This is a genomic window from Geodermatophilus sp. URMC 65 (assembly GCF_053502545.1).
In genome coordinates, this window is sequence record NZ_CP199954.1 from 4,709,036 (window position 1) to 4,764,493 (window position 55,458).

The 55,458-nt window shown below is 74.0% G+C and carries 59 protein-coding genes and 1 riboswitch (2 of these 60 only partly in view); of the genes, 38 read left to right on the forward strand and 21 right to left on the reverse strand.

Going from position 1 to position 55,458, the window contains the following annotated elements; genetic code table 11:
• On the reverse strand, positions 1-454 hold the 5' portion of the coding sequence (locus tag ACWIX7_RS22760) for a hypothetical protein (RefSeq protein ID WP_448618670.1). 296 nt of this gene lie to the left of the window's left edge; the window shows 454 of its 750 coding nt (coding positions 1-454); the start codon lies at positions 452-454; the stop codon falls past the left edge of the window.
• 85 nt (positions 455-539) lie between these two features.
• Between ACWIX7_RS22760 and ACWIX7_RS22765 the strand changes: the two genes are divergently transcribed.
• A complete protein-coding gene (locus ACWIX7_RS22765) occupies positions 540-983 on the forward strand; it encodes an NfeD family protein (RefSeq protein ID WP_448618671.1) in 444 nt (147 codons plus the stop codon).
• A 94-nt stretch (positions 984-1,077) separates the two neighbouring features.
• A complete protein-coding gene (locus ACWIX7_RS22770) occupies positions 1,078-2,265 on the forward strand; it encodes an SPFH domain-containing protein (protein WP_448618672.1) in 1,188 nt (395 codons plus the stop codon).
• A gap of 211 nt (positions 2,266-2,476) precedes the next feature.
• Here the strand turns inward: ACWIX7_RS22770 and ACWIX7_RS22775 are convergent, their stop codons facing one another.
• Both ACWIX7_RS22775 and ACWIX7_RS22780 read right to left on the reverse strand, forming a co-directional pair.
• Complete coding sequence (locus ACWIX7_RS22775; protein WP_448618673.1) at positions 2,477-3,583, reverse strand: RNA polymerase sigma factor SigF; 1,107 nt, start codon at positions 3,581-3,583, stop codon at positions 2,477-2,479.
• Positions 3,580-4,077: an ATP-binding protein gene (locus ACWIX7_RS22780; protein WP_448618674.1), complete on the reverse strand. Its 498-nt coding sequence runs from the start codon at positions 4,075-4,077 to the stop codon at positions 3,580-3,582. Before ACWIX7_RS22780 ends, ACWIX7_RS22775 begins: the two co-directional genes overlap by 4 nt.
• 234 nt (positions 4,078-4,311) lie before the next feature.
• Between ACWIX7_RS22780 and ACWIX7_RS22785 the strand changes: the two genes are divergently transcribed.
• Positions 4,312-6,168 (forward strand): SpoIIE family protein phosphatase, encoded by a 1,857-nt coding sequence (locus ACWIX7_RS22785; protein WP_448618675.1) that lies wholly within the window; start codon positions 4,312-4,314, stop codon positions 6,166-6,168.
• 58 nt (positions 6,169-6,226) lie between these two features.
• On the forward strand, positions 6,227-7,249 hold the full coding sequence (locus ACWIX7_RS22790; protein ID WP_448618676.1) for a DNA topoisomerase IB: 1,023 nt from the start codon (positions 6,227-6,229) through the stop codon (positions 7,247-7,249).
• A gap of 266 nt (positions 7,250-7,515) precedes the next feature.
• Here the strand turns inward: ACWIX7_RS22790 and ACWIX7_RS22795 are convergent, their stop codons facing one another.
• Positions 7,516-7,914, reverse strand: coding sequence for an STAS domain-containing protein (locus tag ACWIX7_RS22795; RefSeq protein ID WP_448618677.1), 399 nt, complete (start codon positions 7,912-7,914; stop codon positions 7,516-7,518).
• A gap of 466 nt (positions 7,915-8,380) precedes the next feature.
• Positions 8,381-8,914 (reverse strand): hypothetical protein, encoded by a 534-nt coding sequence (locus ACWIX7_RS22800; RefSeq protein WP_448618678.1) that lies wholly within the window; start codon positions 8,912-8,914, stop codon positions 8,381-8,383.
• Positions 8,915-9,104: 190 nt separating this feature from the next.
• On the opposite strand from ACWIX7_RS22800, the gene ACWIX7_RS22805 reads away from it, so the two are divergent.
• From ACWIX7_RS22805 to ACWIX7_RS22835, 7 genes are all read left to right on the forward strand, one after another.
• The gene (locus ACWIX7_RS22805) at positions 9,105-9,680 is read left to right on the forward strand and encodes a DUF1360 domain-containing protein (RefSeq protein ID WP_448618679.1); all 576 of its coding nucleotides are present in this window, start codon (positions 9,105-9,107) and stop codon (positions 9,678-9,680) included.
• Between the two features lie 129 nt (positions 9,681-9,809).
• Entirely contained in the window at positions 9,810-10,835 is a 1,026-nt protein-coding gene (ku, locus tag ACWIX7_RS22810) for a non-homologous end joining protein Ku (protein ID WP_448618680.1), read from the forward strand.
• A gap of 55 nt (positions 10,836-10,890) precedes the next feature.
• The gene (gene ligD / locus ACWIX7_RS22815) at positions 10,891-12,144 is read left to right on the forward strand and encodes a non-homologous end-joining DNA ligase (RefSeq protein ID WP_448618681.1); all 1,254 of its coding nucleotides are present in this window, start codon (positions 10,891-10,893) and stop codon (positions 12,142-12,144) included.
• A 25-nt stretch (positions 12,145-12,169) separates the two neighbouring features.
• The gene (gene ligD, locus ACWIX7_RS22820; protein WP_448618682.1) at positions 12,170-13,090 is read left to right on the forward strand and encodes a non-homologous end-joining DNA ligase; all 921 of its coding nucleotides are present in this window, start codon (positions 12,170-12,172) and stop codon (positions 13,088-13,090) included.
• 85 nt (positions 13,091-13,175) lie between these two features.
• Positions 13,176-14,069 carry a formyltetrahydrofolate deformylase gene (gene purU / locus ACWIX7_RS22825; protein ID WP_448618683.1) on the forward strand — a complete coding sequence of 298 codons (894 nt, stop codon included), beginning with the start codon at positions 13,176-13,178 and terminating at the stop codon, positions 14,067-14,069.
• 110 nt (positions 14,070-14,179) lie between these two features.
• On the forward strand, positions 14,180-14,653 hold the full coding sequence (locus tag ACWIX7_RS22830) for a Fur family transcriptional regulator (RefSeq protein WP_448618684.1): 474 nt from the start codon (positions 14,180-14,182) through the stop codon (positions 14,651-14,653).
• Positions 14,650-16,311 (forward strand): catalase, encoded by a 1,662-nt coding sequence (locus ACWIX7_RS22835; RefSeq protein WP_448618685.1) that lies wholly within the window; start codon positions 14,650-14,652, stop codon positions 16,309-16,311. Before ACWIX7_RS22830 ends, ACWIX7_RS22835 begins: the two co-directional genes overlap by 4 nt.
• A gap of 361 nt (positions 16,312-16,672) precedes the next feature.
• Here the strand turns inward: ACWIX7_RS22835 and ACWIX7_RS22840 are convergent, their stop codons facing one another.
• Complete coding sequence (locus ACWIX7_RS22840) at positions 16,673-17,623, reverse strand: proteasome assembly chaperone family protein (RefSeq protein ID WP_448618686.1); 951 nt, start codon at positions 17,621-17,623, stop codon at positions 16,673-16,675.
• Between the two features lie 83 nt (positions 17,624-17,706).
• Positions 17,707-19,044 carry an AI-2E family transporter gene (locus ACWIX7_RS22845; protein WP_448618687.1) on the reverse strand — a complete coding sequence of 446 codons (1,338 nt, stop codon included), beginning with the start codon at positions 19,042-19,044 and terminating at the stop codon, positions 17,707-17,709.
• A gap of 77 nt (positions 19,045-19,121) precedes the next feature.
• Between ACWIX7_RS22845 and ACWIX7_RS22850 the strand changes: the two genes are divergently transcribed.
• The 14 genes from ACWIX7_RS22850 to ACWIX7_RS22915 all read left to right on the forward strand — a co-directional run bounded on the left by ACWIX7_RS22850 (position 19,122) and on the right by ACWIX7_RS22915 (position 30,406).
• Positions 19,122-19,589: a PPOX class F420-dependent oxidoreductase gene (locus ACWIX7_RS22850; RefSeq protein ID WP_448618688.1), complete on the forward strand. Its 468-nt coding sequence runs from the start codon at positions 19,122-19,124 to the stop codon at positions 19,587-19,589.
• Between the two features lie 38 nt (positions 19,590-19,627).
• Positions 19,628-20,215 carry a hypothetical protein gene (locus ACWIX7_RS22855; RefSeq protein WP_448618689.1) on the forward strand — a complete coding sequence of 196 codons (588 nt, stop codon included), beginning with the start codon at positions 19,628-19,630 and terminating at the stop codon, positions 20,213-20,215.
• Between the two features lie 217 nt (positions 20,216-20,432).
• The gene (locus ACWIX7_RS22860; RefSeq protein ID WP_448618690.1) at positions 20,433-20,978 is read left to right on the forward strand and encodes a hypothetical protein; all 546 of its coding nucleotides are present in this window, start codon (positions 20,433-20,435) and stop codon (positions 20,976-20,978) included.
• Positions 20,979-21,026: 48 nt separating this feature from the next.
• A complete protein-coding gene (locus ACWIX7_RS22865) occupies positions 21,027-21,776 on the forward strand; it encodes a dienelactone hydrolase family protein (RefSeq protein WP_448618691.1) in 750 nt (249 codons plus the stop codon).
• A gap of 194 nt (positions 21,777-21,970) precedes the next feature.
• On the forward strand, positions 21,971-22,381 hold the full coding sequence (locus ACWIX7_RS22870) for an ankyrin repeat domain-containing protein (RefSeq protein ID WP_448618692.1): 411 nt from the start codon (positions 21,971-21,973) through the stop codon (positions 22,379-22,381).
• 144 nt (positions 22,382-22,525) lie between these two features.
• Positions 22,526-23,845 (forward strand): AI-2E family transporter, encoded by a 1,320-nt coding sequence (locus ACWIX7_RS22875; RefSeq protein WP_448618693.1) that lies wholly within the window; start codon positions 22,526-22,528, stop codon positions 23,843-23,845.
• 88 nt (positions 23,846-23,933) lie between these two features.
• Complete coding sequence (locus ACWIX7_RS22880; protein WP_448618694.1) at positions 23,934-24,197, forward strand: hypothetical protein; 264 nt, start codon at positions 23,934-23,936, stop codon at positions 24,195-24,197.
• Between the two features lie 65 nt (positions 24,198-24,262).
• Positions 24,263-24,739: an AAA family ATPase gene (locus tag ACWIX7_RS22885; protein WP_448618695.1), complete on the forward strand. Its 477-nt coding sequence runs from the start codon at positions 24,263-24,265 to the stop codon at positions 24,737-24,739.
• Between the two features lie 44 nt (positions 24,740-24,783).
• The gene (locus ACWIX7_RS22890) at positions 24,784-25,203 is read left to right on the forward strand and encodes a DUF350 domain-containing protein (RefSeq protein ID WP_448618696.1); all 420 of its coding nucleotides are present in this window, start codon (positions 24,784-24,786) and stop codon (positions 25,201-25,203) included.
• A gap of 127 nt (positions 25,204-25,330) precedes the next feature.
• Positions 25,331-26,101, forward strand: a complete 771-nt coding sequence (gene fabG, locus ACWIX7_RS22895; RefSeq protein WP_448618697.1) for a 3-oxoacyl-ACP reductase FabG — start codon at positions 25,331-25,333, stop codon at positions 26,099-26,101.
• Between the two features lie 142 nt (positions 26,102-26,243).
• On the forward strand, positions 26,244-26,867 hold the full coding sequence (locus tag ACWIX7_RS22900) for a GDSL-type esterase/lipase family protein (RefSeq protein WP_448618698.1): 624 nt from the start codon (positions 26,244-26,246) through the stop codon (positions 26,865-26,867).
• 292 nt (positions 26,868-27,159) lie between these two features.
• Complete coding sequence (locus ACWIX7_RS22905) at positions 27,160-27,576, forward strand: CU044_2847 family protein (protein ID WP_448618699.1); 417 nt, start codon at positions 27,160-27,162, stop codon at positions 27,574-27,576.
• The gene (locus tag ACWIX7_RS22910) at positions 27,573-29,384 is read left to right on the forward strand and encodes a CHAT domain-containing protein (protein ID WP_448618700.1); all 1,812 of its coding nucleotides are present in this window, start codon (positions 27,573-27,575) and stop codon (positions 29,382-29,384) included. Before ACWIX7_RS22905 ends, ACWIX7_RS22910 begins: the two co-directional genes overlap by 4 nt.
• A 113-nt stretch (positions 29,385-29,497) precedes the next feature.
• Positions 29,498-30,406, forward strand: a complete 909-nt coding sequence (locus ACWIX7_RS22915) for a hypothetical protein (RefSeq protein WP_448618701.1) — start codon at positions 29,498-29,500, stop codon at positions 30,404-30,406.
• Positions 30,407-30,831: 425 nt separating this feature from the next.
• On the opposite strand, the gene ACWIX7_RS22920 is transcribed toward ACWIX7_RS22915, so the two are convergent.
• Positions 30,832-32,655, reverse strand: coding sequence for a flavin-containing monooxygenase (locus tag ACWIX7_RS22920; RefSeq protein WP_448618702.1), 1,824 nt, complete (start codon positions 32,653-32,655; stop codon positions 30,832-30,834).
• Between the two features lie 205 nt (positions 32,656-32,860).
• Here ACWIX7_RS22920 and ACWIX7_RS22925 point away from each other — a divergent pair, with 205 nt between their 5' ends.
• Positions 32,861-34,129 (forward strand): GAF domain-containing protein, encoded by a 1,269-nt coding sequence (locus ACWIX7_RS22925; protein WP_448618703.1) that lies wholly within the window; start codon positions 32,861-32,863, stop codon positions 34,127-34,129.
• A gap of 286 nt (positions 34,130-34,415) precedes the next feature.
• Here the strand turns inward: ACWIX7_RS22925 and ACWIX7_RS22930 are convergent, their stop codons facing one another.
• Entirely contained in the window at positions 34,416-34,817 is a 402-nt protein-coding gene (locus tag ACWIX7_RS22930; protein ID WP_448618704.1) for a cupin domain-containing protein, read from the reverse strand.
• A 172-nt stretch (positions 34,818-34,989) separates the two neighbouring features.
• Entirely contained in the window at positions 34,990-35,622 is a 633-nt protein-coding gene (locus tag ACWIX7_RS22935; RefSeq protein ID WP_448618705.1) for a TetR/AcrR family transcriptional regulator, read from the reverse strand.
• 152 nt (positions 35,623-35,774) lie between these two features.
• Here ACWIX7_RS22935 and ACWIX7_RS22940 point away from each other — a divergent pair, with 152 nt between their 5' ends.
• The 8 genes from ACWIX7_RS22940 (at position 35,775) to ACWIX7_RS22975 (ending at position 42,626) form a co-directional block, all read left to right on the forward strand.
• Positions 35,775-37,106 (forward strand): MFS transporter, encoded by a 1,332-nt coding sequence (locus ACWIX7_RS22940; protein ID WP_448618706.1) that lies wholly within the window; start codon positions 35,775-35,777, stop codon positions 37,104-37,106.
• 211 nt (positions 37,107-37,317) lie between these two features.
• Positions 37,318-37,953, forward strand: coding sequence for a DivIVA domain-containing protein (locus ACWIX7_RS22945; protein WP_448618707.1), 636 nt, complete (start codon positions 37,318-37,320; stop codon positions 37,951-37,953).
• Positions 37,954-37,999: 46 nt separating this feature from the next.
• Complete coding sequence (locus ACWIX7_RS22950) at positions 38,000-39,547, forward strand: gluconokinase (RefSeq protein ID WP_448618708.1); 1,548 nt, start codon at positions 38,000-38,002, stop codon at positions 39,545-39,547.
• 136 nt (positions 39,548-39,683) lie between these two features.
• Positions 39,684-39,881, forward strand: a complete 198-nt coding sequence (locus ACWIX7_RS22955) for a GntT/GntP/DsdX family permease (protein ID WP_448618709.1) — start codon at positions 39,684-39,686, stop codon at positions 39,879-39,881.
• Positions 39,878-40,117, forward strand: coding sequence for a GntT/GntP/DsdX family permease (locus tag ACWIX7_RS22960; RefSeq protein ID WP_448622183.1), 240 nt, complete (start codon positions 39,878-39,880; stop codon positions 40,115-40,117). Before ACWIX7_RS22955 ends, ACWIX7_RS22960 begins: the two co-directional genes overlap by 4 nt.
• 179 nt (positions 40,118-40,296) lie before the next feature.
• On the forward strand, positions 40,297-41,871 hold the full coding sequence (locus tag ACWIX7_RS22965) for a glutamate synthase-related protein (RefSeq protein WP_448618710.1): 1,575 nt from the start codon (positions 40,297-40,299) through the stop codon (positions 41,869-41,871).
• Between the two features lie 210 nt (positions 41,872-42,081).
• Positions 42,082-42,348 (forward strand): type II toxin-antitoxin system Phd/YefM family antitoxin, encoded by a 267-nt coding sequence (locus ACWIX7_RS22970; RefSeq protein WP_448618711.1) that lies wholly within the window; start codon positions 42,082-42,084, stop codon positions 42,346-42,348.
• Complete coding sequence (locus ACWIX7_RS22975; protein WP_448618712.1) at positions 42,345-42,626, forward strand: type II toxin-antitoxin system RelE family toxin; 282 nt, start codon at positions 42,345-42,347, stop codon at positions 42,624-42,626. Before ACWIX7_RS22970 ends, ACWIX7_RS22975 begins: the two co-directional genes overlap by 4 nt.
• Positions 42,627-42,729: 103 nt before the next feature.
• On the opposite strand, the gene ACWIX7_RS22980 is transcribed toward ACWIX7_RS22975, so the two are convergent.
• Both ACWIX7_RS22980 and ACWIX7_RS22985 read right to left on the reverse strand, forming a co-directional pair.
• Positions 42,730-43,350 carry an FMN reductase gene (locus ACWIX7_RS22980; protein ID WP_448618713.1) on the reverse strand — a complete coding sequence of 207 codons (621 nt, stop codon included), beginning with the start codon at positions 43,348-43,350 and terminating at the stop codon, positions 42,730-42,732.
• Positions 43,347-44,444, reverse strand: a complete 1,098-nt coding sequence (locus ACWIX7_RS22985; protein ID WP_448618714.1) for an LLM class flavin-dependent oxidoreductase — start codon at positions 44,442-44,444, stop codon at positions 43,347-43,349. The genes ACWIX7_RS22980 and ACWIX7_RS22985 overlap by 4 nt, the downstream gene beginning before the upstream one ends.
• Positions 44,445-44,659: 215 nt before the next feature.
• A riboswitch (cyclic di-AMP (ydaO/yuaA leader) is annotated at positions 44,660-44,820 on the forward strand.
• 217 nt (positions 44,821-45,037) lie between these two features.
• Between ACWIX7_RS22985 and ACWIX7_RS22990 the strand changes: the two genes are divergently transcribed.
• Complete coding sequence (locus ACWIX7_RS22990; protein WP_448618715.1) at positions 45,038-45,883, forward strand: aggregation-promoting factor C-terminal-like domain-containing protein; 846 nt, start codon at positions 45,038-45,040, stop codon at positions 45,881-45,883.
• A 152-nt stretch (positions 45,884-46,035) separates the two neighbouring features.
• Here the strand turns inward: ACWIX7_RS22990 and ACWIX7_RS22995 are convergent, their stop codons facing one another.
• The 7 genes from ACWIX7_RS22995 to ACWIX7_RS23025 form a co-directional block, all read right to left on the reverse strand.
• Positions 46,036-46,308 carry an FmdB family zinc ribbon protein gene (locus ACWIX7_RS22995; RefSeq protein WP_448618716.1) on the reverse strand — a complete coding sequence of 91 codons (273 nt, stop codon included), beginning with the start codon at positions 46,306-46,308 and terminating at the stop codon, positions 46,036-46,038.
• Positions 46,309-46,374: 66 nt separating this feature from the next.
• Positions 46,375-47,637 carry a formamidase gene (gene fmdA, locus ACWIX7_RS23000; RefSeq protein ID WP_448618717.1) on the reverse strand — a complete coding sequence of 421 codons (1,263 nt, stop codon included), beginning with the start codon at positions 47,635-47,637 and terminating at the stop codon, positions 46,375-46,377.
• Positions 47,638-47,779: 142 nt separating this feature from the next.
• Entirely contained in the window at positions 47,780-49,033 is a 1,254-nt protein-coding gene (fmdA, locus tag ACWIX7_RS23005; RefSeq protein ID WP_448618718.1) for a formamidase, read from the reverse strand.
• Positions 49,034-49,093: 60 nt separating this feature from the next.
• Positions 49,094-49,852 carry an AmiS/UreI family transporter gene (locus ACWIX7_RS23010; protein ID WP_448618719.1) on the reverse strand — a complete coding sequence of 253 codons (759 nt, stop codon included), beginning with the start codon at positions 49,850-49,852 and terminating at the stop codon, positions 49,094-49,096.
• Positions 49,853-49,926: 74 nt separating this feature from the next.
• Positions 49,927-50,208 carry an FmdB family zinc ribbon protein gene (locus ACWIX7_RS23015; RefSeq protein WP_448618720.1) on the reverse strand — a complete coding sequence of 94 codons (282 nt, stop codon included), beginning with the start codon at positions 50,206-50,208 and terminating at the stop codon, positions 49,927-49,929.
• 272 nt (positions 50,209-50,480) lie between these two features.
• Positions 50,481-50,855: an ester cyclase gene (locus ACWIX7_RS23020; protein ID WP_448618721.1), complete on the reverse strand. Its 375-nt coding sequence runs from the start codon at positions 50,853-50,855 to the stop codon at positions 50,481-50,483.
• 17 nt (positions 50,856-50,872) lie between these two features.
• The gene (locus ACWIX7_RS23025) at positions 50,873-51,208 is read right to left on the reverse strand and encodes a YnfA family protein (protein WP_448618722.1); all 336 of its coding nucleotides are present in this window, start codon (positions 51,206-51,208) and stop codon (positions 50,873-50,875) included.
• A gap of 56 nt (positions 51,209-51,264) precedes the next feature.
• Between ACWIX7_RS23025 and ACWIX7_RS23030 the strand changes: the two genes are divergently transcribed.
• The gene (locus ACWIX7_RS23030; protein ID WP_448618723.1) at positions 51,265-51,909 is read left to right on the forward strand and encodes a class I SAM-dependent methyltransferase; all 645 of its coding nucleotides are present in this window, start codon (positions 51,265-51,267) and stop codon (positions 51,907-51,909) included.
• 8 nt (positions 51,910-51,917) lie between these two features.
• A complete protein-coding gene (locus ACWIX7_RS23035; RefSeq protein WP_448618724.1) occupies positions 51,918-52,640 on the forward strand; it encodes a DUF72 domain-containing protein in 723 nt (240 codons plus the stop codon).
• Positions 52,641-52,884: 244 nt separating this feature from the next.
• On the opposite strand, the gene ACWIX7_RS23040 is transcribed toward ACWIX7_RS23035, so the two are convergent.
• Positions 52,885-53,874, reverse strand: a complete 990-nt coding sequence (locus ACWIX7_RS23040) for a DMT family transporter (protein ID WP_448618725.1) — start codon at positions 53,872-53,874, stop codon at positions 52,885-52,887.
• A complete protein-coding gene (locus ACWIX7_RS23045) occupies positions 53,838-54,479 on the reverse strand; it encodes a TetR/AcrR family transcriptional regulator (protein WP_448618726.1) in 642 nt (213 codons plus the stop codon). The genes ACWIX7_RS23040 and ACWIX7_RS23045 overlap by 37 nt, the downstream gene beginning before the upstream one ends.
• A gap of 55 nt (positions 54,480-54,534) precedes the next feature.
• On the opposite strand from ACWIX7_RS23045, the gene ACWIX7_RS23050 reads away from it, so the two are divergent.
• Positions 54,535-55,458, forward strand: partial view of a proline racemase family protein gene (locus ACWIX7_RS23050; RefSeq protein WP_448618727.1) — the 5' portion only. Its footprint extends 93 nt past the window's final position; 924 of the gene's 1,017 nt are visible here — the first part of the coding sequence; its start codon is at positions 54,535-54,537; the stop codon falls past the right edge of the window.

Sequence of the window (55,458 nt, forward strand, 5' to 3'; positions counted from 1 at the left end):
CCAGGGTGCGGGCCGCGTCGCCGACGGCGAGGTCGAGCGCGCCGGACACCGCGCGCAGCGATCCCTCGACCGGCGGCGGCACCGGAGGTGCGCCGGTCAGGTCGAACGCCGTCCACTGCACCACCTCGGGGCCCAGGGGCTCGGGCACCAGCGCGACCCGCTCGCCGACGGCGGCCTGCCCGGCCGCCACGGCGAGCTCGGCCAGACCCGGGACGCGCGGCAGCCCCCGGACGTCGCCGGGCACCGGCAGCACCAGCCGGATGCGGCGCTCGCCGACGCCGCGCAGTGCGCTCAGTGCCCAGCCGAGGGGAACCGCCTCGTCGGTGTCGGGCAGGCCGCAGACCCGGTGCGCGGTGTCGCCGACCAGGGCGTCGAGTGCGTCGTCGTAGGAGGCGCGGCCGGTGAGCCAGGCGGTCGCCCACACCGCGAACCGGCCCGCGGGGAAGTCGTGCACCGGGCGAGGTTATGCCGGGCCCGGCCGAGATGACGATCCGGTAGAGATCGATCACAGCGCGGCCCGGATCTGGGAGAGTGCGGACGTGGACGCCTGGGTGCTGTGGCTGATCGCGTCGGGTCTGTTCACCGCCGGTGAGCTGGCCAGCGGCGACCTGTTCCTGCTCATGCTGGCCGGCGGGGCGCTGGGCGGCGTCGGGGTCGCGCTGCTCGGCGGTCCCGTCGTCCTGCAGCTGGCGGCGTTCGTTGTGGTCTCGGCGCTGCTGCTGGCGGTGGTGCGGCCACTGGCCAAGCGCCATCTCACCGAGGGCACTCCCGACCAGCCGGACGGCGTCGCCGCGCTCGTCGGCCGCACCGCGAAGGTGACCCGGGCCGTCGACGGGCACGGGGGGCGCATCCGCCTCGGCGCCGACGAGTGGACCGCCCGGAGCCAGTACGGCGGCGAGCACTTCCCGGTCGGCGCGACCGTGCGGATCCTCCAGGTGGACGGCGCCACCGCCGTCGTCGGTGACGCCCTCGAACTGGAGTAGCGCCTCCTGCGGGTGATGGCACGTCGCGCCGTGACCGCATCGTCACCGAAGCCGGGCAGGATCGGCGGTGGAACCCGGAGAAGGGAGCGTCCCCGTGACACCCGCACTGATCGCCCTGATCGTGATCGCGCTGCTGGTGGTGGTCGTCGTCGCCAAGAGCGTGACCATCGTGCCGCAGGCGCAGGCCAAGGTCGTCGAGCGGCTCGGCCGCTACAGCCGCACGCTCTCGCCGGGCCTGTCGTTGTTGGTGCCCTTCATCGACCGCGTGCGGGCCACGATCGACCTGCGCGAGCAGGTGGTCTCCTTCCCGCCGCAGCCGGTGATCACCTCGGACAACCTGCAGGTCGGGATCGACACCGTCGTCTACTTCCAGGTGACCGACCCGCGGCTGGCCGTCTACGGCATCGCCAACTACATCACCGGCATGGAGCAGCTGACCACGACGACGCTGCGCAACGTGGTCGGCGGGCTCAACCTCGAGGGCGCGCTGACCGGCCGCGACGGTATCAACAGCCAGCTGCGCGAGGTGCTCGACGGCACGACCGGGCCGTGGGGTCTGCGCGTCGCCCGGGTGGAGATCAAGGCGATCGACCCGCCGCCGTCCATCCGCGACTCGATGGAGAAGCAGATGCGGGCCGACCGCGACAAGCGCGCGATCATCCTGCAGGCCGAGGGTGCCCGGCAGTCAGCGATCACCACCGCCGAGGGGCAGAAGGCCTCGGCCATCCTCTCCGCGGAGGGCAAGAAGCAGGCGGCGATCCTCGAGGCGGAGGCCGAGCGGCAGAGCCGGATCCTGCGGGCCGAGGGTGAGCGCGCGGCGCTGTTCCTGCAGGCGCAGGGCCAGGCCAAGTCGATCGAGACGGTCTTCCAGGCCATCCACGACGGCAAGCCCGACCAGGGGCTGCTGGCCTACCAGTACCTGCAGACGCTGCCGCAGATCGCCCAGGGCGACGCGAACAAGATGTGGATCGTCCCGAGCGAGTTCAGCAAGGCCCTGGAGGGCCTGGCCAAGCTGGGCGGGGCGGACGGCGACGGGCGGTCCTGGATGGACGTCGACGCGTCGGCGAACGGCGCCGGCCGGCCGACCGCAGAGATGGACACGTCCGGCTGGTTCGAGTCGGCACTGCCCCGCGCCGCCGACCAGCCCGAGGCGAAGATCGAGCTGACGAGCATCGTCGACACCGCGCCCGCCGTGCCGGCGCCGGCGATGCCGGACACGACGTCACTGGCCCGCGCCGCCGAGGAGGAGACCACCGGCGGCGAGGTGCAGCCCCGTCCGTGACCGGCCCCGCGAGTTGACCACGGGGTTGTGGCAGGAGGAACGCGCGGACCCGCCGCGCGGCCCTGCCACAACCCCATGACCGACCACTGGCGGCGGGCAGCGGCGAACCCTTCACGGTCCCGCCGGCCCCGTCCAGAGGCTCGCCGCGAGCTTGCGAGCAGTGAGGAGGACGGGGTCCTTCCACGAAGGGTGGGGAGGACGGGGTCCTTCATCAGTCCTTGAGCAGGCCCTCGCGGAGCTTGGCCAGGGTCTGGCTGAGCAGCCGGGACACGTGCATCTGCGAGATGCCGATGTCGGCGGCGATCTGCGACTGGGTCATGTTGCCGAAGAAGCGCAGGATCAGGATCCGCCGCTCCCGCGCCGGGATGGTGGCCAGCAGCGGCTGCAGCGACTCGCGGTACTCCACGCCCTCGAGCGCGGCGTCCTCCTCGCCGAGCGTGGCGGCCAGGGTGGGGGAGTCGTCCTCACCGGAGAGCCGCTCGTCGAGGGAGCTGCTGCGGTAGGCGTTCGCGACGGCGAGGCCCTCGAGCACCTCCGCCCGCGGGATGCCCAGGTGCTCGGCCAGCTCCGACGGAGTCGGCGCGCGGCCGTTCTTCTGCGCCAGCTCGCCGACCGCCGCGTTCAGCGACAGGTGCAGCTCCTGCAGCCGCCGCGGGACGCGCACCGACCAGCCCTGGTCGCGGAAGTGCCGCTTGATCTCGCCGGTGATGGTCGGGACGGCGAAGGAGAGGAACTCCACCCCGCGGCTCGGGTCGAACCGGTCGATGGCCGCGATCAGGCCGAGGGTGCCGACCTGCAGCAGGTCGTCGAAGGGCTCGCCACGGTTGCTGAACCGGCGCGCGAAGTGCCGTACCAGCGGCAGGTGCTCCTCGACGAGGATCTCGCGCAGCCGCTCACGGCGCGGGTCGTCCTTCTCCAGGGTGGCCAGCTCGGCGAACAGCGGCGCGGTGCGCTCCGCCCGCCGCCGGTTCTCCGAGATGGGCGCGGCGCCGGTGGAGCCGGTGTCACCCGTCGCGGTCTCGTCCTCGTCGTCGGAGGCGGCGCCGTCGGTGGCGGCGTCCTCGGCCTCGTCCTCGGAGGCGCCGTCGTCCTCGAGTTCCGCGTCGGCGTCCGCCGCGTCCAGGTCCGCCACGTCGCCACCGACCGGGGTGCCGGCGTCCGGGCCGGGCACGACCTCGCTGCGCGGGTCGGGCACCACGACGGGCTGCTCCTCGGACGCGACCTCTCCCTCCGTGCCGCGGCGGCCGGTCGGGAACTCGTCGTCGCGCAGGGTGTCCTCCTCGACGGTCTGGGGTTCCGAGGCTGGCGCCCCGGTCACCGCGCGACCGAGACGTTCTGGCCCGCGTCCCCGAGCCGCTGGTCCGGGTGCTGTCCCGGCAGGTACTTGTCCATGGAGATGACGGCGACCGGCGAGGTGGTGCCGTCGCCGGCCGGCACGGTGGCCTGGGTGGCGGGACCGGCCTGGACCTCGTCGACCAGGGTGTGCAGCACCGCCCAGCCGAAGCCGTCGCGCGGGACGTCGGTGCCCTCGGTCGTCGGCACCCAGGCGTCGATGTGCAGACCCCGGCGGGTGGTCTCGAAGACCACGGTCAGCCGGCGGTCGTCGGAGACGATCGCCGAGAGCGTCGCGCAGGCCTCGTCGACGGCCAGTCGGAGGTCCTCCACCGCGTCGAGGTCGTAGTCCATCCGCATCGCCAGGTCACCGGCCATGGCCCGCACGGCGGGCAGCTGGTTCGGGGTGGTGGGCACCCGCAGTTCCAGTCGCTCGGCGCGCCGCCCGTCCTGCGTGAGGGCACCCCTCGAGTCCACCATCCGTCGTACGCTCCTCATCCTCGCATCGCCACCGCGCACCGCGGGTCCTGGAGACCCCGGTCCGCGCGGTTCGCACCCATCCTGCCCGACCGGCCGCGGCGGCCTGCCCGGCGCCTGTCGGGCGGTGCGCCTGACGAGGAGGGCTACCCCGGTGCGGGCAGCCGCCAAACCCCAGGTCACACGGCCGGTGAGCGCGGTTGCAGGCCCCTGTGGGCTGCGGTTCGCTGGCCCGAGATGAACACCAGTCAGGAGAGCCCGCCGTCCGGGCCCGCCCCCGCCGACGACGCCGGCGGTGCCGCGCTCGTCGCGGCGTTGGAGACCGCCTCCACCGCCATCTGGTGCCTCGCCGGACCTGGGCTGGAGCCGGTCTGGGCCAACGCCCGCGCCCGTGACCTGGGCACGGCCACCGGCGACATCGCCGCGGTCACCGGCCACCGCGTCGCCGAGCTGGCCGGTGAGGTCGCCCGCAGCGGGCACGCCGAGACGGTCACCGGCGCCCTCCACCCCGCCGGCCGGGCCGCCACCGTCGTCCTGCAGCCGCTGCAGGTGCACGGGCAGCCCGGCGTCCTCGTGCTGGTGGAGGCCGACCACACCGGCTGCGAGCACGTCGCCACCGTGGGCGCCGAGGGGGACGTCGTCGACCAGGTGCAGCACTCGCTGCTGCCCCCAGCGCTCCCGCTGCTCCCGGACGTGCGCCTGTCGGGCAGCTACCACCGGGCCAGCTCGGTGCACGCCGCCGGCGGCGACTGGTACGACGCCGTGCCGCTCGGCCGCGGTCGGCTGGCGCTGGTCGTCGGCGACGCCGTCGGCCACGGGGTGCCCGCGGCCGGGGCGATGAGCCGGCTGCGCGGGGCCATGCGCTCGGTGGCGCTGCGCGACCCATCGCCCGCAGCGGTCGTGGCCGCACTCGACGCCTTCGCCGGGCAGATGGACGACGTCGAGGGCGCCTCGGTCTTCTACGGGGTGCTGGAGGCGGCCACCGGGCGGCTGGTCTACGCCGCGGCCGGGCACCCGGCTCCGGTGCTGGTCCGGGCCGACGGCAGCGCGGAGTTCCTCCCGCTGGCACCCCGGCCGCCGTTGGGCACCCTGCCGGGCGCGTCCAGCGTCGCGGCCACCGCGCAGCTGCCGCAGGGCTCCACCCTCGTGCTGTTCTCCGACGGCGCGGTGGCTGCCTCCGGCGCGCTGTCGGCCGCGGGCCTGGACCGGCTGGCGGAGGTCTCGCGGGCCGCGCTCGCCGCGCCGGGCGCCCTGGCGGGCGACGCGCCGGGTGAGCTCGCCGCGGCGATCGTCGAGGGGCTCCTGGACTCCGAGGAGCGCCCCGACGACATCGCCGTCCTGGTCGCGCACCGCCGGGCGGAGACGACGCAGCCGCTGGAGCTGGACCTGCCCGCCGTCCCGGCCGCGCTGCCGACGGTCCGCCGGCACCTGGGCGGCTGGCTGGCCGGGCTGGGCATGGGGGAGCAGGACCGGGTCGGCGTGATGGTCGCGGTGGGGGAGGCCACCGCCAACGCCGCGGAGCACGCGTACCGCGGGGTGGAGCCGGGGCGGATGCAGGTGACCGCGGCGGTCGACGTCGACGGGCAGCTGACCGTGACCGTGCGGGACCAGGGCCGGTGGCGCCCACCGGACCGGGACCCCGGTGACCGCGGCCGCGGGCTGCTGATCATGCGGCAGCTCGTCGACGGGGTGGTCCTGCAGGGCGAGCACGGCACGACGGTGACGCTGAGCATGCGGCTGCGCCGCCGTCCGGAGGACGACGAGGACCGTCCCGGCGGCACGAGCGCGGCGGACGTCGTCGTCGACCGGAGCGGCGAGCGGCCGGTGGTGCGGGCCGCCGGGGCGGTCGACACGGTCGGCGCCGAGCAGATGCGGATCCGGCTGCTGGAGGCCAGCCACGGCGGCACCGGCCGGGTGGAGCTGGACCTCACGGCGGTCACCCTGTTCAGCAGCGCGGCGGTGCGCGTCGTCCTCGCGATGGCGCGGATCGCGGGCGAGGAGGGCTGGCGGCTGGTCGTGCACGCACCCGCGGGCGGGGTCACCCGGCACGTCCTCGAGATCAGCGGGCTCGGCGGGCTGGTCGAGCTGCGCTGAAGGGGGAACCGCCGTCCCCACGCGTTTGCCGAACGCCGGCGGTGCCCATCCTCTGGGCGTGAGACTCCGCCGCAGCGACGTGCACGGCCCGGGATGGCGGCGCCGGCGGGCCGGCCGCGGCTTCGCCTACTACGACGAGGACGGAGCGCTCATCAAGGACGAGCGCCTGGAGCGGCTGCGGTCGCTGGCCATCCCGCCGGCCTGGAAGGACGTCTGGATCTGCCCCTGGCCCAACGGGCACATCCAGGCCACGGGGGTGGACGTCGCCGGCCGACGGCAGTACCGCTACCACGACCAGTGGCGGGCGCGGCGGGACGCCGAGAAGCACGAGCGGGTGCTGGAGATCGCCCACCAGCTGCCCGACGTGCGCGACGCCGTCGTCGACGCCATCCACGGCACTGGGCTGACGCGGGAGCGCGTGCTCGCCACCGCCGTCCGGCTGCTGGACCTCGGCGCCTTCCGCGTGGGCAGCGAGCAGTACGCCGAGGACAACGGCACCTACGGGCTGGCCACGCTGCGCAGGGAGCACGTGCGGGTCCGAGGCGAGCGGGTCTTCTTCTCCTACACCGCCAAGGGCGGCATCGAGCGGGAGCTGGAGCTCACCGACAAGCCCACCGCCGACGTCGTCCGCGAGCTGCTCAGGCGCCCCGCGGACCAGGGGGAGGAGCTGCTCGGCTACTGGGTGGACGACCCGACCGACGGCGGCCGCACCTGGCACGACGTGACCAGCACCGAGGTGAACGCCTACCTCAGGGAGATCAGCGACGCGGAGATCACGGCCAAGGACTTCCGCACCTGGAACGCCACGGTGCAGATGGCCGCCACGCTGGCTGCGGCTCCGCCACCGACCAGCAAGACGGCGCGCAAGCGGACGGTCAACGCCGCCTACAAGGAGGTCTCCGAGCAGCTCGGCAACACCCCGGCGGTCTGCAAGGCCAGCTACGTCGACCCGCGGGTGGTGGACCGCTACGAGAACGGGGAGACCATCGCCGACGCGCTGACGGAGGCGGCGGAGGCCGAGGGGGACCGCGAGGTGCAGCGCACCTTGGAGCAGGCGGTCTGCCGACTGCTCAGCGCCTGAGAGAGGACCCCCGCCTACCCACCCTCGCGAGCTCGGGGCGGTGCACTGGAGGGGGCCGCCGTAGACGACGAGAGGCCCCGCCAGAGCGGGGCCTCTCGTCAGGTCGTGCGGGTGTGGCCCCCTGCAGGGTCCCGCCGCCGACCCCGTCCCGGCCGCCTCCAGGGTCCCGCCGCGAGCTCGCGAGTGGTGGGGAGGAGGTGGTCCTCCTGCCGAGCCTGCGAGGGATGAGGACGGGAGCCCCACACGGTGGGGCAGGGGGTCCTCCGTCAGCGGGCGCTGCCGTCGACGATCGTGAACAGGTCGATCAGGCCGGTGACCTCGAGCGGGCGGGTGACCGCGCGGGTGGTGGCGATCAGGCGGAGGTCTACGTCGCGGGAGCGGGCCGACTTCTGCGTCTCGACGAGGACGGCCAGGCCGGCGGAGCCCAGGAACTGCACGCCCGACAGGTCGATGACCAGGGCCTTGGGCTGCTGCTCGAGCTGGGTGTCGAGCGACGACCGGAGCACCGGGGCGGTGAACGTGTCCACTTCGCCGACGACCGTCACCGTGACCACGCCGTCCTCGCCGGTGGAGGTCGAGAGCGTGATCACGTCGTCGAAGGGTGCCTCGGTGCCCTCGGTCGACACGTCGGGCTGCCCCTCGGCGGGCAGGTCGGATGTGGTCACGGGCTGAGCTCCTCTCAACGGCCGTACCCGGCGGCACGACCGCCCGGACAATCTACCGCTGCGCGGCCCCCCGGATGTCGTGGCCCCCGGGACACGTACGTCGTCGAACGTGTCCGTACCGGGAGGTTGCCCGGCGCGGCCGCGGCTGCCTGCTCAACCGCAACAACAACGTAGACATCCGATCTGGAACACGCCAACCCGCTCCCGCGACCGCCCCGATCCGGTGAGCCTCTCCACCGCCGCTGAGCAGCGGGTACGCCTGGACGGGGCACGTCGTCGCGTGGGTGGAGTCGGTCCAGGGACAGGCCGTCGGGGCACCTCCGGTGGGGCCGCTGGTGGCCGCGGTCGGGTCGACGAGTGGGGGCCGCGGGCCCCGCGATCAGGCCCGGGGTGGGATCGGCCAGGGCCGGGGACGGCACCTGACCGCGGTGCCGGCCGGGAGGCCGACGGACCACACTCCGTTCGCTCAGTCCACCAGGTGGATGGCGGTCTCCTCCGGACCCTCGCCACCGACCACCGGGTCGCGGCTGGCCTCGACGTCGTCGGCGGTGCGGTTGGTGCCGGAGTCGGTGTCCGGGGTGGTGTCGTAGTCCTGCTCGAGCTGCCCGATGCCGCGGCCCGGGTCCTCGGCGGGGCGCACGTCCGGGACGTCGTCGGCGACCTCCTCCTCCAGGCGCGCGGACAGCGGCTTGCCCTCGGACTGCTCGAACGCGGTCGTGCCGAAGTCGACGGTCCGGTGGCTCTCGCGGTCGCCGAGCTCCGGAGCGAACTGCGGGTCCTCGGACCGCTGCATGGTCGGGAAGTCGTCCTGCGAGACGTCCGGGACGCCGTTGTCCTCGGGGAACACGTCCCGGGCGGTCTGGCCCTCGGGGCCGGTGGCGCCGGTGTCGCCGCGGACATCGTCGCGGGTCCCGGTGAGGCCGCGCTCGTCGTCGGGGAAGTCGCTGTCGTTGAGGGCGGAGTGGACAGCTCCGCGGTCGTTCGGGTCGGGCTCGGTCATGGGGTTGCCTCCGTTCTGCGTGCGGCCGCCATGCACACGCTCGTCCGTCCCGTGGACGGGGGACCGGTCGGGCGACCGGCGTCGTGATCTCGCCCTACCCGTCGGGCTCCGCCCCATGCGTGAGCCGGCTCCCGGACACCGGTCGGGCCCGTTCCGCATGGCACCCGCGGGAGTGGGTAGCGCGCCTGCCATGGCCATCGCAGATGAGGTACAGCGGATCGGGGCTCCCGTCCGTCGCTGGGCCCGCCACCAGAAGCGCGAGTACACGCAGGGCGAGCCGCGCCCACTGGGCGGTGACCTCGGCGCCATGGGCGTCTACCTCGGTCTGGTGTCGGCCGGCGCTGCCGCCGTCCGGGCCTCGGGCCGGGAGCTCCCCGAACGGATCCCGCCGGGCGATGCGGCACTGCTGGCGGTGGCCACCTTCCGGCTGGCCCGGCGGATCGCCAAGGACCCGGTGACGAGCCCGCTCCGGGCGCCGTTCACGACCTTCCAGGGTCCCTCCGGCCATGCGGAGGTCGCCGAGGAGGTCCGCGAGCACGGGGGCGTCAAGCACGCCATCGGGGAGCTGCTCACGTGTCCGTTCTGCCTGGCGCAGTGGGTGGCGACCGGGCTCGTCTTCGGCTACGTGACCGCACCGAAGGCCACCCGCCTGGCCGCGTTGACCATGACCCTGGTCGCCGGTTCGGACGTCCTGCAGTTCCTCTACGACTCGATCCAGAACGGTGCGCTCGCTCCGGAGGGCGAGGGGGAGCCCGGCGTGCAGTGACTCCTCCGTCCGGAGGAGGTGGCGTCGCTCGACCTGCCGGAGGGGTCGCGGCGGTCCTATCCTGCTGATCTTGACCGCCCGCCTTCCCCGCCCGCGGTCGCGGACCCGATCCCTGGACAGGAGCACGGCATGCGGTCGATCTGGCGCGGGGCGGTGTCGTTCGGCCTGGTGAGCATCGGCGTGAAGCTGTACACGGCCACCGAGGACCACGACATCCGGTTCAACCAGGTGCACGCCGTCGACGGCGGGCGCATCAAGTACCGGCGGGTGTGCTCGATCGACGGCGCGGAGGTCGAGTACTCCGAGATCGCCAAGGGCTACGAGCTGCCCGACGGCCAGCTGGTGGTGCTGACCGACGAGGACTTCGAGGAGCTGCCGCTGGTCAGCCGGCGGGAGATCGAGGTGCTGCAGTTCGTCGACCAGGACGAGATCGACCCGATCCAGTACGAGAAGACGTACTACCTGGAGCCCGACCCCTCGGCGACCCGCCCGTACGTGCTGCTGCGCGACGCCCTGGAGAACGCCGGCCGGGTCGCCATCACCAAGATCGCCATCCGCTCGCGGGAGTCGCTCGCGGCGCTGCGCGTCAAGGACGGCGTGATGGTGCTGCACACCATGCGCTGGCCCGACGAGATCCGCCGTCCCGATTTCGCGTTCCTCGACGAGGACGTCGCCGTCCGGCCGCAGGAGCTGCAGATGGCCGAGGCGCTGATCGGGTCGATGACCGGGGAGTTCGACCCGACCGAGTTCACCGACGACTACCGCGAGGCGATGGCCGAGCTGCTGGAGGCCAAGCAGAGCGGCGGCGAGGTGCAGCCGCTGCCCGAGACCGCCGACTCCGGCGCCGCCGTCGTCGACCTGATGAGCGCGTTGCGCCGCAGCGTCGAGGCCGCGCGGGGCGGCGCTCCTGCCGAGGAGCCTCCCGCGCGCAGGGTGCCGGCCAAGAAGGCCACCGCCGCCAGGAAGGCCGCGCCCGTGGCGGACGACGAGGCCCCGGCCCGTCGGACCGCGGCCGGGAAGACCACGGCAGGCAAGGCGACCGCGGCCAAGAAGGCGACCACGGCGAGGAAGGCGACCGCCGCGAAGAAGGCGACCGCGGCCGAGCGGGCCACCGCCGCGAAGGCGCCGGCCAAGCGGGCCCGCCGCACCGCCTGAGGTGCCGGCTCGGGGGAGTGCCCGGCGGACGCCGCCGGCGGGGGACCCGTTCGCGGTGTCCGAGGGCGCGGCCGGCCTGGTGCTGCGGCTCGAGCGGGACGGCGTCCCGTGGTGCTGGGTGCTCCCGGAGGGGCCGCCGGCCGGGCGCGGGCCCGCGCTGCCCGCCGTCCCCACGACGGACGGCGGGGCCCCCGGGACCCGGCCGTGGGACTCCGGCCGCTACGCGGTCGAGGAGTGGCGCGAGGACCGCGTCGTCGTCGCCCTCGCCGGACGGCGGCTGCGCGGTCGGCACGTGCTCTTCCGCGAGCGCGACGGCTCCTGGTGGGTCCGCGCGCTCGACTCCCCGGCCGAGGGCGCGCCGCTGGCGCCGATGCTCGCGACCCCGGGTGAGCTGCCGCCACCCGGGCAGGACGACGCGTGGGGCTACGAGTTCAAGTGGGACGGCGTCCGGGCGATCTCGGTGGTCGAGGCCGGGACACTGGCCCTCTGGGCCCGCAGCGGCACCGACATCACCGTCCGTTATCCCGAACTGAACCGACTACCCGAGGCGCTGCGCGGGCACGACGCGATCGTCGACGGCGAGGTGGTCGCCCTCGACGCGCGCGGTCGGCCGGACTTCGGCGCGCTGCAGGGGCGGATGCACCGCACCGGCCCGGAGGCGCGCCGGATGGCCGCCGCCGCGCCGGTCACCTACCTGGTCTTCGACCTGCTGGAGGTGGACGGCGAGAGCCTGCTCGGGGTGCCGTACGCGCAGCGCCGGGAGCGGCTGGAGACCCTCGGCGTCGCCGGGGAGCAGTGGCTGCCCACGCCGTGGTTCCGCGGCGGTGGAGCCGCGGTGCTGGCCGCCAGCCGGGACAACGGCCTCGAGGGGATCGTCGCCAAGCGGCTGGACGCGCCGTACCGCCCGGGGCTGCGCGGGCCGGACTGGCGCAAGGTGAAGAACGTCCGGACGCAGGCGGTCGTCGTCGGCGGCTGGCGGCCGGGGCAGGGCCGGCGGGCCGGGGGAGTGGGCTCGCTGCTGGTGGGCGTGCACGACGACGCCGGCCGGCTGGTCTACGCCGGGCACGTCGGCACCGGCTTCACGGCGGCGGCCCTGAAGGAGCTCGAGCCGCTGTTCACCCCGGCCGACGCGCCGCCGTTCGCCGACGCGCTGCCCCGGGAGGTCACCCGCGACGCGCACTGGGTGGTGCCGGAGCTGGTCGGGGAGGTCGCCTTCGCCGCGTGGACCGCCGACGGCCGGATGCGCCACCCGTCGTGGCGCGGGCTGCGCGACGACCTGGTGCCCGAGGACGTGGTCGAGGAGTGGTGACCGCCTGGCGGGTACAGGTGTGCCCGTGAGCAGGCAGCTGGTGCGCGTGGACGGGCGTCAGCTGCACGTCTCGAACCTGGAGAAGGTGCTCTTCCCGGAGGTGTCCTTCACCAAGGCGCAGGTCATCGACTACTACGTGCGCATCGCGCCGGTGCTGCTGCCGCACCTGTCCGGCCGGCCGGTGACCTTCACCCGCTGGCCCGACGGCGTGGAGGGGCAGGCGTTCTTCGAGAAGAACAGCGCCCGGCACGCCCCGGACTGGGTGCGGAAGGTGACCGTCCCGAGCCCCGGCAGCTCCCGCGGCCGGGAGACCCTGGAGATGGTCGTCCTGGAGACCGTCGCCGACCTCGCGTGGGCGGCCAACCTGGCGGCCCTGGAGCTGCACGTGCCGCAGTGGCAGGTGGGCAGCCGGCTGCAGCCGACGCTGCCGGACCTGCTCGTGCTCGACCTCGACCCCGGCCCGGACGCCGGGATCCTGGAGTGCTGCGAGGTCGCCGACCGGCTGCGCCAGCGGCTGGTCGACGACGGCCTGGACCCGGTGGTGAAGACGTCGGGCTCCAAGGGGGTCCAGGTGTACGCGCCGATCCGGGTGACCGACCGCGAGCACCCCAGCCGGTACGCCCGCGCGCTGGCCCAGGAGCTCTCCGCTGAGACCCCCGACCGGGTCGTGTGGCGCATGGAGAAGGTGCTGCGGCCGGGCAAGGTGCTCATCGACTGGAGCCAGAACAACCCGGCCAAGACGACGGTCGCCCCGTACTCGCTGCGCGCCCGCCCCGACGCCCCGGTGTCCACGCCGATCGGCTGGGACGAGGTCGAGGCGGTGCTCGACGGCGCCGACCCCGGCTCGCTGCGCTTCCGCACCGAGGACGTGCTGGCCCGCGTCGAGGACTACGGCGACCTCTTCGACATCGCCGGGGCCCAGCGCGCCGTCCTGCCCCCGGCCTGAGGGAGGACCCCGTCCTCGCCGTCCCCCGCAGGCTCGGGGCGGTGTCCTGGAGGGACCATCGCCGAGCCTGGCATCCTCGACAGCCGTGTCCGCTGAACTGCCCTCGCCCGGCCCCCACGACGAGCGACTGGCCGACGTCGGCCGCCTCGTCGTCCGCTGCCCCGACCGGCCGGGGATCGTCGCCGTCCTGAGCGGGCTGATGGCCGACGTCGGGGCGAACATCATCGACTCGCAGCAGCACTCGTCGGACCCGGTGGGCGGCACCTTCACGCTGCGCCTGGAGTTCTTCCTCGCCGACCTGGCCGGCCGGCGCCAACAGCTCGAGGCGGCCCTGGCGCTGCTCGCGCAGACGTGGCAGTTCACCTGGCGGCTGACCGAGGCGGCGCACCGCCCACGCCTGGCGGTCTTCGTCTCCCGGACCGACCACGTGCTGCAGGAGCTGCTCTACCGGGTGCGCGCCGGCGACCTGCGCGCCGAGATCGCCGCCGTCGTCTCCAACCACCCCGACCTCGAGCCGGTCGCCCGGGCCGCCGGCGTCCCGTTCCACCACGTGCCGGTGACGCCGGAGACGAAGGTGGAGGCCGAGGCGCGGGCGCTGGAGGTCATCGGGGACGTCGACCTGGTGGTGCTCGCGCGCTACATGCAGATCGTCTCGGCGGACTTCTGCAGCCGGTTCCCGGAGCGGCTGATCAACATCCACCACAGCTTCCTGCCGGCCTTCGTCGGGGCGAACCCGTACCGGGCGGCGCACGACCGCGGCGTGAAGCTGATCGGGGCCACCGCGCACTACGTGACACCCGAGCTCGACGCCGGGCCGATCATCGAGCAGGAGGTCGCCCGGGTGGACCACCGCGCGACCGTGGAGGACATGCGCCGGATCGGCCGCTACGTCGAGCGCCAGGTGCTGGCCCAGGCGGTCACCTGGCACGTCGAGGACCGGGTCATCGTGGACGGCGAGAAGACCATCGTCTTCGCCTGAGAGAGGACCTCGTCCTCCTCACCACTCGCAGGCTCGCGGCGAGCCTCTGGACGAGGCCGGGCGGGTCCTTAAGTTGACTCAGTCAAGAAAACAGGGTTGGGTGGGACCCGATGGAGACGACCTGGCAAGAGCAGCTCCGCGCGGTGGGGCTGCGCGTCACGCGGCCCCGGCTGTCGGTGCTGGAGGTCCTCGCCGAGCGTCCGCACGCGGACGTCGACACGATCGTCACCGCCGCCCGCCAGGCGCACCCGACGTTGTCGCCGCAGGCGGTCTACGGGGTGCTGCAGGCGCTCGTCACCGGCGGCCTGGCCCGCCGGATCGAGCCGGCCGGCGCGCCCGCGCTCTTCGAGCTGCGCGTCGGTGACAACCACCACCACCTGGTCTGCCGCTCGTGCGGTGCGGTCGCCGACGTCGACTGCGCCGTCGGGGCGGCTCCGTGCCTGACGCCCTCGGACACGGCGGGTTTCGTCGTGGACGAGGCGGAGGTCGTCTTCTGGGGTCTCTGCCGGGACTGCCGGGTAGGGAGCCCCTCGGAGACAGCGAAGGTCCCCGAGCACCACGATCGAGGAGGAGTACAGGAATGACCGACGTCGCATCGCAGGGCCCTGCGCCGAGCGAGGCCGACCGTCCGGTCCTGACCAACCGTCAGGGTCACCCGGTCTACGACAACCAGAACCAGCGGACGGTGGGCGCTCGTGGCCCGGCGACGCTGGAGAACTACCAGTTCCTCGAGAAGATCAGCCACTTTGACCGGGAGCGCATCCCGGAGCGCGTGGTGCACGCCCGCGGCGTGACGGCCTTCGGCTACTTCGAGGCCGACGGCACGATCGGCGACGAGCCGATCAGCACGTACACCCGCGCCAAGCTGTTCCAGGAGAAGGGCAAGCGCACCGACGTCGCGCTGCGGTTCTCGACCGTCGCCGGTGGCCGCGACTCCTCGGAGTCCGCGCGCGACCCGCGCGGGTTCGCCGTGAAGTTCTACACCGAGGACGGCAACTGGGACCTCGTCGGCAACAACCTGGGCGTCTTCTTCATCCGTGACGCGATCAAGTTCCCCGACTTCATCCACTCGCAGAAGCCGGACCCGGTAACCTTCGAGGCCAGCGTCGCCGAGCGCGCCTTCGACTTCTTCAGCCAGACCCCCGAGGCCATGCACATGGTCTCGCTGGTGTTCAGCCCCCGCGGCACGCCGGCCTCCTACCGGTTCATGCAGGGCTTCGGCGTCAACACCTACAAGTGGGTCAACGCCCAGGGCGAGACCGTCCTGGTCAAGTACCACTGGCTGCCCAAGCAGGGCGTGAAGTCCTGGACCGCCGCCGACGCCGCGGCCGTGCAGGCCCAGACCCTGGGCGCGCACACCAAGGACCTGCACGACGCGATCGCCGCCGGCGACTTCCCGTCGTGGGACCTGCACGTGCAGATCATGAGCGACGACGAGCACCCGGAGCTGGACTTCGACCCGCTCGACGACACCAAGGTCTGGCCGGAGGAGGTCTTCCCGCTCCGCAAGGTCGGCACGATGACCCTCAACCGGATGCCGGACGACAACTTCACGCAGAACGAGCAGATCGCGTTCGGCACCGGCGTCCTCGTGGACGGGCTGGACTTCTCCGACGACAAGATGCTGGTCGGCCGGACGTTCTCCTACTCCGACACCCAGCGCTACCGGGTGGGCCCGAACTACCTGCAGCTGCCGGTCAACCAGCCCAAGGCGCGGGTGGCCACCAACCAGCGCGATGGCCAGATGGCCTACGGCGTGGACCGCGCCGAGGGCGCCAACCCGCACGTGAACTACGAGCCGTCGATCCTGGGCGGCCTGCGGGAGGCCCAGTACCCCACCCACGACGAGCAGGGGCCGCTCATCACCGGCCGGCTCACCCGCAAGCGGATCCCGCGGACCAACGACTACGCGCAGGCCGGCGAGCGCTACCTGCTGTCGGAGCAGTGGGAGAAGGACGACCTGGTGAAGAACCTGGTCGACGCCCTCTCGCAGTGCCGCCGCGAGATCCAGGAGCGGATGGTCTGGCACTTCTTCATGTGCGAGGACGAGCTGGGCCAGCGCGTCGGTGACGGCCTGGGCATCACCGCGGACGACGTCCGTGGCCTGCCCCCGCTGCAGACGCAGACCCTCTCCGAGGAGGAGCAGCAGCGCGCCGCCAACCTCGGCAAGAACGGTCCGCGTGACGTCACCGGTCACCAGATGACGCACTGCGTGCCCAACGAGCACGTCGTCGTCGCCTGACAGCCAGGGGAGCATCGCAGGGAGCGCCAGCGACCGAGGAGCGGATCGTGGCGCAGCAGGCGACCGGCGACATCGTCGCCGGCTGACACCAGCGCACCAGCACTCAGCGGCGGGCCGCGACCGGGACTCCCCGGTCGCGGCCCGCTGTGCCATCTGTCGGCCTACCGGCCGACACCGTCTCCACGTGCCGTCCCGGCTCGCGTGGAGCCGCTGCCTGTGTCCCGGTCGGGAGGTCCTCCGGACCCCCGCGACCGGCCCACACCGCCTGACGCCGTCCCCGTCCCCCAGATCTGCACAGTGGCGGTCATCAGCACGCTGAAGACGACCACTGTGCAGATCTCGCGCGGGTGGGGCGCCCGGCTCAGTCGCCCCGGCGGCGCTCCTGCTCGGCGAGGAACCGCTCGAGCTCCGCGCCGATCTCCTCGCCACTGGGCACCTCGCCGATCCCGCTGAGCAGGTCGCTGTCCTCGCGGGCGGCGGTGAAGCGGTCGAACTGCTGCTCCAGCGCGGCGACGACGGCGGTGTTCTCCGGCGAGCTGGAGATCTGCTCGTCGACCTCGGTGCGGTGCGCCTCGGCGGCCTCCCGCAGCGCCTCGGTGGGCAGGTGCAGCCCGGTCAGCCGGGACAGGTGCTCGAGCAGCGTCAGTGACGCCGCGGGGAAGGTCGTCTGCGCCAGGTAGTGCGGCACGTGCGCGGCCACCCCGTAGGCGTCGACGCCGGCCTCGCCCATCCGCAGCTCCAGCAGCGCGGCGACGCTGCCGGGGATCCGCACCTCGCCCCAGTACACCGGGTACTCGGCGATGAGCGAGCGCCGCGTCGCGTGGGCCGTGACGGTGACCGGCCGGGTGTGCGGCACCGGCATCGGGATCGCCTGCAGGGACACGACCGAGGTGACGCCGAGCCGCTCCACCAGGACGCCGACCGCGGCCACGAACCGCTCCCAGGCGAAGTCGGGCTCCGCGCCGTGCAGCAGCAGGAACGGCTCGCCGGCGTCGTCCTCCAGGGCGTAGAGCAGCAGCTCCGGCGCGGCGAAGGACTCGTAGCGGTCGCCGTGGAAGGTGACCCGCGGCCGGTGGGCCCGGTAGTCGACGAGGCTGTCGACGTCGAACCGGGCGATCACCTCGTGCGGCAGCGCGCCGAGCAGGTGCGCACCGGCCAGCGCGCCGGCCGAGGCCGCGTCGAACTCGCCGGCCAGGTCGTGCACCAGCACCAGCCCGCGGCGCACGCCGGCCTCGGTGACCGCGGCCTCGCGGGCCAGGAACGGCTCGGCCTCGGGGAGCAGCTCGACGAGTTGCTCCGGTCGCTGCGCCACGGTGGTGCCTCCTCGCGGTACGGGTCTGCGACCTACAGCTCTCCCCGTGCCGGCCGCATTCCCGGGGGTCCCCCGGGGGGGGGTCAGGCAGGCGGCCGGGCCGGGGGCTCCTCGTCGGCAGGGGGATCCGCCGCGCCCCGCTCCGGGGTCGCGACGCGTTCCCGGACGACCGTGGCGCCCGTCTCGTCGCCGGTGACCTGCACCCGGGTGCCGTCGTCGGCGACCTCCGGCGTCCGGCCGTCGAGCTCGTCGCGGACGTAGCGGTAGATGACGGCGATGAGCGCGGCCACGGGCACGCCCAGGAACGTGCCGAGGATGCCGTACAGGCTGCCGCCGAGGGTGACCGCCAGGATGACCACGGCCGCGTGCAGGTTGAGCCCGCGGCCCTGCAGGATCGGCTGGAGCACGTTGCCCTCGAGCTGCTGCACCACCAGCACGATGACCAGCACGATCAGCGCCGTCTGCCAGCCGTTGCTGACCAGCGCGACGATCACCGCGAAGAAACCCGCGACGAAGGCGCCGATGATCGGGATGAACGCGCCGAGGAAGGTGATCACCGCCAGGGGGAGCACCAGCGGGACGCCGAGGATCCACAGGCCCAGGCCGATGAAGAGGGCGTCGATGAAGCCGACCAGGGCCTGCTGCCGGATGAACTCCGACAGGGTGGACCAGGTCTTGTACGACAGCGCCGCGACGTGCGGAGCCACCTTGGGGCCGGTCTGGGCGGCCAGCCAGGGCAGCCAGCGCGGGCCGTCCTTGATGAAGAAGAAGGTCAGCACCAGCGCGAGGACCAGGTTGAGCAGGAAGCCGCCGACCGCCGTGGCGCCGGTGAGCGCGTAGCCGGCGATGTTCTGGGCGTTGTTCTGGATCGTGTCGATGACCTGGTCGACCGCTTGGCCGATCTGGTCCTCGCCGAGGTTGAGAGGTGGTCCGGTCACCCACGTCTGCAGGTCCTGCAGCCCGGCGGTGGTGGCGTCGGCGAGCTCGCCGGCCTGGTCGGCCACCTGCGGGACGATCCACGAGAACAGGCCCACGATCAGCGCCAGGAAGGCCAGCAGCACCACCAGTGCGGCCAAGGCCGGCGGGAAGCGCAGCTGGCGCAGCACCCGGGTGGGCGGCCACAGCACGGTCGCGAACAGCAGGCCGAGGATGACCGGCAGCAGGACCGGCCACAGCCTCCCGAGCACCCAGCCGACCACGACCAGCGCGGCCGCGATGATCAACAGCTGCGCCGAGGCGATGGCGAGTGCCCGGACGCCCTTCTGCAGCCGGGGCCCGCGCTCACTGCTGGGAGCGGGGCTGGCCGTCACCCCTGCTGTGGGCACCGCGGCGAAGCTGGGCGTCCGCCCGGTGACCGGGGGTGCGTCGCCGGACGGTCGATCGGACGACGCACCCGAGCGGCCGGGCATGCGGAGCCTCATGCGGTCGATCACAGCACACGCGGGTACCCCGGGAGGGCCCAGGACGATCATGACGTGGCCGTCGTAACGTCCGGGCCATGCCGAGAACCGCGACCGCCGACCGCGTCGACCGTGCCGCCCTCGAGGAGTTCCTCCGCCCCCGCCACAAGGCGGTGCTGGTCACCCGGCGCAGCGGCGGGGGCGTGCAGCTGTCCCCGGTGACCTGCGGCCTCGACCAGGAGGGGCGGGTCGTGGTCTCGACCTACCCGCAGCGGGCCAAGACGGCCAACGCCCGGCGCGATCCCGCCGTCTCGCTGTGCGTGCTCTCCGACGACTTCGACGGCCCCTGGGTGCAGGTCGACGGCCGGGCCGAGGTGCTCGACCTGCCCGAGGCGCTGGAGCCGCTGGTCGACTACTACCGCGCGATCAGCGGCGAGCACCCGGACTGGGACGAGTACCGGGCGGCGATGACCCGGCAGGGCAAGTCGCTGCTGCGCGTGACCATCGAGCGCTGGGGACCGATCGCCACGGGTGGCTTCCCGCCGGAGGTCGTCGACAAGCTCTGAGGCTTGCTGCCCCCTAGGAAAGCCGACAGACTTGCGGGGTGCCGTACGTGCTGACCGTGGGCCAGCAGGCCGGTCGCCGGGGCCCGGACCGGGTCGCCGGCGCCCTGCGGCGGCTGGCGGACGGCGTCCCGACGGTGCTGCCCTTCGAGCGGACCGCGGGCGACGAGTTCCAGGGGGTGCTGGCCGACCCCGCGGTCGTCGTCGACGTCGTCCTCCGGCTGGTGCGTGAGGGCGGCTGGGGCATCGGCGTCGGGGCCGGCCCGGTGCAGACGCCGCTGCCCGACAGCACCCGCGCCGGCGCCGGGCCCGCGTACCTGTGCGCCCGCCGGGCGGTTGACGCGGCCGAGCAGCGCAGCGTCCGGCTGGCCGTGCGCGGCGCCGTCCCTCCCGACGCCGGTGACGCGCAGGCCGTGCTGAGCGCGCTGGCGGTCGTCGTCCAGCGGCGCAGTGCCCAGGCCTGGGAGGCCATCGAGCTGGTCGGCACCGGACGCACCCAGGCCGACGCCGCCGCGTCCCTGGGCGTCTCCCGCCAGGCGGTGGGCCAGCGCCTGGCCGCGGGCCTGTGGGAGCTCGAGCGCGAGCTGCGGCCCACCGCCGCGCGGCTGCTGACCCGGGCGGCCGGGTGAGCAGCCGCCGTCCTGGTCCTGCTCGGGGTCACCGCCGTGGCCGGGCTGGCGCCGGCCGCCGTGGCCGGCACGCGGGTGGCCCGCCGGGCTCGCCGTCGTCCTCGCGGTGCAGGGGCCGGGCTGCTGTGCCGAGCTCGAGGGCCGGCCGCCGCGCGCGGTGATCACCGGGCGGCGAGAATGGTCCGGCACCTCTGCCGTCCGATCCCCGGGAGCCCCCGTGTCCGAGTCGACCGCGCCAGGCGGGATCCGCAACGCCGACCTGCTCGGCGTCTACACCAACGACCACCTGGCCTCGGCCACCGGCGGCATCGAGCTGGTCAGCCGCATGCTCGGCCGCTGGCGCGGCAGCCCCTACGAGTCGCGGCTCGAGGAGCTGCTCGACGAGCTGCGCGAGGAGCGGTCGTCGCTGGAGGGCCAGATGCGCGCCCTCGGCCTGCCGGTCCGGCAGTACAAGCAGGCCGCCGTCTGGTTCGGCGAGAAGGTCTCCCGGGTCAAGTTCAACGGGCACCTGCTGACCCGCTCGCCGCTGTCGGACCTGGTGGAGTTCGAGTTCATCGCCACCGCGGTGCTGGCCAAGCGGGCCGGCTTCGAGACCCTGCGCGCCGCCGCGGAGGCCGAACCGCGCATCGACGAGGCCTTGTTCGAGCGGCTCATCGCGCAGGCCGACAAGCAGCACCACTGGCTGGCCGACGTCCGCCGCGAGGTGGCCGCCGGCGTCTTCGGCGGGCACCCCGGCGCGGCCGACGCCGCGGCCGACACCTGAGCGGGCGACCACCGGGCAGCCCGCCCTCCCCCCGGGTAGAACCGGGACATGTGCCACGACACCGACAGCCGGCCGCCCGCCCCGCCGAGGAGCGGTGACGTCGCCGAGCGCGGCACGCTGACCCTCACCTCGACCGACGGCACCGAGGTCGCCGCCGCGTACGCCGCGCCGGGCGGGGAGGCGTGGGCCGGCGTGGTCCTGCTGCCCGACATCCGCGGGCTGCACCCGTACTACGTGGCGCTGGCCGAGCGGTTCGCGCAAGCCGGGCTGCCGGCACTGGCCGTCGACTGGTTCGGGCGGACGGCGGAGCTGCCCGAGACCGGCACCCGCGGGCAGGACTTCGACTGGCAGACGCACATCCCGCAGGTCACGGCGGCCGGCGTGGACGCCGACGTCACCGCGGCGATCGCCTACCTGCGCGAGCGCACCCGTCCGGACCTCCCGGTGCTCACCGTCGGCTTCTGCTTCGGCGGCAGCCACTCCTGGCGGCTGGCCGGGACCGCCGACGTGGACCTGGCCGGCTGCGTCGGCTGCTACGGCAAGCCGGAGCTGACCGGCGACGCGCCCGCCGTCCGCCCGACGCTGATGGTCATCGCCGGTGCCGACGCCGCCACCCCGGTCGAGGACCAGCTCGCGCTGGCCGAGCGGCTGCGGGCCGGTGGCGCGGAGGTGGAGACCGCCGTCTACGACGGGGCGCCGCACTCCTTCTTCGACCGCGCGTACGGCGACTGGGCGGAGGCCTGTGACGACGTCTGGCGCCGGGTGCTGGCGCTCGCCGACCGCGTGCCGGCCGGCTGAGAGCGGGCTCGGGGCGGGCCGCTCGGAGAGCGGCGGGGTACGGGAGCCGGCCGGTGCCGACGGGAGCTGGACGCCGCGGCGCCCTCGATGGCGGGCCGACCTCCTACCCTCGGCAGCGCGACCGAGCGCGCGAGGTCGGGCGGGAGTCCAGTAGTGCCATGCACCGGGCGGACGAGCGCCGGCGAGGAGGACCGATGAGTGAGCAGCAGAGCGGCGGGATCGACCCCGGGGTCATCGAGCTGGCGGGGCGGGTCTTCGACCTCGCACGCGGCGGGGCCACCGAGGAGCTGGCCGCGTACGTCGACGCCGGTGTGCCGGTGAACCTGACCAACGACAAGGGCGACACGCTGCTCATCCTGGCCGCCTACCACGGCCACCCGGAGACGGTCGCCGCGCTGCTCGAGCGCGGCGCCGACGCCGGCCGGGCGAACGACCGGGGCCAGACGGCGCTGGCCGCGGCGGTCTTCAAGCAGTCCGAGGAGGCCGTGCGCACCCTGCTCGCGGCCGGTGCCGATCCGGACGCCGGCGGCCCGACCGCCCGGGAGACGGCGGCGTTCTTCGACCTGCCGGCGATGACCGCGCTGCTCGACGGTGCGCGTCCCTGAGCCGGCCGGCCGCCCGTGCCAGGGTGAGGGCCCGGGCAGCGCGGCGATCCGCGGAGGAGGGCACATGGTCCGGATCCACCCGGGGCCGTCGGGCGTCGGTACCTCCGGCGCGCCCACCGGCGCGGCGGGCTGAGGCGGCCGACGGTGACCGCGCAGCGGGGTGTCCCGGGAGCCGAGGTCCCGCAGGCCAACGGGGCCACCGGCGTGCCGCCGGCGGCGGCCGCGGAGGCCCAGAAGGCCGCCGTGCAGGCCCGGGCCGCGGCAGACATCGCCGCGGTGCCCGGGACCGAGGCCGCCCTCCTGCCCGAGGACGCGCTCGGGGCGCCGACCGGCGGCATGCCGCGCTGGATGGTGCTGCTGGTCGGCGCGGCCACCGCGACCATCGCGATCGCCGGTGTGCGATCGATCGCGTGGCTGGTCGGGCCTGTGCTGCTGGCCCTCGTCGTCGTCGTCGCCCTCGCGCCGGTGCAGCGCTTCCTGCAGCGGCACGGCTGGCCGCGGTGGGCCAGCGCCACGGTGTTGCTCCTGCTGGTCTGGGCCATCCTGCTGGGCTTCGTCGCGCTCCTGGTGGTCTCGATCGCCCAGTTCGCCGCACTGCTGCCGAACTACGCCGGCTCGGCCGAGGCGCTCATCGCCTCGGTGGTCAGCGACCTCAACGACCGGGGCATCGTCTCCGGTCAGCTCTCCGACCTCGTCGCGCAGTTCGACTACAGCCAGCTGGTCGGCGTGGCCACCGGCGTGCTCTCCCGCGCCACCGATGCCGCCTCGACCCTGGTCCTGCTGCTGGCGGCGCTGGTGTTCCTCTCCATCGAGGCGGGCGGGTTCGGTCGGCGGCTCGCCCTGGTCGCCGCTGACCGGCCCCACCTGCCGATCGCCCTGGGCCTGTTCGCCCGCGGCACGCGCAGCTACCTGTGGGTCAGCACGGTGTTCGGCGGGATCGTGGCGGTCGGCGACGGGATCGCCCTGGCGATCATCGGGATCCCGCTGCCGGTGGTGTGGGGGCTGCTGTCCTTCGTCACCAACTACGTGCCCAACATCGGGTTCGTCCTGGGCCTGGTGCCACCGGCGATCCTGGCGCTGCTCGACGGCGGCTGGACCGAGTTCTGGGTGGTCGTCGCGGTCTACGCGCTGCTCAACTTCGTCGTCCAGACGCTCATCCAGCCGCGGTTCGTCGGCGACTCGGTGGGGCTGTCGATGACGGTCACCTTCGTGGCGCTGCTGTTCTGGGGATGGGTGCTCGGCGCGCTGGGCGCGCTGCTGGCCATCCCGCTCACCCTGCTGCTCAAGGCGCTGCTGGTGGACGTCGACCCCCGTGGGCACTGGCTCGACGCGCTGCTGCGCGAGGAACCGCGAGCGCCCCGGACCAGCCGTGCCCGCCAGCGAGCCAACGCCCGCCGCGCAGCGATCGCCTCCGTCCGCGCGCTGCACGTCCCACGGCCGCACCGGCGCTCGTCGGAGGAGTGAAGCCGCAGGTCAGCCCGGAATGTCGGACCCCTGGAGGACGTTGTCACCATGTCGGGCACCGCGCCCGGCACGACGTCTGGAGGACGCGATGAAGGGCGACCGTGTCGAGATCGTGATCGACGCCGGCGGGGGCACCCGCACCTACGAGATCGAGGCCACCCGCGCCGGGCGGCGGGTGGACGTGACCCATGGCCGAGGGCTGGTGGAGGTCACCGAGAGCACCCGGGGTGGCACCCCGATCCGCACCGCCCGGTTCATGGCCGGCCGGGTCCTGGCGCTGGTCGAGCACCCGGCCCCCCGGCCCACGCTGGACGACGACGCCGACGTGAGGCCGCTGCGCCAGACCGCCTGAAGAAGGACCCCCTTGCCCCCCACCGCTCGCACGCTCGCGGCGGGCCCCTGCAAGGGGGCCGCCCCGTGCAGGAGCTCGTCGTGATGGCCGGCCTGCAGGGCAGCGGGAAGTCGACGTGGGTGCGCGAGCACCTGGCCGCCACCCACGCCGTCGTCAGCAAGGACCACTGGCCCAACGCCCGCCGCCGGGAGGCCCGGCAGCGGCGGGTGGTGGCCGAGCTGTTGGCCGAGGGACGCAGCGTGGTCGTCGACAACACCAACCCCGCGCCCGAGGACCGTGCGCCGCTGGTCGCGGCGGCCCGGGCGGCCGGCGTGGGGGTCCGCGCGGTCTGGCTGGACACCCCGGTGCCGGTCTGCGCTGCGCGCAACGACGCGCGGGAGGGGCGGGCCCGGGTGCCGCCGGCAGGTCTGTACGGGACGGCGGCGCGGTTCGTCCCGCCCACCACGGAGGAGGGCTTCGACCGGGTGGACGTCGTCCGGACCGCTGGGGCGGCAGGCGCGTCGGGACACGCCGGGGCGGGTCCGGGGAGGCCGGTGCGGTAGACACGTCCGGCGTCCGCCCGTCCCGCGTCCTCCGGAGGTCCCCCGTGCTGGCCAGCATCGGTTACGCCGTCGCCTACACCGGGGTCGGCATCGTGCTGCTGACCCTCGGCTTCCTCGTGCTCGACCTGCTCACCCCGGGTCGCCTCGGCCGTCACATCCATGAGGAGCGGTCGGTCAACGCCGGCATCGTGCTCGCCGCCGGGTTCCTCGCCCAGGGACTGGTCATCTTCAGCGCCATCTGGACCAACGCGACGAGCGGGTTCGGCGAGGCGCTGCTCTACACCGTCGTTTTCGGCCTGCTCGGCGTGGTGCTGCAGGGGATCGCCTTCCTGGTGCTCGACCTGCTGACCCCGGGCAAGCTCGGCCAGCACGTGACCGAGGTCGCCTTCCACCCCGCGAGCCTGGTGCTCGCCGCCGTCCAGCTCGCCGTGGCCGGCATCGTCGTCGCCAGCATCTGGCCCTGACCAGGCCGGTCGCGGCCGGCCGCGCCGGCCGCGGCACACGCGGGGCTACCCGCCGGTAGCCCGGCGATCCGGATCCGTACCGTGTGCTCCAGCGCACCGGACGGCGCAGGATCGGAGAGGACAACACATGAGCGAGTCGAACAGCACCGGCGCCCGCGTGGCGATCGTCACCGGGGCCGCACGTGGCATCGGTGCGGCCGTCGCCAAGCGGCTGGCGCAGGACGGGTTCACCGTGGGCGTGGTCGACCTGGACGAGGCAGCGGGCAAGGAGACGGTGGCGGCCATCGAGGCGGCCGGCGGTCGTGCGCTGGCGGTCGGCGCCGACGTCAGCGACGCCGAGCAGGTGGAGGCCGCGGTCAGCCGCGTCGCCGCCGAGCTGGGCGCCCCGACGGTGCTGGTCAACAACGCCGGCGTCATCCGCGACAACATGCTGTTCAAGATGACCGAGGCCGACTGGGACACGGTCATGAACGTGCACCTCCGCGGTGCCTTCCTGATGACCCGCGCGGTGCAGAAGCACATGATCGACGCCAAGTGGGGCCGGATCGTCAACCTGTCCAGCACCTCGGCGCTGGGCAACCGCGGCCAGGCCAACTACTCAGCGGCCAAGGCCGGTCTGCAGGGCTTCACCAAGACCCTGGCGATCGAGCTCGGCAAGTTCGGCGTCACCGCCAACGCCATCGCCCCAGGCTTCATCCAGACCGAGATGACCAGGGCGACCGCGGACCGGATGGGCGTCGCGTTCGAGGACTTCATCGCCTACGCCGCCAAGGAGATCCCGGTGCAGCGCGTCGGCCAGCCCGAGGACATCGCGCACCTGGCGTCCTTCTTCATCAGCGAGGGCGCGGGCTTCGTCTCCGGCCAGGTCGTCTACGCCGCCGGCGGCCCGAAGGCCTGAGAGAGGACCCGTCCCTCCCACCCTCGCTCAGGGCGGTGCCGGGACGGGATCGTCGCTGCAGGGCCCGGCCGGGCACCCCGGCCGGGCCCCGCAGCGTCCGGGGCGCGGGCATGGCGGTGCGTGCGCCGGTGTTGCACGAAGCGTGAACCGCACGCCCCTCCGACTCGCCCTCCTCGGTGACTCCCTCGCGTACGGCTCCGGCGCCGCCGGGCCCGGTGACGCCCTCGGCCCGCGCCTGGCCGCCGCCCTGACCGACGCCGGCTACGACATCGACCTGTCGGTGCTCGCCGTTCCCGGGGCGGTGTCGCGCGACCTGGCCGCGCAGGTCCGCCGGGCCGCACCGCTGGACGTCGATCTCGCCGTGGTGGTGGTCGGCGCCAACGACCTGGCGCGGCTGGTGCCCCCGGCACAGGCCGCCGCGGCCCTGGCGAGCGCGCTTGCCGGGCTCCGCGCCGCCGGCACCGACGTGGTCGTCGTCCCGGCGCCGGACATGTCGACCGTGCCGTGGGTGCCCCCGGCACTGCGGCCGGTGGTGCAGACCGCCTCGAGGCTGCTCCAGCGCGAGCAGGCCGGCGTCGCCCGCGCGCACGGCGCGATGGTCGCCGCCGTCTCCGACGCGGTGGCCGCGGCCTTCGGCACCGACCCGGCGCTGTTCTCCGCCGACCGCTTCCACCCGTCGTCGGCCGGCTACGCGCACATCGCCGAGGCGCTGGTGCCACACGTCGTCGCCGCCGCCCACGCCCGCCGGGACGGCGCCGCCGCCTGAGGACGCCAGTGAGAGGGAGCCCCAGACGCGGTCACGCGGCCGTCCACACGCACCCATCCCCCTGGACGGTCACCGGAACACTCCCTAGCGGTGCCGACGCGTCATTCGGACGGATGTGTTCCGAAGAGGGAGACGTGTCGCCCGTGGCCGTGCCCGGGGTCGGCGTCGGTGGAGGACCCCGCCTGCGTCGAGACACGGCCCGATCCCGCAGCGGCGTATCAGGCGCGCTTCCCCGGAGCTCATCCGTGTCGAGGACGACGACGCGTCCCGGCTCGCGGATGGGTGGTCGGTCATGGTCAAGCGGCTCGTGGAGTTCCCGCTCGAGGACGGCGGCACCGTGCTGGTGCAGGCCGAGGACGGCACCGCGGCCGGCGGACACGACGGCGGTGAGGTCACCCGGGGGTGGGGGGACCGGGACGAGCGGGTGGTCCTGCAGGCACAGCAGAGCTTCGAGCAGGCCGTCGGCCGCGTCCAGCCGGCCGTGCAGGCGCTCGTGCGGCGACTGCGGTCGGTCGCGGAGAGCCCGGAGGAGATCAGGGTCGACTTCGGTCTCGAGCTCAGCGCGGAGGTGGGGGCCTTCGTGGCCGGCGCCAGCTCCACGGGCAACTTCACCGTGTCGATGACCTGGCGGCCCGCACGGGCTCCCCGGTCCGCTCCCGACCCGGCGGAGTCCGGCCCGGATGACCTGAGGGACGGGACAGCCGGATGACCGAGCGCACCTACCTGGACTTCGACGTGCTGGTCGAGCCCGCGTCGGCGACCAGCTACCACGCCCGGGTGCTGCACTCACCGGTGGGCGAGACCCGCCCGGTGCCGGTCACGATCCCCTTCTCCGACCTCGAGCTGGAGAACTTCCTGCTGCGCATCGGCCGGCCGCGCCGGTACCTGGTCCGCAGCGAGGACGAACCGGAGGCCATCGCGGTCCGCGACTTCGGCGCCCGGCTGTTCGACGCCGTGTTCCACGACCAGGTGCACAGCGCCCTGGCGGCGAGCCTCGACCACGCGGAGGGCCGGGACGCCGGGCTCCGCGTGCGGCTGCGGCTGACCGACTCGCCCCAGCTGGCCGACCTGCCGTGGGAGTACCTCTACGACACCGACGCCCGCCGGTTCCTGGCGCTGTCGGAGTGGACCCCGTTGGTCCGCTACCTGGACCTGCCCGGGCGCATCCGCCCACTGTCGGTGCACCCCCCGCTGCGCATCCTGGTGGTGGTCGCCAGTCCCACCGATCTGCCGCCCCTGGACGTGGACGCCGAGTGGACCCGGCTGCAGGAGGCGCTCCGGGACCTGCAGCACGACGGACGGGTCCGCCTGGAGCGGTCGCCGAACGGGACCATGACCGAGCTGCAACGCCAGCTGCGGCGGGGCGAGCACCACGTCTTCCACTACATCGGTCACGGGCGGTACAGCTCGGAGTTCGGCGACGGGCAGCTGGCCATGGAGGGGAGGACCGGCCGGGCGCAGCCCATCAGCGGCTCGGACCTCGGCGCCCTCCTGCACGACCACCGCACTCTGCGCCTGGCCCTGCTGAACTCCTGCGAGGGCGCCCGGGGCGGCCGCACCGACCCCTACTCGGGGACGGCGCAGAGCCTGATCTACCAAGGCATCCCCGCCGTGGTCGCCATGCAGTTCGAGATCACCGACCGGGCCGCCATCGTGTTCACCCGCGGCTTCTACGAGGCCGTCGCCGACGGCTACCCGCTCGACGCGGCCATGGCCGAGGCCCGCAAGGCCATCCGCCTCCAGCCGAACCAGGTCGAGTGGGGCACCCCGGTGCTGTACCTGCGCGCCCCCGACGGGCGCATCTTCGACGTCGCACCCTCGTCGCAGACGGCCGCGGGGGCCCCACCCACCGGCACCGACGACCTGGTGCCGCCCCGGGTCGCCCCGGACACCGCTCGGGTGCCGGTCCGGGACGGGCCCGCGGCTGCGGAGCAGGGGCCGGGCTGCCCGGGACCGCCCAGCCCGTCGCCGTGGAGCAGGCGCAGCAGCGCGGCTCACCCAGCACCGGCGCATCCGCTGCGGAGGGTGGTGCGACGGCGGCTGGCGAGCAGCGCGACCGCGACGCCGCGACGACACCCGCCGGACGGCGGCGTCGGTCCGGCACCGGCGAGGGCGTGCCGGCCGGCGGGCCCGCGCCGACCACGACCCCGCAGCCGGGACGCCCCCGCAAGGCCACGGCTCCGCGCGCCCGGTCCAAGGGGAGCCCTCCCGGACGGGAGGCGGTCGGCACGGACCCGACGGCGTCCCCGACGTCGACGCGGAGCCTGTCGGCCGCGGGGACGCCCGCCGACTCCCCGGCCGGAGCCGGCGCGGCCGCCTCGGGACCCTCAGCCCCGCCGACCCCACCGGAGACGACCCCAGCTGAGGCGACCCCACCTCCAGCGGGTCCCCCTCCCTCCTCGCCGCCCCCACCGCCGGTGCTGGCCCTCCAGCCGTGGTGGAGGAACCGGCGGGTCGCCGCCGCTGCCGTCGTCCTGCTGCTCGTGCTGGTCGGCGGGTCGGTCACCCTGGCCCTGACGCCGGCGCGGACGGGCGGCCAGGACACCGGGTCCGAGCCGGTCGCGTCCGACACCGCGACTCCGGAGCCCACCGCGTCCACCACCCCGGGCCCACCGCCCCCGGCTGCGAGCGTGCCGTTCCCCTCGGTCGGCCAGGCGATTCCGGTGGGCGAGACCCCGGGCTACGCGGTGGCCACGCCGGACGGGCGGCAGCTCTACGTCGCCAACCGCGAGGCCCGCACGCTCACGGTGGTCGACGTCGAACTGGAGCAGACGATCGGGCAGATCCCCGTGCCGGTGGGCCCGGTGCGGTTCGTGGCGTTCGCCCCGGACGGCCAGACGGCCTACCTCAGCCTGTACGACAAGGGCAGCGAGGCCGGCGCCTTCGGCGTCCTCGACATCAGGACGCGGGAGGTCGTCACGACCGTCCCCCTGGACGGTGAGCCGTGGTCGCCCGCGGTCACCCGCGACGGATCGCGGGTCTACCTGCCCCTCGTGGGTCCGGACACCGTCACGGTCATCGACACCGGGACCTACGAGGTCCGGACCGAGATCCCGGTCCGGCCGCTGCCGCACTCCATCGAGTTCACTCCCGACGGCGCACGCGGCTACCTCGCCGACCACACCTCCAACGTCGTCTCGGTCATCGACACCACGACGGACACCGTGCTACGGGAGGTGCCGGTCGACGCGGGCCCGCACAGCGTGGCGGTGAACCCGGTGCGACCGCTGGTGGCCAACGTCAACTACGACGCCGACACCGTCACGGTGATCGACACGAACACCGACCAGGTGATCACCAGCATCCCGGTCGGGGCGGGACCGCAGGACGTCACCTGGGCCCCCGACGGCCACTTCGCCTACGTCACCTGCGTCGACGCGGACACGCTCTCGGTGATCGCGGCCGACGACTGGAGCGTCACGGCGACGTTCCCGCTCGGCGACGCCCCGACCTCGGTGGCGGTGCTGCCCGACGGGTCGCGCGGCTACGTGACCAACCTCAACGACGGCACCGTCCGGGTGCGCGACCTCGACGGCTGACGACGGGGCCGCGAGCACGGCGCCGTGACCACCCGTCCCGCCGGCGGGGTGGGTCACGACGCCGTCGGCGTCACGGGGCCTCACAGCGCTTCTCAGGCGGGTTGGCGCGGTCGGGTGTCGTCCGAAGGTGCCGGCTCGCCAGGTACACGTCGTGCGGGCTGGACCCCACCGGACGGCCGGCCCACGCCCCCGGTCGGGCCCCGCCGTGACCGCCGACGGGGCCGCCGGGTGCAGTACCTCCGTAGGAGCTCCACCCCTGCTTCCCACCTGTGAGCAGGGGTGGAGCTCCCACGGAGGATGTTCGACAGCGTGTCTCGGGACGCAGTCGGGGCCTGCTCCGCGACGGGCGGGCGGGCCTGACCGGGTGTCGCCGGCCGACTCGCCCTGGCGGTCCCCCGACGCGTCAACCGATGCGATCACCGCTGTCAGGAGGTGTGGTGCACCTCCTGCAGGCGGTAGACCGGGGTCGGGATGTCCTCGGACCGGGCCTTGAGCTGCAGTGCCAGGTACAGCGAGTAGTGCCGCGACTGGTGCAGGTTGCCGCCGTGGAACCACAGGCCTGGCTGCTGGGTGGGCTTCCACATGTTGCGCTGCTCGCCCTCCCACGGACCCGGGTCCTTGGTGGTGTCCGAGCCCAGGCCCCACACCTTGCCCACCTTGTCGGCGACCTCCTGGGAGATGAGGTCGGCCGCCCAGCCGTTCATCGACCCGTAGCCGGTGGCGTAGACGACGAGGTCGGCGGGCAGCTCGGTGCCGTCCTCGAGGACGACGGCGTCCTCGGTGAGGTGGTCGACCTGCCCGTGCGCCAGCTTCACCTCGCCGTCGGCCACGAGCTCGGCGGCGCCCACGTCGATGTAGTAGCCCGAGCCGCGGCGCAGGTACTTCATGAACAGGCCGGAGCCGTCGTCGCCCCAGTCCAGCCAGAAGCCGGCGTCCGCCATGCGCTGGTAGAAGTCGGCGTCGCGCTCCTTCATCTGCTCGTACAGCGGGATCTGGAACTCGTGCATGATCCGGTACGGGATCGAGGCGAAGGTCAGGTCGGCTTTCTCCGTGGTCACCCCCGCGGCCAGCGCCCGCTCGGAGTAGAGGTCGCCGAGGCCGATATCCATGAGGCTGTCGCTCTTCACGATGTGCGTCGAGGTGCGCTGCACCATCGTCACGTCGGCGCCGATCTCCCACAGGGCGCCGCAGATGTCGAACGCCGAGTTGTTGCTGCCGACCACGACGACCTTCTTGCCCTTGTACTCGTCGGGCCCGGGGTGGGCCGAGGAGTGGTGCTGCTCGCCGCGGAAGACGTCCTGGCCGGGCAGCCGGGGGACGTTCGGCTTGCCGGACATGCCGGTGGCCAGCACCAGCTGCTTCGGGCGCAGGGTGAGCGGCTGACCGTCGCGCTCGGCCTCGACGGTCCACTCACCGGCCTGCTCGTCGTAGCTGGCGGACCGTGCCACCGTGCCGCCCCAGTAGGGCACCTCCATGACCGTGACGTAGGACTCGAGCCAGTCGCCGATCTTGTCCTTGGGCGAGAACACCGGCCAGTTGTCCGGGAACTTCAGGTAGGGCAGGTGGTCGTACCAGACCGGGTCGTGCAGGCACAGCGACTTGTACCGGCTGCGCCACTGGTCGCCGGGGCGGGCGTGCTTGTCGATGACGAGGGCGGGGACGCCGAGCTGCCGCAGCCGGGCGCCCAGGGCGATGCCGCCCTGCCCGCCGCCGACGACGAGGACGTAGGGCTGCGTGGTGTACCCGAGCTCGGCCTCCTCCTGCTCCCGGCGCTCCCGCCAGGTCGTGCGCTCGCGGTTCGCGCCGTGCTCGGCACCCATCGGCCGGCGCTCGCGCAACGGCTCCTCGTGCCCCTTGAGCTCGTACAGCGTGGTCAGCAGGGTGAACGCCTTCGTGCCCTCCTCCTGCAGCCGGAGCAGCCCGCGTCCGCGGCCGACGGCGGTCTCGAACTCGATCCAGGCCGTGGTGGTGCCGTCGGCCTCGATCGGCTCCTCGGTGGTGCGGAACCCGCGCGGGTCGGTGCCCTCGAGCGTGGTGGCGAGCAGGTCGCGGACGCCGTCGGGCCCCTCCACCGTGGTGATGTTCCAGGTGAAGGCGATGAGGTCCCGCCAGAAGCTCGTCGCGGCGAACATGCCCGCCGCGCGGTCGACGTCCCGGGCGGTCAAGGCGTCCTCGAACGCGGCCAGCCAGGCGTCGGTGCGCTCGGTGGGGGAGCCGGTGGTCTCGGATCGTTCGGCGGTCTGGGTCACCGGTCCTCCTCGCTGGCGCTCGTCGGCCAGGTGCCCTGGGTCGCTCTGCTCATCGCTGCCCTCGCAAGCTCGGTCACTGCGCGCCTCCCGCGTCGTCGTGGGCCGGTGGTGACCCACGACACCCGCGTATCGGAACCGGTGCCAGCCGTTGCAGGGGGTTGCACGGCCTATGGTCGTGGCGCAGGTCACAGTGGAGGAGCTGCCGATGACCGCCGTCCAGAGCGCCCTGCCGCCCGGGGCCGACCCGCGGGTGCACACCCGGCTGCTCGCGCGCGTGCGCGCCGCGGCCCTGTCCGGAGGCACCCCGCCCGCCGCACCCCGTCCGGTGATCGGCGCGTCGTGGCGCCGGCTGCGCGGCAGCGGGCTGGACCCCTCCCGCGTCCCGGACGTCGCCCTGCTGGACGGCGCCGTGCTGGAGCGCCGCCGCGCGGAGAGCGGGCTGGCCCCGCTGCTGCCGCTGCTGCGCGAGCGCCTGCTGCCGGTCGCCCGCGACGCCGGGCAGGTACTGGTGGTCGTGGACGCCGGGTGCCGGGTGCTGTGGCGGGAGGGCGGCGCCGAGGTGCGCCGGCGGGCCGACCGGCTGGGCTTCGTCGAGGGCTCCTGCTGGGACGAGGACGTCGTCGGCACCAACGCCATCGGCACCAGCGTGGTGGTCCGCGCCCCGCTGCAGGTGCACGCCGCCGAGCACTACGCCGAGGGCCACCAGCCCTGGACCTGCGCCGCCACCCCGCTGCGCGACCCGGTCACCGGCCGGGTGCTCGGGGTGGTCGACCTCTCCGGCCCCGCCTCGACGGTGCACCCGAGCACGATCGCCCTCGTCGACGCCGTCGCCGCGCTGGCCGGGCAGGAGCTCCTGCAGGCCCACACCCGACACGTCGAGCGGCTGCGGACGCTGGCCGCGCCGATCCTCGCCCGCCTGACCGGCCCGGCGCTGGTGGTGGGCGTCGACGGCTGCACCGCCGCCGCGACCGGCCTGGCCGCGCCCGACCGGGTGGCGCTGCCAGAGGAGGTGCACGCCGGCCCGGTGTGGGTGCCGGCCCTGGGCCGGTGCAGCGTCGAGCCGCTGCCCGGCGGGTGGCTGCTGCGCCCGTCGAGCCCGGAGGACGACGACCGGCCGGCGGGGCTGGTGCTCGACCTCGCCGGTCCTCGCCCGCAGGTGCAGGTGACCGGGGCCAGCGGCAGCTGGACGGCCGGGCTGAGCCTGCGGCACGCCGAGATCCTGCTCGCCCTCGCCCGGCACCCGGCGGGGCGCTCGGCCGCCGCGCTGGCCGCGGACCTCTTCGGCGACCCGACCCGGACGGTCACCGTGCGCGCCGAGGTCTCCCGGCTGCGCCGCACGCTGGGCTCGGTGCTGCTGACCCAGCCCTACCGGGTCGACGAGGACGTCGCCGTCGAGGTCCGGCTGCCCACGCCGGCCGCCCGGCTCCTCCCGGCGTCCACCGCGCCGCTGGTGGAGCGGCTGCGGCGCGGCTGAGGAGGACCCCCTATCCCCACCCTGCAGGGGGCCGGCGCGTCGGGCTCCTCGGGCAGGTGGGTGCGGACCCACAGCGCGGCGGAGGTGCGGTCCCGGACGCCGATCCGCTGGGGAAGACGCCGGTCAGGTGCGCCTTGACGGTGCCCTCCCGCTCTCCGGTCGGGACGGGGGTCACTGCACCGGCGCGTCGGTCGGTGCCGCGCCTGGACGGGGGTCGTACGACTCGCACGGCCCGGCGGTGGGGCCGGACGGGGTGGGGGGCCCGACGCACCCCCCACCCCGGCGCTCACTCGGTCGGTGGCTCGTCCTTGCCGGACTCCTCGGCCGCGTCGGCCTCCTCCTTGGTGCGGTGCACCGCGCCGTCGGCGTGCTCCGGCGGGCCGTAGACGGTGTAGAGGACCAGCGGGTTCGGACCGGTGTTGACGAAGTTGTGCTTCGTGCCGGCGGGGACGACGACGAGGTCGCCCTGCGCCACCTGCTTCTTGTTGCCCGAGATCCGCGCCTCGCCGGTGCCGCTGACGAAGGTGAGTATCTGGTCGATGTCCTCGTGCACCTCCTCGCCGATCTCACCGCCCGGCGGGATGGTCATGATGACCAGCTGCGTGTTCTTGCCGGTCCACAGCACGCGGCGGAAGTCGTCGTACTTCTCCGCCTCGGTCGCGATGGTGTAGTGGATGACGGACGCCATCGAGGGCTCCTCTCGTCGGTCGGGCAGGGGTCGGTGCGGCCGCGGCCCGGTCGGGCCCGGCGGACGACGTCCTCCTGCCCCCGGTCCGCGCCGGTCATACCTGCATGGAGGACCCCGTCCTCCCACCCGTCGCACGCTCAGGGTGGGACCCGGGACGGGACGGGGTCCTTCTTCAGCCGCGGCGTTCGAACAGGCCGACCAGGACGGCCGCGGCGACGTCGGCGTCCTCGGTGAGCCGGGCGGCCTGGCCGCGCTCGACGCGGGCGAGCATGAGCTCGTGGATGCCGCCGACCGCGGCGAGCACCAGCTCCGCGCCGACCGGGCGGACCTCGTCGGGGAAGCGGGCGGCCAGGTCGTCGGCGGTCTCGCACAGCAGGGTCACGTAGCGGTCGAGGACGTCGCGGCGCAGCGCCAGCCCGCTGCGGCCGGCGGCCTGCACCTCCACCAGCACCGCCCAGGCGATCTCCGGGCCGGAGGCGAGGGCGGAGAGCAGCGCCGAGACGGTGCCGTGCATCCGATCGCGCCACGGCAGCCCCGCCGCAGCACCCTCCTGCTGGGTCCGGCGCAGCTCGTCGAGGACCTTGTCCGTGGCCCGGGAGACCAGCTCGAGGAGGCAGTCCTCCTTGTCGCGGAAGTGTGCGTACAGCCCGGTCTTCGACACCCGGGCCACCCGCGCGATGTCGGCTACGGTCGTGGCGCGGTAGCCCTTCTCGGCCATGCAGGTGGCCAGGGCACCGAGGATCCGGCCGCGGCGCTGGGCGTCGCCCACGGTGGGATCGTCGCCGAGCTCGACGAGACCCCCCACGCGCGGGACTGTATCGGCCCTGGCGGTGGGGGCCCCGCGCCGACGCCCGGTGTCCGGCGTGCGGCGTGTCCGGACGCCGCACACAGGCACGGTGACAGACCTCACCGGCGGACCGGGGAAGGAACAGGGACGCTCGCGGCGTCGTCCCTGAGGTGACGACCGCGACCACCTCCCGACCGACGGCCCGTGCCTACGCGATGTGGCTGGTCGCACTGGCCGCCTACACCGTCGCGGTCTTCCACCGTGCCTCCCTCGGCGTGGCCGGCGTGGAGGCCCAGGAGCGCTTCTCCGCCGGTGCCTCGGCCGTCTCGCTGTTCCTCGTGCTGCAGCTGGTCGTCTACGCCGCGATGCAGGTGCCGGTCGGGGTGGCGCTGGACCGCTTCGGCTCCCGCCGGCTGATCCTGGCCGGCGCGCTGACCATGGCCGCCGGTCAGGCGACCCTGGCGGTGGCCGGTGACGTGCCGACGGCGATCGCGGCGCGGGTGCTCGTCGGCGCCGGCGACGCCATGACCTTCGTCAGCGTGCTGCGGGTGGTCGGGCTCTGGTTCCCCGGCCGGACCATCCCGTTGATCACCCAGCTCACCGGCATCCTCGGCCAGTTCGGTCAGATCGTCGCGGCCTACCCACTGGTCGCGCTGCTGCACTCGACGTCCTGGCAGAGCACCTTCCTCGGTGCGGCGGCGGTGAGCGTGCTCGTCGCCGTCCTCGTGGTCGTGGCGTTGCGCGACGCGCCGCCCGGCACCGCCGTGGCCGCTCCCGCCGGGCTGGCGGAGGTGCGGCGCAGTCTGGCGCTGACCTGGCGGGAGCCGGGGACCCGCATCGGCCTCTACACGCACCTGGTCACCCAGTTCTCCGGCACCGTCTTCGCGCTGCTCTGGGGCTACCCGTTCCTGGTGCTCGGCCAGGGCCTGAGCCCGGGGACCGCCGCCGGGCTGCTCACCCTGCTCGTGGTCGTGGGCATCATCGTCGGACCGCTGTTCGGCCGGCTGTGCGGTCACTGGCCGCTGCGCCGCTCGTCGCTGGTGTTCGGCATCCTGGCCGTGACCGCCGCGATGTGGACCGTCGTGCTGCTGTGGCCCGGTCGCGCGCCGCTGCCGCTCCTGGTGCTGCTGGTGGTCGTCCTCGGCACCAACGGCCCCGGCTCGATGATCGGCTTCGACTTCGCCCGCACCTGGAACCCCGCCGAGCGGCAGGGCAGTGCCAGCGGCGTGGTCAACGTCGGCGGCTTCGTCGCCTCGTTGCTCACCGTCCTGGCCGTGGGCGCGGTGCTCGACCTGCTCACCCCGGGCGGCTCGACCGACTACCCGCTGGACGCCTTCCGCGCCGCATTCGCCGTCCAGTACGTCTTCTGGGCGATCGGCCTCGTCGGCGTGGTCCGGCACCGGCGCCAGCTGCGCGCGCGGCTGGCCCGCGACGGCGTCGTCCTGGCGCCGCTGGTCGTCGCCGTCGGCGCCCGGCTGCGGGGGCGCTCCGCCTACCGCTGAACGAGGACCCCGGCCCCCTTGCAGGGGCCCGCCGCGAGCCTGCGAGTGGTGGGGGCAAGGGGGTCCTCTTTCACGCGCCGTGGCCGGCCGGGCACGCAGGCGGCGGACACCACCGTCGCGCCCGCCACGCCGGGTGCGCGGCCACCCCCGCGGTCCCCGCGGTCTGGCAGCGTCCGGCCCTCGGCAGGAACGCAGGACGCAGGGAGGCGCGGTGTTCCGACGCAACGAGGTCCCGGCCGGCGGCTGGTCCGGGTCCGGAGGGCCGCCGTTCCCCTGGACGGACCCCGCATCCTCGGGTGAGCTCGACGCCCTGCTCGAACCGCGGCCGGTCTTCCGGGCCGCGCTGCGCGGCTACGACCGGCTGCAGGTCGACAACTACGTCGCCCGGGCCGAGACCGAGCTGCTCGCTGTCCGGCGGGCCAACGACGACCTGCTGACGCGGTACGGCGCCTGCTCGGCGGAGCTGGAGATCTCCCGCCGGCTGCTGGCCTGCTCCCCGGCCGGTCGCGAGCAGGTGCGCACCTCCGAGCGGGTCGGGGAGATCCTGCGACTGGCCGCCGACGAGGCCGCTCGGCTGACCGAGGCCGGCGCCGCGGACGCCGACCGGATCCGTGGAGTGGCACGGGCCGAGGCCGACGCGCTGCTCCGGCGGGCCCGCGAGGTCCGCGACGGCGCCGTCGCCGACTGCGAGCGCATGCGGGCGGAGGCCGAGGAGGCCCGGGCGGCCGCGGAGGAGGAGCTGGCGCTGGCGCACGCCGAGGTCCGCCGGCTGACCGTGCAGCTGGACGAGGTGCTGCAGGCCCTGGCAGTGGAGGAGCAACCCGCCCGCGCGCCACTGGCCGGGTGAGCCGCTAGCGTCGGGCCCGATCGCAGGACCCCAGCGGGAGGTGCGCGTGGACGTCGTCGTCGGGCTGGACTCGGGGACGACGGCGACGAAGGCGGTGACCGCGGGTGTCGACGCCCGCGTCCGCGACCTGTTGAGCGTCGGCTACCCGCTGCTGGTGCCGGGCCCCGGCCGCGCCGAGCTCGACGCCGGCCGGCTGCAGCAGGCCGCCGTCGAGGCGCTCACCGCCATCGCCGGGCACGCCCGCGAGCGCGGCGACCGGGTCGTCGGGATCGCGCTGTCGGCTGCCATGCACGGGGTGGTGCCGATGGACGGCGACGGCGCGCCGCTGGGGCCGCTGGTCACCTGGGCCGACGCCCGGGCCACCGAGTGGGCGCGCGCCCTGCACGCCGACGGGCGCGCCCCCGCGCTGCACACCCGGACCGGTACGCCGGTGCACGCGATGTCGCCGCTGGTGAAGCTGTCCTGGGAGCGGGCGCAGGACGGCGACCGGGTGGCCGCGACCCCGCGCTGGGGCGGGGTCAAGGAGCTCGTCCTCGCGGCGCTGTGCGGCGGCCCGATGGTGGTCGACCGCTCGTGCGCCTCGGCGACCGGGATGTACGACATCCGCGCCGGCCGGTGGGACGACGAGGCCCTGGGCATCGCCGGTGTGCGGGCCGACCAGCTCGGCGAGGTGCTGCCCACGACGGCGGTGCTGCCGGCCCTGCACGCCGAGGTGGCCGCCGCGACCGGGCTGCCCGCGGAGACCCCGGTCGTCATCGGGGCCTCGGACGGGGTGCTGGCCAACCTCGGCGTGGGCGCGGTGCGCCCGGAGGTCGCCGCGGTCTCGCTGGGCACCAGCGGCGCGATGCGCGTCGTCGTCCCCACGCCCCGGGTGGACCCCGGCCGCCGGCTGTTCTGCTACGCGCTCACCGACGAGCACTGGGTGGTCGGAGGGTCGGTGAACAACGGCGGGTCGGTGGTGCGCTGGGCCTCGCACGCGCTGGCCGTCGAGCCCGGCGGGGCCGAGCCGCAGGGCGAGGAGGCCGACGCGCTCGACGCCCGCCTGCTCGAGGAGGCGGCAGGGGTCCCTGCCGGCAGCGCCGGGCTGCTGTGCCTGCCCTACCTGCTCGGCGAGCGGGCGCCGTGGTGGCGCTCGGGCCTCCGCGGGGCCTACCTGGGGCTGCGCCGGGAGCACCGCAGGCCGCACCTGGTCCGGGCCGCGGTCGAGGGCGTCTGCCAGCAGCTGGCGCTGGTGCGCGACGCGTTCTCCGCCACCGACGTCCCGGTGCGGGAGGTGCGCGCCACCGGGGGAGCGGTGGCCTCGCCGCTGTGGGTGCGCACGCTCGCCGCCGCCCTCGACCTGCCGGTGCGGGTCGCCGACTCGCCGGAGGGCACCGGCCTGGGCGCCTGCCTGCTCGGTCTGCACGCGCTCGGCGCGCTGCCCGACCTCGACACCGCGACCGCGCTGGTGACCGTGCACGACCCGGTCGAGCCGGAGCCGGCCGAGGCCGCGGTGTACCGCGAGCTGCGGCCGCTGGTGGAGCGCTCCACCGACGCGCTGACCGACGTCCTCACCGCGCTGGACGCCCTGGACGACCCGCCCCACCCCGTCTGACCCGCCGTCCTCGTGCGCGCCGGTCAGCTCATCGGCGCCACCCCCGTGGCCCTGCTCATCACCGTGCTCGTGGCGATGGTGGTGCTCGGCGTGCGGTGCCCAGGTCGAGGCGATCGTCAGCAGCGCCCTGGGGCCGGTGTGCGCGATCACCCTGATCACCGGCGCCGGCGGCATGTTCGGCGGCGTGCTGGGGGCCAGCGGCATCGGCCAGGCGCTGGCTGGCGTCCTCGGGGACATCGGGCTGCCGGTCATCGTGGCGGCGTTCGTCATCTCGGTGCTGCTGCGTGTGGCGCAGGGCTCGGCGACGGTCGCGCTGACCAGCGCGGCCGGCTGAGGGCGCCGGTCGTCGAGGCGACGGAGGGGCTCTCGCAGGTCGACCTGGCGCTCGTCGTCATCGCGATCGCCGGTGGGGCGACGGTGCTCTCGCACGTCAACGACTCGGGCTTCTGGCTGGTCAGCCGCTTCTTCCGGATGGACGAGAAGACGACGCTGAAGACCTGGACGGTCATGGAGACCCTGCTGGGCAGCCTCGGCTTCCTCTTCGCGCTGGTGCTGAGCCTGGTCCTCTGAAAGAGGACCCATTGCCCCCCACCGCTCGCAGGCTCGCGGCGGGACCCCGCAGGGGGCCGCCCGTCCTCCCCACCCCTCGCAGGCTCGGGCGCGACCGAGGACGGAGGTCAGTGAGGCCGGGCGCAGACGCCGCGGCGACCGGACCGCCGCAACCGGGGCCGCGGTGACATCGTGGCGCGATGGGACGCACCCTCCGTCTCGCCGGAGCCGGCCTGGCCGGTCTCGCCGCGGTCGCCGCCCGCGACCTGCTGCAGCGCGAGCACACCCTGCTGCGCAACTTCCCGGTGATCGGCCACGCCCGCTACCTGCTGGAGTCGGTCGGCCCTGAGCTCCGCCAGTACCTCGTGGCGGGCAACAACGAGGAGCGACCGTTCACCCGCGACCAGCGGCGCTGGGTCTACGCGTCGGCGAAGCACGACAACAACTACTTCGGCTTCGGGACCGACAACGACCTGGAGTTCACCGCCGGCTACCCGGTCATCAACCACCGCACGTTCGGCCGGGCCGTGCCGCCCACCTCCGTCCACGCAGGCCACGACGTCGCGCTGCCCAGCGCCAAGGTGCTCGGCGGACCACGCGGGCGGGCGCGGGCGTTCCGGCCGGCCTCCGTCGTGAACATCTCGGCCATGAGCTTCGGTTCGCTGTCCGGCGCGGCGATCGAGGCGCTCAACCGCGGGGCGGCGCTGGCCGGCTGCCTGCAGAACACCGGTGAGGGCGGGCTCTCGGTGCACCACCGGCACGGCGGTGAGTTGGTGTTCCAGATCGGCACCGCGTACTTCGGCTGCCGGGACGAGCAGGGCCGCTTCGACCTGCAGCGGCTCAAGGACCTCGTCGCCTCGGCGCCGGTGTCCGCCCTGGAGGTCAAGCTCAGCCAGGGCGCGAAACCCAGCCTGGGCGGCGTCCTGCCGGCCGCGAAGGTGTCGACGGAGATCGCGGCCGCGCGCGGCGTGCCGGAGGGCGTCGACTGCATCAGCCCGTCACGGCACGCGGAGTTCTCCGACACCGACAGCCTGCTGGACTGGGTCGAGCTGCTCGCCGCCGAGACCGGGCTGCCGGTGGGCATCAAGTCCGCCGTCGGTGACATGACCTTCTGGCACGAGCTGACCGACCTGATGGCGAGCACCGGCCGCGGCGTGGACTTCGTGACCGTGGACGGCGGCGAGGGCGGCACCGGGGCTGCGCCGCTCATCTTCACCGACTCGGTGTCCCTGCCGTTCCAGCTCGGCTTCGCCCGCGTCCACTCGGTGTTCGCCCGCGCGGGGCTGCACGAGCAGGTCACCTTCATCGGCGCCGGCAAGCTGGGCCTGCCCGACAACGCGATCGTGGCGTTCGCGCTCGGCTGCGACATGGTCAACGTCGGTCGCGAGGCGATGCTCGCGATCGGGTGCATCCAGGCGCAGAAGTGCCACACCGACACCTGCCCGACCGGGGTCGCCACGCAGAACCCGTGGCTGGCGCACGGTCTGGACCCGCGGCTGAAGTCGGTCCGGGCGGCGAACTACATCGGGACGCTGCGCCGCGACCTGGTCAAGGTCGCGGAGGCCTGCGGTGTCGAGCACCCCGGGCTCATCGACGCCTCCTCCGTCGAGGTGCTCACCGGGCGCACGGCGTCCACGCCGCTGGGGGACGTCTACGGCTACCAGCCGGGGTGGGGGCTGCCCTCGGCCGCCGACCGCGAGGAGATCGCCCGGATCATGACGGCCGAGGCCCCGCAGGGCGGCTCCGCCGTCCCCTCGGAGGACGCCGTCCGCTGAGTCCATCCGCGCGATCATGAGGTTCTGGGCGCGACGCGCGGTCGCATGTCGGCGTGTCGCCTACAGAACTCCATGATCGCGGTCCGGGCACGGGTACTTGCTGGTCGCGCCGGAATGGTCGCCAGACGGGAGCCCCGGATGACGGGGCAACAGGGACCCTCTCGTGCCGACGGTGGACGGCGAGGCGCTGGCAACGCCACAATTGTGGCCATGACGACGGAGTCGCTTCGCGCAGTGCGTGATCACCTGTCCGAGGTCATCGACCGGGTCGAACACCAGCATGAGCGCGTGGTGATCACGCGGAACGGGCGGGCTGCGGCGGTGCTGATCAGTCCCGAGGACCTGGAAGGGCTCGAGGAGACGCTGTCGGTCCTCCACGACCCGGAGGCCCTGGCGGACATCCGGGAGGCGGATGCCGCCTATGCCCGAGGCGACGTGGTGCGCGGTGTGGAGGCGGTCCGTCGGCTGCGGCAGTGACGGGAGAGCAGCCGTACGAGCTCGTCTTGACGCCTCCGGCGAGGCGGGCGCTGGCCGAGCAGCTGCCGGAGCCGGTGGCCGTCGCGGTGATCGACTTCCTGACCACGGCGCTGGTCCGGGAGCCGCGCAGGGTCGGCAAGCCGCTGCGTGGCGATCTGGCCGGGGTGTGGTCGGCTCGACGCGGGACCTACCGCGTCCTGTACCGAGTCCTCGACGAGCCGCGCGAGGTGGTCGTCCTCAGGATCGACCACCGCCGCGACGCCTACCGAGCCGGCTGACTGACCGGTCCGAAGCGACGTCCCTTGACGATCATGGCGCCGGGACCCCCCCACCGAGCTGCGGAGGTGGTCCCGGCGCCGTGATCGCGGGGGAGTGCGGGCCTCAGTGGCCGCGGAGCAGCTCCTCGAAGGAGGGCACGTCGGCGAATGGGTCCACCGGCCTCTTGACGGCCGGCCGGCCGGCGACCAGGTCGGCCAGCTCACCGGCGGCGCGGTCGATCCGCCGGGCCAGCTCGGCGTCCACGCCACCGGCACCGGCCCAGTCCTCCGGCGCGGCGAAGACGCCGGTGGGCGCCGGGATGGCGCGGAGGTAGGCGAACAGCGGCCGCATCGCGTGCTCGATCACCAGCGAGTGCCGAGCGGTGCCCGCGGTGGCGCCGAGCAGCACCGGCGTCCCGGTGAGGGAGTCCTTGTCCAGGACGTCGAAGAACGTCTTGAACAGCCCGCTGTAGGACGCCGAGAACACCGGCGTCACCGCGATGAGCCCGTCGGCGCCGGTGACCGTGTCGATCGCCGCGCGCAGCGACTCGTTGGCGAAGCCGGTGACCAGGTCGTCGGCCAGGTCGCGGGCGTGCGTACGGAGCTCGACGACCTCCACCGTCGCGTCGTCGCCCCGCTCGCGCAGGGCGGCGACGGTCGCGGCGGTGAGCCGGTCGGCCAGCAGCCGGGTCGACGACGGGGTCGACAGCCCGGCGCTCACGACGGCCAGGGTGCGGGTGGTCATGCGGAGACCTCCTCGAGGGACGCCTGCCGGGCCGCCACCAGCGAGGCGTGGGTCGGGGCGTCGGGCACGTGCGCCGGCTTGAGCGCAGCGAACTCGCGGCGCAGCACCGGCACGACCTCCTCGCCCAGCATGTCCAGCTGCTCCAGCACCGTCTTCAGCGGCAGGCCGGCGTGGTCGATGAGGAACAGCTGCCGCTGGTAGTCACCGACGTAGTCGCGGAAGCCGAGGGTCCGCTCGATGACCTGCTGCGGGGAGCCGACGGTCAGCGGCGTCTCGCGGGAGAAGTCCTCCAGCGACGGGCCGTGGCCGTAGACCGGCGCGTTGTCGAAGTACGGGCGGAACTCCCGGACGGCGTCCTGGCTGCTCTTCCGCATGAACACCTGCCCGCCGAGCCCGACGATCGCCTGGTCGGCGCTGCCGTGACCGTGGTGCTCGAAGCGGCGGCGGTAGAACTCGACCATCCGGGCGGTGTGCTCGGCCGGCCAGAAGATGTGGTTGGAGAAGAAGCCGTCGCCGTAGTAGGCGGCTTGCTCGGCGATCTGCGGGGAGCGGATCGAGCCGTGCCAGACGAACGGCGGGACGCCGTCCAGCGGCCGCGGGGTGGAGGTGAAGCCCTGCAGCGGCGTGCGGAACTGCCCCGACCAGTCGACGACCTCCTCGTCCCACAGCCGGCGCAGCAGCGCGTAGTTCTCCACCGCCAGCGGCAGGCCGTTGCGGATGTCCTGCCCGAACCACGGGTACACCGGGCCGGTGTTGCCGCGGCCCATCATCAGGTCCACCCGGCCGCCGGCCAGGTGCTGCAGCATCGCGTAGTCCTCGGCGATCTTCACCGGGTCGTTCGTGGTGATCAGCGTGGTCGCCGTCGACAGCTGCAGCCGCGACGTCTGCGCGGCGATGTAGGCCAGCGTCGTCGTCGGCGAGGAGGAGAAGAACGGCGGGTTGTGGTGCTCGCCCAGGGCGAAGACGTCGAGCCCGACCTCCTCGGCCTTCTTCGCGATGGTGACGATCGCCTGGATCCGCTCCGCCTCGCTGGGCGTGCGGCCGGTGGTGGGATCGGTCGTGATGTCGCTGACCGAGAAGACGCCGAACTGCATGTCGGTCTCCGTTGGTTGAGAGTGCAACTACCGGCCGGTGCAACGCATCCGGTCCCGTGGTATTCCCCTCGGCCGGCTCCCCCGGAGGGAGGGCGGGCGCCGCACGGCGACGTCACTCGCGTCACACATGTGGTCCCCGGCATTGTCACGGGACGGTAACGCCGCTTACGGTGGCTTCCGTCCGGTCGGTCGTCTCGTCCCCGCTCGGGGAGCCTGACCGGACGCCGCCGAGTCGTGTCCGCCACCAGCGGGCGCGAGCCGGGGACCCACCGCAGTACTGGGGTGAATCCCGCCCGCGTGCACGAAACGCGGGCCGGTAGGGCTGCTTCCCGCCCGAACCCGTCAGCTAACTCGGTAGGCGGCTCACGGAAGAACGGAGCACTCCGCATGCCCCGCCCCCGGGCCCTCGCGGCTCGCCGGTCGACCCGGCCACGCGCGCTCCGCGCCTCTTCCCCGGGCAGCTGACCCGGCACCAGACCGCGCCCGCCGGCACCCCCGATCCGCCGGCGTCCCCGTAGACCGCGCCGCACCGGGCTGTCCCCTGCCATGAGGACCACCCCGCGCGCCCTCCCGCCACGGAGCACCCCCACCTGATGGACACCAAGCAGTTCCCGGCCGTCCCGGCCACCGACGCCCCCGCCAACCGGACCGCCCGGCGCCGCCTGCGGCTGCCCGCAAGCGGCCGCCGTCCGGCGATCCTGCTGGCCACCGCGGCCGCCGGCGCGATCGTGGTCAACACCGTCGTCGGCGCGCAGCCGGCCCCCGAGGCCGAGGCCGAGACGGTCACCGCCTCGATGAGCGTCGCCGAGCAGCTCGGCATCACCGAGGAGTCGGCGCAGCAGCCGCTCGCCGCCCCGGCCGCCACCGAGCTGGCCGCGCTGCAGGACCTCGCCGCCTCCCGCAGCGAGCGCCAGGCCGCCGAGGCGCAGGCCGCGCAGGTCCAGGCCGCCGCCGAGCAGGCCGAGCTGGACCGCCAGGCCGCCGAGAAGGCCGCCGCCGAGCAGGCCGCCCGCGAGGCCGCGGAGCGCGCGGCCGCCGAGAAGGCCGCGGCCGACAAGGCTGCCGCCGAGCAGGCCGCCCGCGCGGCCGCCGAGAAGCCCGCCGCCGCTGCGCCAGCCCCGGCCGCCAGCAGCTCGTCGTCCGCCGCGCCGCGCGGCTCCTTCAAGGAGTACGCGATGAGCAAGGTCGGCAGCGCCCAGCAGTTCAGCTGTCTGGAGAACCTGTGGGGCAAGGAGAGCGGCTGGAACCCCAATGCGCAGAACCCCACCAGCACCGCCTACGGCATCCCGCAGTTCCTGAACTCGACCTGGGCCAGCACCGGCATCGCCAAGACGTCGGATGGCTACCGCCAGATCGACGCGGGCCTGATCTACATCGACAGCCGCTACGGCAGCCCCTGCGGCGCCTGGGCGCACTCGCAGTCCACCGGCTGGTACTGAGAAGGACCCCGTCCTCCCCACCCCTCGCAGGCTCGGGGGGGACCCGGGACGGGGCCGCCTCCTGCCCCCGCCACTCGCGAGCTCGCGGCGGGACCCTGCATGAGGGCCGCCGAGGGCTGTCCCCGCACCGCGGGGGCAGCCCTCGGTCGTCTTCAGTGGTGGTGGCCGCTCCGTCGGGCGAACCGGCGCCCGGACGGAGGGCCGGTGATCACCGGTTCGCCGCTGCGCGCCCGCTCGACGCGCGCGTGGTCGGCCTTCCCGGCGTCGCGCAGCGGCCCTTGCCAGGGCCTGCCGCCTGAGACGGTGTAGACCCGCTGGGCGGGTTGGTCGCAGGAGGGACAGACCGCGGAGTCGGCGACGTCCTGCATGTCGCGTCGCAGGTCGAACGGGCCGCACTGCGGACAGCGGAACTCGTAGAGGGGCACGGGTGTCTCCTGCCGGTGGCGGGGGGCCGGGGCGGCGGCGGGCCGCCGCCCCGGCCCGGGGATCGGTCAGTCCGCGACCAGCTCGCGGCCTCCGCCGGCACCCTCCGGCAGGAGGCTCCGGTCGAAGATGGACAACGGGATGCTGAGCGAGACCGCGCTGTTGGGGATGTCCACCACGCCGCCGATGCGGCCGTCGATCGGCGCCGCCCCGAGGAACAGGTACGCCTGCTCGAAGGTCCAGTCCATCGCCGGCATCAGGTAGTTGATGGCGTTGAGGCAGGCCCGGCGGTAGGCGACCGTGGCGTTCATGTAGTAGTTCCGGCCGTCCTCCACGCTGATGCCCTCGAAGGTCAGGTACTCCGAGTAGTTGGGGCCGACCCGGCCGGGCTTGAAGAACGGCATGTCGGTCTTGTACCGCTCCATCCCGCCCTTGATGACGTCGAAGTGCAGGTCGATGAAGCCGGGCATCTCGATGGCGCCGCAGAAGGTGATCTCCCCGTCGCCCTGCGCGAAGTGGAGGTCGCCGATGGAGAACAGCCCACCGGGTACGAAGACCGGCATGTAGACCCGGCTCCCGACGCCCAGGTCCTTGATGTCCACGTTCCCCCCGTGCTCCCGGGGCGGGATCGTGCGGCAGGCCTCGGCGGCGGCCCGTTCGAGGTCCGAGCCGCTCAGCCGGCCGAGGAGCGCGTCCTTCGGCTGCGGCGGGAGGGCCAGCGCCGGGACCTGCGGCGCACCGGGTGTCTCACCGCCGTGTGCGGGGATGTCCCCGGTCACCCGGTCGGGGTTCTGGTCGATGAGGGCCTGCTCGCGGCGGTTCCACTCGGCGAGCAGTTCCGCGGAGGGAGCGCAGCCGAACAACCCGGGGTGGGAGTTGCCGATGAAGCGCACACCCGGGACGTGCCGGCTGGTGGTCCAGATGCCGTCGAGGTCCCAGATCGCCTTGGACGCTCCCGGGGAGTAGTCGGTGAGGAAACCGCCCCCGTTCTCCTTGGCGAAGATGCCCGTGTAGCCCCATGGCTGGACGTCGAACGGCCCCATGTCGACGATGTCGACCACCAGTAGGTCTCCGGGCTCCAGTCCCTCGATCGCGAAGGGGCCGCTGAGGACGTGGCAGGGGTCGAGGTTCATGGTGCGGATGTCTTCGGCGTCGTCGCTGTTGCGGACCTGGTCGTCGGTCCAGTCCTTGCACTCGATCCGGTAGGTGGCGCCGGGGCGGACCGTGTTGGCCGGCGGGATGTCGGGGTGCCAGCGGTTGTGTCCGGGGACCGCCTGCTGGGCCATCGGCACGCTCAGGTCGCGGTTGATCTCGAAGATGACCTCGGGCACGGGAACTCCTCGGGTGCGGTGCGGGAAGGGAGACCCGGCGACGGGCGTGCCCGTGCGCCGGTGGTGCGGGGGTGGTCGGGCCGACTTCGGGAGGACCACCCCGGTGCCGGGGCGCCACGAGGCGCCCCGGTACCGCGGTCCGTCAGTAGGTGGAGCGGGGAACGCCCATCCCGGGGTCGATCCGGGTCGGACCCGACACCGAGGGGGTGACGTCGACGTCGAAGATCGCGGTCGGGATGTAGACGGTTGAGCAGGAGTTGGGGATGTCGACCACCCCGGACAGCCGGCCCTCGATCGGCGCGGCCCCGAGGATCATGTAGGCCTGCTCGGGCGTGTAGCCGAACGTGGTCAGGTAGTCGATGGCGTGCAGGCAGGCCCGCTGGTACGACAGGTGCGAGTCCAGGTAGCGCTGCTCGTCGTCCAGGGTCACCGAGGTGCCGGAGAAGGCCAGCCACCGCTCGTACCGCGGGTCGACGTTGCCCGGCATGAAGATGGCGTTCTCGCCCACTCCGTAGGCCTCCATGCCGCCTTTGATGAGGTCGACGTGGAGGTCGATGAAGCCGCCCATCTCGATGGCGCCGCAGAAGGTGATCTCCCCGTCGCCCTGGGAGAAGTGCAGGTCACCCATCGACAGCTTCGCGTCCGGCACGAAGACCGGGTAGAAGACCCGGGTCCCCCGCGTGAAGTTCTTGATGTCCTGGTTGCCGCCGTTCTCCCGCGGTGGCGCGGTGCGGGCGGCCTCCGCGGCGACCCGGTCGAACTCCTCACCCTCCAGCCGGCCGAGGATCGCCTCGTCCGGCAGCGGGGGCAGTGCCAGCGGCGGCACCCGGTCGGGATCGGTCGCGATCAGCGCGCCCTCCCGCCGGTTCCACCGGGCCAGCAGGTCCGCCGAGGGCGCCGTCCCCATCAGACCGGGGTGGGTGATGCCGGTGAAGGACACCCCGGGGATGTGCCGGGACGTCGCCCGCTGCCCGGAGAAGTCCCAGATGACCTTGTACGCGTCGGGGAACTGGTCGGTGAGGAAGCCACCGCCGTTCTGCTTGGCGAAGATGCCGGTGTAGCCCCAGCCCTGGCCGGCCAGCGGGCCGGAGTCCTCCTGGGGGATGGGCCCGAGGTCGAGGATGTCGACGATCAGGAGGTCCCCCGGCTCCGCTCCCTCGACCGCGATGGGCCCGCTGAGCCGGTGCACCGTCGGCAGCGGTGCGTCGCGGACGTCGTCGGCCGAGTCGTCGTTGTGGATGGCCCCGTCGAACCACTCCCGGCAGTGCACCCGGAAGGTCTGCCCGGGGCGGACGCTGACCTCGGCCGGGATGTCCGGATGCCACCTGTTGTGGCCCACGTACTTCTGCTCGGTGAACGGTTTCGTGGAGTCGAGCGGGAACACGACGTCCGGCATGGCTGACCTCCAGGTCTGAGTGGTCCGAGCGGCGACGGCGGGAGTCGAAGGGCGCCGGCATCACCGCCCGCGGTCCGTCGGGACGTCGGTCGTTCCTCGCGCGGTTTGCTCCTCGGTCGCGGCGACGTTGCCGTGCATCCGCGTGGACGGCGCCGCGGCCCCGGCAGCAGCGACCTGCTGGGGGGACTCGCCCTCCCGCAGTTCCGGTGCGGGAGCCGTCGCCGGGGTCACCCGCGGTTGCCGCAGCGGGCCGTAGAGGCCCAGCGACAGCAGGCAGAGGGCGGCGAGCACGATCGCCGCCGTCCTCGTGTTGGGTGCCCACACGCCGACGAGCAGCATGAACGCGGGGACGGCGCAGGTGATGACGCCGGCGACGACGGCGATGGCCCCGGTGAACCGGGTCAGCTCCTCTCGCTTCAGTCCCAGCACCAGGAAGAACAGCCCCCACAGCACCGCCCAGTACAGCCAGATGACTCCGAAGGCGGGGTCGTCGAAGCGGCCGAAGTTGAGGCCGGCGTACACGACGGCGCACGCCGCGACGAACGCGGAGAACCACCCGAGCCCGGTGCCGTCCAGGCCGCCGAGGAGGTTGAACCCCACGTAGAGGTACGTGAAGCCGAAGAGGTAGAGGCCGGAGGCGGCGAGGATCGTGTCGGTGTCCCCGCCGGACGTGAAGATCAGGTACGTCGGCGTGATCACCTGCAGCCCGCCGACGAAGAAGTTCAGCGGGGCGGCCGCTCGGGCGTCGACCCGCCCCAGCAGCATCAGACCGTTGACGACCAGGACCGCTCCGACGTACAGCAACCCGACGCTGCCCATGTCGCTCCCCTCCTCGTGGGGTCGATCAGGCGTTCTCTCGGTGTCTGGGGTGGACCGTCCGGGAACGGCTGCCTTCAGGGGCGTGGCAGTCGTCGCAGGGCCGGGTTCCGCGCCACCGCCGCTGCTCCCGCCCGGGGTGGCGGAGCGGACACGACGTCCGGTTCGTCGCGCGTTCGTTCGGTGCGGTCGATGAGCGCCCGCCGGGCCGGGGACCCGAGCGAGAGCCGCGGCGCGGTGTAGACCCGTGCCGCCTGCAGACCGCAGGCCGGGCACGGCACCCCCGCGTCGGCCGTGCCCATGGCGCGGGTGACCTCGGTGAGGCCGTGTGCGGTGCAGCGGTAGACGTAGACGGCCACCTCGGCACCTCCAGGCCGTTCCTGACCCGAGCACTCCCGGGGAGCCCGGGAGGACGGGCACGCTCCACCGGGTGCATCCCGGGGTCAAGCCCCTGCCGAGCCCCCGGTCACATCCCGCACCCGCCACGCGCGCTCCTCGGCGCGCCGTGACCCCGTGGGGGAGACGAGCAGGCACCCAGTGTCGGGATGCCGGGAGGCGGCAGTCGACGTGGTCGAAGCCGCGAGGCGTCACGTGCCGAGGGCGCCCCATCCCAGGGAGCGGCCCTCGGTCGTCAGGTCAGGCCGAGCTGGCGGAGGCGCTCCGCGGTGTCCTCGAGGCCCCACATCTCGACGATGCGGCCGTCGTGGACGCGGAAGAAATAGACCTCGTCGACGTCCTCGAAGCGGCGACCGGTCGGTGGGTGACCGATCCAGGCGCCGGTGTGGGTCCCCGAGCAGCGGAAACGCCCGGCGACTGGGTCGTCCTCGGCGACGAGCGTGACCACCTCCACGTGCACGTCGGGGAACGAGGCCCGGAACGGCTCGACCCACCATTTGGCGGAGGCCGCGAGGGAGAGGGAGAAGATCTCCTCGGCCACGTCGAGGTCGCCCTGGTCGACCATCTCCTCCACCCAGCGGCGGACGACGTCCTCGTCGGCTCGGGACACCACGTGCTCCTGTCCGCTCAGGGGGTCCGCGGGGCGTACATGATCACAGCGACCCCGACGAGGCAGATCAGCACCCCGAGGACGTCGAAGCGGTCCGGCCGGTAGCCGTCCAGCGCCATGCCCCAGGCCAGGCTCCCGGCGACGAAGACACCGCCGTAGGCGGCCAGGATCCGGCCGAAGGCGGCGTCCGGCTGCAGCGTCGCGACGAAGCCGTAGCCGCCCAGGGCCACCACCCTGAGGCCGATCCACAGCCAGCCGCGGTGCTCCCGCACGCCCTGCCAGACCAGCCAGGCGCCGCCGATCTCGAGCACGGCGGCGGCGAGGAACAGGGCGACCGATCGGGCGACGAGCACGGGCGGATGCTCCCAGGCGGGCGGTGCCAGGTGAGGGCGCGTGGTGGACTCGGGGCGTGACCGTCCGCGCCGTCCCGTCCGCCTTCGTCCGCGCGCACACCCAGGTGCGGCGGCCCTCCTGCGTGCCGGAGGTCCGGCTGCACGTCGCCGACGACGTCGTCGCGCTGTGGGAGGCGATGGAGGCCGCGGACGGCGGGGCGGGGGAGACCCCGCCGTTCTGGGCCGCCGCCTGGCCCGGTGGGCAGGCGCTGGCCCGCTTCGTGCTCGACAGCCCGTCGGTGGTGGCCGGGCGGGCCGTCCTCGACCTCGGCTCGGGCAGCGGGCTGGTGGCGCTGGCCGCGCGCCTCGCCGGCGCCCAGCCGGTGCTGGCCAGCGACGTCGACCCGTTCAGCCGCACGGCGGTCGGCGTCAACGCCGGCCTCAACGGCATCGGCGGGATCAGCGTCACCGGCGACGTTCTCAGCCGGGACCCGGTCGGCATCGACGTCGTCCTGGCCGGCGACGTCTGCTACGACCGGGAGATGACCGAGCGGGTGCTGCCCTTCCTCGACCGGGCCCGCGCCCGCGGCCTCGAGGTCTACGTCGGCGACCCCGGCCGCCCCTACCTGCCGCACGACCGGCTCGAGTCCGTCGCCGTGTACGAGATCCCGGAGACCGAGGGGCCAGGGCTGCGCCGCACGACGGTCTGGCGGCTGCCCTGAACGGCACGGTGCACGTCGGGACGTCGGGCTGGAGCTACGACCACTGGGACGGCGTCCTCTACCCGCCGGGCACCCCGCCGCGGGACCGGCTGGCGCACTACGTCCAGCGCTTCGGCACCGTCGAGCTCAACGCGAGCTTCTACCGCTGGCCGCGCACGGCGACCTTCGCCTCCTGGCGCCGCCGACTGCCTCCGGGCTTCCAGCTCTCGGTCAAGGCGCCGCGCGGGCTGACCCACGCCAAGCGGCTGTACGCCCCCGAGACCTGGGTCGGCCGGCTCACCGCGTGCTGGCATGAGCTGGGGGACCGGCGCGCCGTCCTGCTGGTGCAGCTGCCGCCCACCCAGGCCCGGGACGACGCCCGGCTCGACTTCTTCCTCGGCCTGCTGCCGGACTGGATGCGGGTCGCGGTGGAGTTCCGCCACCCCAGCTGGCACGACGAGGCGGTGTACGCCCTGCTCGAGCGGCACGGCGCGGCGTACTGCGTGATGAGCGGCGCCGGCCTGCCGTGCGTGCTGCGGGCGACCGCGCCCTTCGTCTACGTGCGCCTGCACGGCCCGGACGACGCCCACCTCTACGCCGGCTCCTATCACGACGCCGACCTGCGCTGGTGGGCCGACCGGATCGGCGAGTGGGCGCGGGACGGCCGCGACGTCTACGCCTACTTCAACAACGACGGGCACGGCCACGCGGTCCGCAACGCCGAGACCCTGCGAGGGCTGACCGGGGGATGAGTCGTGCCGGGGTGCCTGTCCGGCGCAACCACTGCACCTCGCTCGTGCCGGCGGTTCGTGCGCCCACCCCTGTCGGGTGGGCTCGGCCACAGGTTGGCGGACCGTCCCGGCGCTGGGTGTCGGCCGTCCGCTCCTCGGTCAGCTCGCCGCCACCGACGCGAGCGAACTCGACCACCCGTGACGTCCCGAGATGTGTCGGGAGTCGTCACGTGGCAGCCGGTGCTGCCATGTCCCTGGAGGAGGCCTATGGGACGACTTCGACCGGGCGTGATGGGCTCGTCGATGGACTGCTCGCCGTGTCTGTTCCCAGCCGTCGCGAGTCCGCGGTCAGCGGCACCAGGCTGGCGAGCAGGATCCCCATGCCCACCCAGCCCAGGGGTGGCAGGTGCTCGTGCAGGACGAGGACGGCGATGAGGGCGGCAACGGCGGGCTCGAGCAGGGAGAGCGTGGTTGCAGTGCTCGCGGGGACGGCGGCAAGGCCCCGGCCGAACAACACGTAGCCGAGGAACATCGGCACGAGGGCCAGGTAGGCCACGGCCGCGAGGTTGGACCACGAGGCGACGATCGGAGCGCCGGTGAGCAGCAGGACCGGTAGCAGCAGGACACCGCCGGCCCCGAAGACGGCGCCCATGACCGGGCGGGAGGGCAGTCCACGGCGCATCACTCGCGCCGCACCCCACGAGTACAGCGCGTAGGTGACCCCGGCCAGCAGCCCCAGTGCGATGCCGAGCACCGGCTGCGCACCGGAACCGCCGGTCGCCTCCTCGCCTGGGTGCGCGAGGGCGAGCGCCAGCACGCCGAGCACGCCGGCGGTGGCGCCGAGGGCCCAGCGGCGGGACAGCGGCTGGCGGTCGATGACGCGTTCGATGAGAGCGGCCGTCATCGGCGCTGAGCCGATGGACACCACGGTGCCGATCGCGACCCCGGCGAGGCGCATCGAGGTGTAGAAGGCCAGCGGGTACACCGCCACTGCGACAGCGGCCGCCGCCAGCGGCCGCCACTGCGCGGCCAGGCCGGCGCGGTGCGCGCGCATCAGACGGTGCGCGGCCGCGGCCTGCAGCAGGCCGCCGACGCCCATCGCCGCAGCACCGACCGCCAGCGACCCGACGCCGGGGGCCAGCGCCGCCGCGGTACCGGTCGTGCCCCACAGCACGGCTGCGGCCAACACGCACACGGTGCCGTACGTCGTACCGTGCCTCACCGCGCGGCCCGGCCGCCGGCGGGGTCCACGCACCGTAGGGCCAGCTCGCGGACGCGGTGCAACCGGCGGGAGTCGCCCTCCAGCCCGGCCCGGGCCATCGCGCCCTCCAACAGGAACGACAGCTCCTCGGCCAGGTCGGCGACCCGCTCGGCCGGCACCTCGTCCAGCTCAGCGAGGTGCTTGGCCAGCAGTGCCTCGACCTCCTCCTTGTGCCGGCGCACCAGCTGACGGCCGGGTGCACCGGCGGGCAGCTCGGCCGCCGCGTTGAGCAGCCCGCAGCCGCGGAACCCGTGCCGGTGAGCCATCTCGGCATGGTCGACGTAGGCGTCGAACACCGCGGCGACCCGCTGTCGGGCGTGGGTCGCACTGGCCAGCCGGCGGCGGTAGAGGTCCAGCCACTCCTCGTGCCGCGCCTCCAGGTAGGCCGCGACCAGGTCGTCCTTCGAGGCGAAGTTGTTGTACAGGCTCATCTTCGCCACGCCCGCCGCGGCGGTGATGGTGTCGATCCCCGTGCCGTTCACCCCGTGGTCGTAGAAGCACTGCGCTGCCGCCGCGAGCAGCCGGGCGCGGGCCGAATCGCGACGCGGCCGCACCGCCGGCTCGGTCCCCAGGGCCTCTTGGTGTCCACGGTCGGACATGGGCAGCTCCTCATCCGGCTACTAGGTAGACCAGTCTACCTAGTATCGTGCCGGCATGTTGCCTTCGAGGATCGAGACGGTCGACTACCACACCGGCGGGGAGCCCTTCCGGATCGTCGTCGAGCCCCCGGTGCCGATCCCGGGCGCCACCGTGGCCGAGCGCCGCGCACGGGCCATCGAAGAGCCCGACGTCCAGGCGCTGCGGGCGGTGCTGTGCTCCGAGCCGCGCGGCCACGCGGACATGTACGGCGGGTTCGTCGTGCCGCCGGACGACGACGGTGCTGACCTGGGCGTGCTGTTCTGGCACAAGGACGGCTTCTCCACCGCCTGCGGGCACGGCACGATCGCACTCGGCGTCTGGGCCGTCGAGACCGGGCTGGTCGCCGCACCGGAGAACGGCAGCGTGGACGTGGGCATCGACGTGCCGTCGGGGCGGGTGACCGCGCGGGTGCACCGCGAGGCCGGCCGGACGGTGGCGGTCGACTTCGTCAACGTGCCCAGCTGGGTGGTCGCCCGCCAGGTCCCGGTGACGACCTCTCGAGGCGAGGTGACCGTCACCGTTGCCTACGGCGGCGCCATCTACGCGACCCTGCCCGCCGATCAGCTGGGCCTGACTGTCACCCCCGAACGTCTCGGCGAGCTAGTCTCGCTGGGCCGGGAGATCAAGCGGGCACTCAACGACAGCGAGCACGCCGTGCACCCGGCCGACCCACGGCTCAATGGCATCTACGGGACCATCTGGTACGACGAGCTCGGAGACACCGACGGACAGGTGCACCAGCGCAACGTGGCCGTCTTCGCCGACGGTGAGGTCGACCGCTCACCCTGCGGCTCGGGCACCTGCGCGCGACTGGCGGTGCTGGCCGACGAGGGCCGGCTTCCGTCTGGCACAGTGCTGCGGCACGACTCGATCGTGGGCAGCACCTTCGCCGGGACGGTACTGGGGACCGTGGACGTCGACGAACGTCGCGCGGTGCTC

Excerpts from the sequence above, each read along its gene's own strand:
- ACWIX7_RS22910 (WP_448618700.1), top strand. The coding sequence starts at position 27,573 with ATGACCGAGCGCACCTACCTGGACTTCGACGTGCTGGTCGAGCCCGCG.
- ACWIX7_RS22835 (WP_448618685.1), top strand. The coding sequence starts at position 14,650 with ATGACCGACGTCGCATCGCAGGGCCCTGCGCCGAGCGAGGCCGACCGT.
- ACWIX7_RS22845 (WP_448618687.1), bottom strand. The coding sequence starts at position 19,044 with ATGAGGCTCCGCATGCCCGGCCGCTCGGGTGCGTCGTCCGATCGACCG.
- ACWIX7_RS22985 (WP_448618714.1), bottom strand. The coding sequence starts at position 44,444 with ATGCAGTTCGGCGTCTTCTCGGTCAGCGACATCACGACCGATCCCACC.
- ACWIX7_RS22905 (WP_448618699.1), top strand. The coding sequence starts at position 27,160 with ATGGTCAAGCGGCTCGTGGAGTTCCCGCTCGAGGACGGCGGCACCGTG.
- ACWIX7_RS22970 (WP_448618711.1), top strand. The coding sequence starts at position 42,082 with ATGACGACGGAGTCGCTTCGCGCAGTGCGTGATCACCTGTCCGAGGTC.
- ACWIX7_RS22780 (WP_448618674.1), bottom strand. The coding sequence starts at position 4,077 with ATGGTGGACTCGAGGGGTGCCCTCACGCAGGACGGGCGGCGCGCCGAG.
- ACWIX7_RS22865 (WP_448618691.1), top strand. The coding sequence starts at position 21,027 with ATGTGCCACGACACCGACAGCCGGCCGCCCGCCCCGCCGAGGAGCGGT.
- ACWIX7_RS22880 (WP_448618694.1), top strand. The coding sequence starts at position 23,934 with ATGAAGGGCGACCGTGTCGAGATCGTGATCGACGCCGGCGGGGGCACC.
- ACWIX7_RS22930 (WP_448618704.1), bottom strand. The coding sequence starts at position 34,817 with ATGGCGTCCGTCATCCACTACACCATCGCGACCGAGGCGGAGAAGTAC.
- ACWIX7_RS22870 (WP_448618692.1), top strand. The coding sequence starts at position 21,971 with ATGAGTGAGCAGCAGAGCGGCGGGATCGACCCCGGGGTCATCGAGCTG.
- ACWIX7_RS23010 (WP_448618719.1), bottom strand. The coding sequence starts at position 49,852 with ATGGGCAGCGTCGGGTTGCTGTACGTCGGAGCGGTCCTGGTCGTCAAC.
- ACWIX7_RS22800 (WP_448618678.1), bottom strand. The coding sequence starts at position 8,914 with ATGACCGAGCCCGACCCGAACGACCGCGGAGCTGTCCACTCCGCCCTC.
- ACWIX7_RS22980 (WP_448618713.1), bottom strand. The coding sequence starts at position 43,350 with ATGACCACCCGCACCCTGGCCGTCGTGAGCGCCGGGCTGTCGACCCCG.
- ACWIX7_RS22990 (WP_448618715.1), top strand. The coding sequence starts at position 45,038 with ATGGACACCAAGCAGTTCCCGGCCGTCCCGGCCACCGACGCCCCCGCC.
- fabG (WP_448618697.1), top strand. The coding sequence starts at position 25,331 with ATGAGCGAGTCGAACAGCACCGGCGCCCGCGTGGCGATCGTCACCGGG.
- ku (WP_448618680.1), top strand. The coding sequence starts at position 9,810 with ATGCGGTCGATCTGGCGCGGGGCGGTGTCGTTCGGCCTGGTGAGCATC.
- ACWIX7_RS22785 (WP_448618675.1), top strand. The coding sequence starts at position 4,312 with ATGAACACCAGTCAGGAGAGCCCGCCGTCCGGGCCCGCCCCCGCCGAC.
- fmdA (WP_448618718.1), bottom strand. The coding sequence starts at position 49,033 with ATGCCGGACGTCGTGTTCCCGCTCGACTCCACGAAACCGTTCACCGAG.
- ACWIX7_RS22925 (WP_448618703.1), top strand. The coding sequence starts at position 32,861 with ATGACCGCCGTCCAGAGCGCCCTGCCGCCCGGGGCCGACCCGCGGGTG.
- ACWIX7_RS22850 (WP_448618688.1), top strand. The coding sequence starts at position 19,122 with ATGCCGAGAACCGCGACCGCCGACCGCGTCGACCGTGCCGCCCTCGAG.
- ACWIX7_RS22805 (WP_448618679.1), top strand. The coding sequence starts at position 9,105 with ATGGCCATCGCAGATGAGGTACAGCGGATCGGGGCTCCCGTCCGTCGC.
- ACWIX7_RS22830 (WP_448618684.1), top strand. The coding sequence starts at position 14,180 with ATGGAGACGACCTGGCAAGAGCAGCTCCGCGCGGTGGGGCTGCGCGTC.
- ACWIX7_RS23045 (WP_448618726.1), bottom strand. The coding sequence starts at position 54,479 with ATGTCCGACCGTGGACACCAAGAGGCCCTGGGGACCGAGCCGGCGGTG.
- ACWIX7_RS22965 (WP_448618710.1), top strand. The coding sequence starts at position 40,297 with ATGGGACGCACCCTCCGTCTCGCCGGAGCCGGCCTGGCCGGTCTCGCC.